Source organism: Arthrobacter sp. P1_B4, from assembly GCF_056406555.1.
The window spans coordinates 1-44,402 of the sequence record NZ_JBFTZW010000023.1; the positions used below are offsets into that span (position 1 = coordinate 1).

35 protein-coding genes, 2 tRNA genes and 2 pseudogenes are annotated in these 44,402 nt (G+C 67.1%); 31 read left to right on the plus strand and 8 right to left on the minus strand.

Annotation, left to right across the window (positions count from 1 at the left end):
- Positions 1 to 292: pseudogene (locus AC1D1W_RS10410) on the minus strand (hypothetical protein); the annotation flags it as partial.
- Between the two features lie 185 nt (positions 293 to 477).
- On the opposite strand from AC1D1W_RS10410, the gene AC1D1W_RS10415 reads away from it, so the two are divergent.
- From AC1D1W_RS10415 to AC1D1W_RS10485, 15 genes are all read left to right on the plus strand, one after another.
- Complete coding sequence (locus tag AC1D1W_RS10415; RefSeq protein WP_476943621.1) at positions 478 to 1,416, plus strand: LysR family transcriptional regulator; 939 nt, start codon at positions 478 to 480, stop codon at positions 1,414 to 1,416.
- A 129-nt stretch (positions 1,417 to 1,545) separates the two neighbouring features.
- The gene (gene ilvD, locus AC1D1W_RS10420; RefSeq protein WP_026538934.1) at positions 1,546 to 3,267 is read left to right on the plus strand and encodes a dihydroxy-acid dehydratase; all 1,722 of its coding nucleotides are present in this window, start codon (positions 1,546 to 1,548) and stop codon (positions 3,265 to 3,267) included.
- 379 nt (positions 3,268 to 3,646) lie between these two features.
- Positions 3,647 to 5,545: an acetolactate synthase large subunit gene (locus AC1D1W_RS10425; protein ID WP_476943622.1), complete on the plus strand. Its 1,899-nt coding sequence runs from the start codon at positions 3,647 to 3,649 to the stop codon at positions 5,543 to 5,545.
- A 2-nt stretch (positions 5,546 to 5,547) separates the two neighbouring features.
- Positions 5,548 to 6,060 (plus strand): acetolactate synthase small subunit, encoded by a 513-nt coding sequence (ilvN, locus tag AC1D1W_RS10430; protein ID WP_018773531.1) that lies wholly within the window; start codon positions 5,548 to 5,550, stop codon positions 6,058 to 6,060.
- 78 nt (positions 6,061 to 6,138) lie between these two features.
- Entirely contained in the window at positions 6,139 to 7,164 is a 1,026-nt protein-coding gene (gene ilvC / locus AC1D1W_RS10435; RefSeq protein ID WP_026538933.1) for a ketol-acid reductoisomerase, read from the plus strand.
- 127 nt (positions 7,165 to 7,291) lie between these two features.
- Positions 7,292 to 8,887: a phosphoglycerate dehydrogenase gene (gene serA / locus AC1D1W_RS10440; RefSeq protein ID WP_476943623.1), complete on the plus strand. Its 1,596-nt coding sequence runs from the start codon at positions 7,292 to 7,294 to the stop codon at positions 8,885 to 8,887.
- A 205-nt stretch (positions 8,888 to 9,092) separates the two neighbouring features.
- The gene (locus AC1D1W_RS10445) at positions 9,093 to 11,879 is read left to right on the plus strand and encodes an ABC transporter permease (protein WP_476943624.1); all 2,787 of its coding nucleotides are present in this window, start codon (positions 9,093 to 9,095) and stop codon (positions 11,877 to 11,879) included.
- Positions 11,876 to 12,643 (plus strand): ABC transporter ATP-binding protein, encoded by a 768-nt coding sequence (locus tag AC1D1W_RS10450; protein ID WP_476943625.1) that lies wholly within the window; start codon positions 11,876 to 11,878, stop codon positions 12,641 to 12,643. The genes AC1D1W_RS10445 and AC1D1W_RS10450 overlap by 4 nt, the downstream gene beginning before the upstream one ends.
- Before the next feature lie 9 nt (positions 12,644 to 12,652).
- A complete protein-coding gene (gene metG, locus AC1D1W_RS10455) occupies positions 12,653 to 14,212 on the plus strand; it encodes a methionine--tRNA ligase (protein WP_476943626.1) in 1,560 nt (519 codons plus the stop codon).
- A 180-nt stretch (positions 14,213 to 14,392) separates the two neighbouring features.
- Positions 14,393 to 15,445, plus strand: a complete 1,053-nt coding sequence (locus AC1D1W_RS10460) for a 3-isopropylmalate dehydrogenase (RefSeq protein WP_459385149.1) — start codon at positions 14,393 to 14,395, stop codon at positions 15,443 to 15,445.
- Between the two features lie 151 nt (positions 15,446 to 15,596).
- The gene (locus tag AC1D1W_RS10465) at positions 15,597 to 16,709 is read left to right on the plus strand and encodes a branched-chain amino acid aminotransferase (RefSeq protein WP_476943627.1); all 1,113 of its coding nucleotides are present in this window, start codon (positions 15,597 to 15,599) and stop codon (positions 16,707 to 16,709) included.
- Positions 16,710 to 16,824: 115 nt separating this feature from the next.
- A complete protein-coding gene (locus AC1D1W_RS10470; RefSeq protein WP_476943628.1) occupies positions 16,825 to 17,634 on the plus strand; it encodes an MBL fold metallo-hydrolase in 810 nt (269 codons plus the stop codon).
- A 5-nt stretch (positions 17,635 to 17,639) separates the two neighbouring features.
- Positions 17,640 to 18,416, plus strand: a complete 777-nt coding sequence (locus AC1D1W_RS10475; protein WP_026538927.1) for a fumarylacetoacetate hydrolase family protein — start codon at positions 17,640 to 17,642, stop codon at positions 18,414 to 18,416.
- Positions 18,417 to 18,559: 143 nt separating this feature from the next.
- Positions 18,560 to 20,095 carry a glutamate--tRNA ligase gene (gltX, locus tag AC1D1W_RS10480; protein ID WP_243177114.1) on the plus strand — a complete coding sequence of 512 codons (1,536 nt, stop codon included), beginning with the start codon at positions 18,560 to 18,562 and terminating at the stop codon, positions 20,093 to 20,095.
- A gap of 1 nt (position 20,096) precedes the next feature.
- The gene (locus AC1D1W_RS10485) at positions 20,097 to 20,822 is read left to right on the plus strand and encodes an HAD family hydrolase (protein WP_243177115.1); all 726 of its coding nucleotides are present in this window, start codon (positions 20,097 to 20,099) and stop codon (positions 20,820 to 20,822) included.
- Between the two features lie 31 nt (positions 20,823 to 20,853).
- Here the strand turns inward: AC1D1W_RS10485 and AC1D1W_RS10490 are convergent, their stop codons facing one another.
- The gene (locus tag AC1D1W_RS10490; RefSeq protein ID WP_476943629.1) at positions 20,854 to 22,233 is read right to left on the minus strand and encodes a hypothetical protein; all 1,380 of its coding nucleotides are present in this window, start codon (positions 22,231 to 22,233) and stop codon (positions 20,854 to 20,856) included.
- Between the two features lie 345 nt (positions 22,234 to 22,578).
- On the opposite strand from AC1D1W_RS10490, the gene AC1D1W_RS10495 reads away from it, so the two are divergent.
- From AC1D1W_RS10495 to AC1D1W_RS10510, 4 genes are all read left to right on the plus strand, one after another.
- Positions 22,579 to 22,650 (plus strand) — tRNA-Gln (locus AC1D1W_RS10495).
- Positions 22,651 to 22,779: 129 nt separating this feature from the next.
- Positions 22,780 to 22,852: transfer RNA gene (locus tag AC1D1W_RS10500), tRNA-Glu, on the plus strand.
- Between the two features lie 170 nt (positions 22,853 to 23,022).
- On the plus strand, positions 23,023 to 24,795 hold the full coding sequence (locus AC1D1W_RS10505; protein WP_476943637.1) for a dynamin family protein: 1,773 nt from the start codon (positions 23,023 to 23,025) through the stop codon (positions 24,793 to 24,795).
- Positions 24,792 to 26,444, plus strand: a complete 1,653-nt coding sequence (locus AC1D1W_RS10510) for a GTPase (RefSeq protein ID WP_476943630.1) — start codon at positions 24,792 to 24,794, stop codon at positions 26,442 to 26,444. Before AC1D1W_RS10505 ends, AC1D1W_RS10510 begins: the two co-directional genes overlap by 4 nt.
- 34 nt (positions 26,445 to 26,478) lie before the next feature.
- On the opposite strand, the gene AC1D1W_RS10515 is transcribed toward AC1D1W_RS10510, so the two are convergent.
- Positions 26,479 to 27,015: a DUF1697 domain-containing protein gene (locus AC1D1W_RS10515; RefSeq protein WP_459385143.1), complete on the minus strand. Its 537-nt coding sequence runs from the start codon at positions 27,013 to 27,015 to the stop codon at positions 26,479 to 26,481.
- 13 nt (positions 27,016 to 27,028) lie between these two features.
- On the minus strand, positions 27,029 to 27,748 hold the full coding sequence (locus AC1D1W_RS10520) for an IclR family transcriptional regulator (RefSeq protein WP_026266447.1): 720 nt from the start codon (positions 27,746 to 27,748) through the stop codon (positions 27,029 to 27,031).
- Positions 27,749 to 27,878: 130 nt separating this feature from the next.
- On the opposite strand from AC1D1W_RS10520, the gene leuC reads away from it, so the two are divergent.
- Together leuC and leuD are read left to right on the plus strand one after the other, a co-directional pair.
- The gene (leuC, locus tag AC1D1W_RS10525) at positions 27,879 to 29,333 is read left to right on the plus strand and encodes a 3-isopropylmalate dehydratase large subunit (protein ID WP_243177120.1); all 1,455 of its coding nucleotides are present in this window, start codon (positions 27,879 to 27,881) and stop codon (positions 29,331 to 29,333) included.
- Positions 29,334 to 29,427: 94 nt separating this feature from the next.
- Entirely contained in the window at positions 29,428 to 30,030 is a 603-nt protein-coding gene (leuD, locus tag AC1D1W_RS10530; RefSeq protein ID WP_018773513.1) for a 3-isopropylmalate dehydratase small subunit, read from the plus strand.
- Between the two features lie 200 nt (positions 30,031 to 30,230).
- Here leuD and AC1D1W_RS10535 read toward each other — a convergent pair whose 3' ends face one another.
- From AC1D1W_RS10535 to AC1D1W_RS10545, 3 genes are all read right to left on the minus strand, one after another.
- Complete coding sequence (locus AC1D1W_RS10535) at positions 30,231 to 31,205, minus strand: hypothetical protein (protein WP_476943631.1); 975 nt, start codon at positions 31,203 to 31,205, stop codon at positions 30,231 to 30,233.
- A gap of 127 nt (positions 31,206 to 31,332) precedes the next feature.
- A complete protein-coding gene (locus tag AC1D1W_RS10540) occupies positions 31,333 to 32,298 on the minus strand; it encodes an amidohydrolase family protein (RefSeq protein WP_476943632.1) in 966 nt (321 codons plus the stop codon).
- Between the two features lie 211 nt (positions 32,299 to 32,509).
- Positions 32,510 to 33,028, minus strand: coding sequence for a GNAT family N-acetyltransferase (locus AC1D1W_RS10545; RefSeq protein WP_476943633.1), 519 nt, complete (start codon positions 33,026 to 33,028; stop codon positions 32,510 to 32,512).
- A 249-nt stretch (positions 33,029 to 33,277) separates the two neighbouring features.
- On the opposite strand from AC1D1W_RS10545, the gene murA reads away from it, so the two are divergent.
- From murA to AC1D1W_RS10565, 4 genes are read left to right on the plus strand one after another with little or no spacing between them, the layout of a single operon-like run.
- The gene (murA, locus tag AC1D1W_RS10550; protein WP_028278332.1) at positions 33,278 to 34,603 is read left to right on the plus strand and encodes a UDP-N-acetylglucosamine 1-carboxyvinyltransferase; all 1,326 of its coding nucleotides are present in this window, start codon (positions 33,278 to 33,280) and stop codon (positions 34,601 to 34,603) included.
- Positions 34,604 to 34,613: 10 nt separating this feature from the next.
- Entirely contained in the window at positions 34,614 to 35,420 is an 807-nt protein-coding gene (locus AC1D1W_RS10555) for a lysophospholipid acyltransferase family protein (protein WP_243177123.1), read from the plus strand.
- Positions 35,417 to 36,469: an NAD(P)H-dependent glycerol-3-phosphate dehydrogenase gene (locus AC1D1W_RS10560; RefSeq protein ID WP_243177124.1), complete on the plus strand. Its 1,053-nt coding sequence runs from the start codon at positions 35,417 to 35,419 to the stop codon at positions 36,467 to 36,469. The genes AC1D1W_RS10555 and AC1D1W_RS10560 overlap by 4 nt, the downstream gene beginning before the upstream one ends.
- A gap of 14 nt (positions 36,470 to 36,483) precedes the next feature.
- Complete coding sequence (locus AC1D1W_RS10565) at positions 36,484 to 37,614, plus strand: D-alanine--D-alanine ligase family protein (RefSeq protein ID WP_243177125.1); 1,131 nt, start codon at positions 36,484 to 36,486, stop codon at positions 37,612 to 37,614.
- 32 nt (positions 37,615 to 37,646) lie between these two features.
- On the opposite strand, the gene AC1D1W_RS10570 is transcribed toward AC1D1W_RS10565, so the two are convergent.
- Positions 37,647 to 38,147: a DUF3515 family protein gene (locus AC1D1W_RS10570; RefSeq protein ID WP_243177126.1), complete on the minus strand. Its 501-nt coding sequence runs from the start codon at positions 38,145 to 38,147 to the stop codon at positions 37,647 to 37,649.
- Positions 38,148 to 38,777: 630 nt separating this feature from the next.
- Between AC1D1W_RS10570 and AC1D1W_RS10575 the strand changes: the two genes are divergently transcribed.
- The 6 genes and pseudogenes from AC1D1W_RS10575 to AC1D1W_RS10600 form a co-directional block, all read left to right on the plus strand.
- Entirely contained in the window at positions 38,778 to 39,056 is a 279-nt protein-coding gene (locus AC1D1W_RS10575; RefSeq protein ID WP_476943634.1) for a hypothetical protein, read from the plus strand.
- 2 nt (positions 39,057 to 39,058) lie between these two features.
- Entirely contained in the window at positions 39,059 to 40,312 is a 1,254-nt protein-coding gene (locus AC1D1W_RS10580) for a glycosyltransferase family 4 protein (RefSeq protein WP_476943635.1), read from the plus strand.
- Positions 40,309 to 42,057: a glycosyltransferase family 4 protein gene (locus AC1D1W_RS10585; protein WP_476943636.1), complete on the plus strand. Its 1,749-nt coding sequence runs from the start codon at positions 40,309 to 40,311 to the stop codon at positions 42,055 to 42,057. Before AC1D1W_RS10580 ends, AC1D1W_RS10585 begins: the two co-directional genes overlap by 4 nt.
- Positions 42,058 to 42,089: 32 nt before the next feature.
- A complete protein-coding gene (locus tag AC1D1W_RS10590; protein WP_243177129.1) occupies positions 42,090 to 42,944 on the plus strand; it encodes an ABC transporter permease in 855 nt (284 codons plus the stop codon).
- Complete coding sequence (locus tag AC1D1W_RS10595) at positions 42,931 to 43,818, plus strand: ABC transporter ATP-binding protein (protein WP_243177130.1); 888 nt, start codon at positions 42,931 to 42,933, stop codon at positions 43,816 to 43,818. Before AC1D1W_RS10590 ends, AC1D1W_RS10595 begins: the two co-directional genes overlap by 14 nt.
- Positions 43,818 to 44,402, plus strand: a pseudogene (locus tag AC1D1W_RS10600) (glycosyltransferase); the annotation flags it as partial. The gene AC1D1W_RS10595 and the pseudogene AC1D1W_RS10600, both read left to right, overlap by 1 nt.

Below are 44,402 nucleotides of genomic sequence, written 5' to 3' on the forward strand. Positions count from 1 at the left end.
CCGTAGGACCGGCGGCACCCCCGGCCGCCGTCGGACCCGCGGCCGCGGCCGCTGCCGGGCCAGCCGGACTGGTCGCCACCGTCGAACTGGCCGCCGAACCGCTCGCCGTCGCCGCGCCAGGCACCGGCGTCGAATCGGCAGGGGTGCCAGAAGAAATGCCGGCAGAAGTGCCGGTGCTGGTGCCTGCAGCGGATGAGGAATCTGCGCCCGGGCGGCTCTTGTTGCGGTTCAGCAGCCGCCAGACCACAGCGACCACCACGATGATGACAACGAGCCAGACGATCCAGTCCATAGCAGAGCCTTTCAGTCCGTATTCAGCCCATGAGGCATGGTTGCCGATGCTTGACGTTACGTCCGGGCAAAGCCGGCTGTCCACCCTCCCGGCGGCCAAATGCCGGGCATTCCCGGAGCGGATCCCCGGCCCGGTGAGCAACCCGGAACCGGAATCAAACCCGGCCCGGCGTGTAGCCTCGCCTCATGGATTTCAAGCGACTTCAGATACTGCGTGAACTCGCCGGCCGCGGGTCCGTAGGCGCCACGGCCGAGGCCATGAAGGTCACGCCATCGGCAGTGTCGCAGCAGCTGAAGACCCTGCAGGAGGAACTGGGCGTCGTCCTGGTGGAGAAATCCGGCAGGGGAGTGCGCCTTACCGAGGCAGGGCTGGCCATGGCCGGCGCCGCCGCCGACGTGTCGACGGCCATGGCCCGGGCGGAAGCAACCATCGACACGTACCGGCGCGGCTGGCAGACACGGGTGGTGGCAGCCTTCTTTCCCAGCGCCGCGGAGATGTTCCTGCCGGGCATGCTGCACCGGGTCAAAGCCGTCGAGGGGCTCCGGTTCGAGGCGCACTTCGAGGACCCGGGCGTTGCCGGGTTCGCCGGGCTGACCGCGGACTACGACATCGTCCTGGCGCACAGCGTCGACGGTCCGGAAGTCTTCGGCGGCCAGGGCCTGACGGTGGTGCCGCTGCTGGACGAACCCCTGGACGTGGCTTTGCCGGCCGGGCACGCTTTGGCCGGCAAAGCCACACTGTGCGCCGAGGACGTCGTCGGCTTTCCGTGGATGGGAGTCCCCGAGGGTTTTCCCTTCGACACCGTGCTGCGCCAGATCGAGGTGCGGGCCGACTCGCAGGCGGTCCGGGCCCAGCAGTTCCCGGATCTGCGGGTCCTGGAAGCCCTGGTCAGCGCCGGGCACGGGCTGAGCCTGCTGCCGCGGTACACGGCGGTCGGCAACCAGGGCCGGGGGTTCGTCCTGCGACCGCTCGRGGGCGTGAAGGCCAGCCGGAGCATCGTGGCGCTGGCCCGTCCGGACGTGGCGGCCCGGACCACCATCCAGCAGGTCCTGGCGATGCTCAAGGCCGAGGCCCAAGGTGTCGCCGAGGCCCCGGAACTGCGTGACGCGGCTCACCGGGCCTAGGTCAAAGGGGGCCCCGGTTTCATGATGTGAGACGAGAGTCCACTATTTGATCGAAATATTCCCGGTTTTCCGCTTAACGCTCCGTTCTTGGGTCGTTGGCGCCTGTAGCAGAGCCCTAGACTTTGAGCCATGAGTCAGGACACCCAAACAGCAGCAGACACCAAGCCGGACATCAAGCCCCGCAGCCGGGTCGTTACCGATGGAATCCACGCCGCCCCCGCGCGCGGCATGTTCCGGGCGGTCGGCATGGGCGACGACGACTTCGCCAAGCCGCAGATCGGCGTGGCGAGCTCGTGGAACGAGATCACCCCCTGCAACCTTTCGTTGAACCGGCTCGCCCAAGGCGCCAAGGAAGGCGTCCACGCCGGCGGCGGGTTCCCCATGCAGTTCGGCACCATCTCCGTCTCGGACGGCATCTCCATGGGCCACGAGGGCATGCACTTCTCCCTGGTGTCCCGCGAAGTCATCGCCGACTCCGTCGAGACGGTCATGCAGGCCGAGCGGATCGACGGCTCTGTGCTCCTGGCCGGCTGCGACAAGTCGCTGCCGGGCATGCTGATGGCCGCTGCCCGCCTGGACCTGGCCGCCGTGTTCCTCTACGCCGGCTCCATCATGCCCGGCTGGGTCAAGCTCGAGGACGGCTCCGAAAAGGAAGTCACCCTCATCGACGCGTTTGAGGCCGTCGGTGCGTGCGCCGCCGGCAAGATGAGCCGCGAGGACCTGGACCGCATCGAAAAGGCAATCTGCCCGGGTGAGGGCGCCTGCGGCGGCATGTATACCGCCAACACCATGGCCTGCATCGGCGAGGCCCTGGGCATGTCCCTGCCCGGCTCCGCCGCACCGCCCTCCGCGGACCGCCGCCGCGACGCCTTTGCGCACAAGTCCGGCGAAGCCGTGGTCAACCTCCTGCGCCTGGGCATCACTGCCCGCGACATCATGACGCGCAAGGCGTTCGAGAACGCGATCGCCGTCACGATGGCCTTCGGCGGTTCCACCAACGCCGTGCTGCACCTGCTCGCGATCGCCCGCGAAGCCGAGGTGGAGCTGACGCTGGAGGACTTCAACCGGATTGGCGACAAGATCCCGCACCTGGGCGACCTCAAGCCCTTCGGCCGCTACGTGATGACCGACGTCGACAAGATCGGCGGCGTGCCGGTGATCATGAAGGCACTGCTCGACGCCGGCCTGCTGCACGGTGACTGCCTCACCGTCACCGGCAAGACCGTGGCCGAGAACCTCGCCGCGATCAACCCGCCGGACCTGGACGGCAAGATCCTGCGCGCACTGGACAACCCGATCCACAAGACCGGCGGCATCACCATCCTGCACGGCTCGATGGCCCCGGAAGGCGCCGTCGTCAAGAGCGCCGGTTTCGACGCCGACGTCTTCGAGGGCACGGCCCGCGTGTTCGAACGCGAACAGGGCGCGCTCGATGCCCTGGACAAGGGTGAAATCCACAAGGGCGACGTCGTTGTGATCCGCTACGAAGGCCCCAAGGGCGGCCCCGGCATGCGCGAGATGCTCGCCATCACCGGCGCCATCAAGGGCGCGGGCCTGGGCAAGGACGTCCTGCTGCTGACCGACGGACGGTTCTCCGGCGGAACCACCGGCCTGTGCATCGGCCATGTCGCGCCGGAAGCCGTCGACGGCGGCCCCATCGCGTTCGTCAAGGACGGCGACCGGATCCGCGTGGACATCGCGGCGCGCACCTTCGACCTCCTGGTCGACGGCGCCGAGCTCGAGGCCCGCAAGGTCGGCTGGGAGCCGCTCCCGGCCAAGTTCACGAAGGGCGTGCTCGCCAAGTACGCCAAGCTCGTCCACAGCGCCTCCACGGGCGCATACTGCGGGTAGTGCCTTCCCTGGGTGGACGGCGCTGAGCGCCGTCCACCCAGGGAGGACCAGCTAGTGGACACCAWTGTCCAAATAGTGAGACACGGGCCGGGCTCGTTGACACCCGTCTCACTCAGAGGGAAAACTGAACGCATGACCGAGATCGTTACAGCCGGAGCCACTGAATTTGAGTGCACTGCAGTCGAGAGCGCTGCAGGTGTTTCCGTCGTACTTACCAAGCGCGTGGCTCAATAGCCTTCACTGGTAACGAACCGTCACGCGCAACCCCTCGAAGAGCCCGCCGGCTGAGGGGTTTTTTTATTTCCCGCAGCACCAGCCGCACCACCAGAACAAAAACAGTAGTTCCACGATCACCGAAGATCCACAAAGGAAGAGTCCGATGAGCAAAGGATCGCCGATCAGCCCCTCGCTGATGGCCACCAAGTCCACTGGAGCCCACAAGGCTCCGGAACGCGTCGAACGTCCGGCTGACGCCGGCGTCGACTCTGCTGCCGTCTCTCCTGTCCTCGGACCGAACAACGTCGTACCCCCGACGGTCATGACCGGTTCGCAAGCAATTGTCCGCTCGCTCGAAGAACTCGGCGTAAAGGACATTTTCGGTTTGCCCGGTGGCGCGATCCTGCCCACCTACGACCCCTTGATGGCTTCCAAAATGAACCACGTTTTGGTCCGTCACGAACAGGGAGCCGGCCACGCCGCGCAAGGCTACGCCATGGTTACCGGACGGGTTGGCGTCTGCATCGCCACCTCGGGCCCGGGTGCCACCAACCTCGTTACCGCCATCATGGACGCCCACATGGACTCCGTGCCGATAGTGGCCATTACCGGCCAGGTCTCCAGCGGGGTGATCGGCACCGACGCATTCCAGGAAGCGGACATCGTCGGGATCACCATGCCGATCACGAAGCACTCCTTCCTGGTCACGGACCCCAACGACATCCCGCATGTGATGGCCGAGGCGTTCCACCTGGCGTCCACCGGACGCCCGGGCCCGGTCCTCGTGGACGTCGCCAAGGACGCCCAGCAGGGCCAGATGACGTTCTCCTGGCCGCCCAAGATCGATCTCCCGGGATACCGGCCGGTGGTGCGCGGCCACAGCAAGCAGGTCCGCGAAGCCGCCCGGCTCATTTCCGGTGCCAGCAAGCCCGTGCTCTACGTCGGTGGCGGAGTGGTCAAGGCCCACGCCTCGGCCGAGCTGCGTGAACTGGCCGAGCTGACCGGCGCCCCCGTGGTGACCACCCTGATGGCGCGGGGCGTTTTCCCGGACTCGCATCCCCAGCACGTGGGCATGCCGGGCATGCACGGCACGGTTTCCGCCGTGACAGCCCTGCAGCAGTCGGACCTGCTGATCACCCTGGGCGCCCGGTTCGATGACCGTGTGACCGGCATCCTGAAGTCCTTCGCCCCGAACGCCAAGGTCATCCACGCCGACATCGATCCGGCGGAAATCTCCAAGAACCGCACGGCCGACGTCCCGATTGTCGGCTCGGTCAAGGAGATCATCCCGGAGCTGACCGAGGCCCTGCGCCTGCAGTTCGAAGCCTTCGGCACCCCGGACCTGACCACCTGGTGGGCCTTCCTTAACAACCTCAAGGAAACCTACCCGCTCGGCTGGACCGAACCCGAGGACGGCCTCAGCGCCCCGCAGCGCGTCATCGAACGCATCGGCGCCCTGACCGGTCCCGAAGGCGTCTATGTCGCCGGCGTCGGACAGCACCAGATGTGGGCCTCACAGTTCATCAAGTACGAACGCCCGCACGCCTGGCTCAACTCCGGCGGCGCCGGCACCATGGGCTACGCCGTGCCGGCGGCCATGGGCGCCAAGGTGGGCGAACCGGACCGCGTGGTCTGGGCGATCGACGGCGACGGCTGCTTCCAGATGACCAACCAGGAACTGGCCACCTGCGCGATTAACAAGATCCCCATCAAGGTCGCCATCATCAACAACTCCTCCCTGGGCATGGTCCGACAGTGGCAGACCCTTTTCTACGAGGGCCGCTACTCCAACACCGACCTCAACACCGGCCACGACACGGTCCGCATCCCGGACTTCGTCAAGCTGGCGGACGCCTACGGCTGCGCTGCCTTCCGGTGCGAACGCGACGAGGACATCGACGCGACCATCCAGAAGGCGCTGGAGATCAATGACCGCCCGGTGGTCATTGACTTCGTCGTGAGCCCCAACTCGATGGTGTGGCCGATGGTCCCCGCGGGGGTCAGCAACGACCAGATCCAGGTTGCCCGCAACATGACCCCGGAATGGGAAGAGGAGGACTGAACATGACCCGCCACACATTGTCCGTTCTGGTCGAAGACAAGCCCGGTGTGCTGACCCGCGTCGCCAGCCTCTTCGCCCGCCGGGCCTTCAACATCAATTCCCTGGCCGTCGGCCCCACCGAGGTCCCGGGCATGTCCCGGATGACCGTGGTGGTCGACGCCGATGGCGAGCTGATCGAACAGGTCACGAAGCAGCTGAACAAGCTGGTCAACGTGATCAAGATCGTCGAGCTCACCTCCGAATCTTCCGTACAGCGTGACCACATCCTGGTCAAGGTACGTGCGGATGCCGCAACACGCCTGCAGGTCACCCAGGCTGCAGACCTGTTCCGCGCTTCAGTGGTCGACGTCTCCACAGAGTCGGTGGTCATTGAGGCAACGGGCCACCCCGAGAAACTCACAGCACTCTTGTCAGTGCTTGAGCCATTCGGCATCCGCGAAATCGTGCAGTCCGGCACCTTGGCCGTTGGGCGGGGATCCCGCTCCATGAGTGACAGGGCCCTCCGCAGCGCGTAACACCGCCGGAGCCGCCCCGTTGTACCGCAGCACCACAGACAATATCTACGAAGAATCCACTCAAAAGGAGACACCCCAGTGACTGAAATGTTTTACGACGACGACGCCGACCTGTCGATCATCCAGGGCCGCACCGTCGCCGTCATCGGTTACGGCTCCCAGGGCCACGCCCACGCCCTCAGCCTCCGCGATTCCGGCGTTGACGTCCGCGTCGGCCTGAAGGAAGGCTCGAAGTCCCGCGCCAAGGCCGAGGCCGAGGGCCTGCGGGTCCTGAACGTTGCCGACGCCGTCGCCGAGGCCGACCTCATCATGGTCCTGACCCCGGACCAGGTCCAGCGCCACGTCTACGCCGAGGACATCGCCCCGAACCTGCAGCCGGGCGACGCCCTGTTCTTCGGCCACGGCTTCAACATCCGCTACGGCTACATCCAGCCCCCGGCCGACGTCGACGTCGCCCTCGTCGCCCCCAAGGGCCCGGGCCACATCGTGCGCCGCGAGTTCGAAGCCGGCCGCGGCGTGCCGGACCTGATCGCCGTCGAGCAGAACCCGTCCGGCAAGGCCAAGGAACTGGCCCTCTCCTACGCCAAGGCGATCGGCGGCACCCGTGCGGGCGTCATCGAGACCACCTTCACCGAAGAGACCGAAACCGACCTCTTCGGCGAGCAGGCTGTCCTCTGCGGCGGCGCCTCGCAGTTGATCCAGTACGGCTTCGAAACCCTCACCGAGGCCGGCTACAAGCCCGAGGTCGCCTACTTCGAGGTGCTGCACGAGCTCAAGCTGATCGTCGACCTCATGGTCGAGGGCGGCATCGCCAAGCAGCGCTGGAGCGTTTCGGACACCGCGGAATACGGCGACTACGTCTCCGGCCCCCGCGTCATCACCCCGCAGGTGAAGGAAAACATGAAGGCTGTCCTCGCGGACATCCAGGACGGCACCTTCGCCAAGCGCTTCATCGACGACCAGGACGCCGGCGCGCCGGAGTTCAAGGCACTGCGCAAGAAGGGTGAAGACCACCCGATCGAGGCCACCGGCCGCGAACTGCGCAAGCTGTTCTCCTGGATCAAGAACGAAGACGACTACACCGAAGGGTCAGTCGCCCGCTAGGCATTGCCCGGCAGGGGAGCCGGACACCACATCCTGGGGTCCGGCTTCCCTGCTGTCCAGCACCACCCGCACCACCCGATTCACCAAAATCCCCACCAGATACACAAGAGAGCTAAAGAGGTCACCGGTGACAAGCACCAAACCTGTCGTACTCCTCGCTGAGGAACTTTCGCCCGCCACAGTCGAGGCCCTCGGCCCGGACTTTGAAATCCGCCAGACTGACGGCTCCGACCGTTCCCAGCTGCTCTCCGCGATCGCCGACGTCGACGCGATCCTGGTCCGCTCCGCCACCCAGTTGGACGCCGAGGCCATCGCCGCCGCCAAGAACCTCAAGGTCATCGCCCGCGCCGGCGTCGGCCTGGACAACGTGGACATCAAGGCGGCCACCCAGGCCGGCGTCATGGTGGTCAACGCGCCGACCTCCAACATCGTCTCCGCCGCCGAACTGACCGTCGGGCACATCCTGAGCCTCGCCCGCCACATCCCGCAGGCCAGCTCCGCCCTCAAGGACGGGGAGTGGAAGCGCTCCAAGTACACCGGCATCGAGCTCTTCGAGAAGAAGATCGGCATCATCGGCCTGGGCCGGATCGGCGCCCTCGTCGCGGCCCGCCTGAAGGGCTTCGACACCAAGATCCTCGCGTACGACCCCTACATCACCTCCGCCCGGGCCGCCCAGCTCGGCGTGCAGCTGGTGACGCTCGACGAGCTCCTGGCCCAGTCGGACTTCATCACCATCCACATGCCCAAGACCCCGGAAACCGTCGGCATGCTCGGCGCCGAGGCGTTCAAGAAGATGAAGAGCACGGCGTACGTCGTCAACGTCGCCCGCGGCGGCCTGGTGGACGAGGAAGCCCTCTATACCGCGCTGCAGGCCGGTGACATCGCCGGCGCCGGCGTCGACGTCTTCTCCAAGGAACCCAGCACCGACCTGCCGTTCTTCAAACTCGACAACGTCGTGGTGACCCCGCACCTGGGCGCCTCCACCGACGAGGCCCAGGAGAAGGCCGGCGTCTCCGTCGCCAAGTCCGTCCGCCTGGCTCTGGCCGGCGAACTGGTCCCCGACGCCGTCAACGTCGCCGGCGGTATCATCGCCCCGGACGTCCGCCCCGGCATCCCGCTGATGGAAAAGCTGGGCCGCATCTTCACCGCGCTGACCCATGCCTCCCTCACCCAGTTCGACGTCGAGGTGGCCGGCGAGATCTCCTCGCTCGATGTCAAGGTCCTGGAACTCGCGGCGCTCAAGGGCATCTTCGCCGACGTCGTGACCGAGCAGGTCTCCTACGTCAACGCACCCGTCATCGCCGAGCAGCGCGGCATAAACGTCCGCCTCATCACGACGCCGGACACCGAGTCGTACCGCAACGTCCTGACCCTGCGCGGCGCCCTCAGCGACGGCAGCCAGATCTCCGTCGCCGGAACCCTGACGGGCYCGAAGCAGATCCAGAAACTGGTCGGCGTCAACGGCTACGAGGTGGAAATCCCGATCAGCGAACACCTCGTGGTGGTTGCCTACTCGGACCGCCCCGGCGTGATCGGCACGATCGGCCACATCCTGGGCATGAACAACATCAACATCGCCGGCATGCAGGTGGCACGCCAGACGGAAGGCGGCCAGGTGCTGGCCCTGCTGACCATCGACAGCTCCGTGCCCCAGCAGGTCCTTGACGCGATCAAGGCCGGGATCGGCGCTGACATGGTCCGCGAGGTTGACCTCGAGGACTGAAATCCTCCCCGCGTGGCCCCGGCGGCGGCATGACCGCCGCCGGCGGCCACGAGAGGCCGGCCGGTCTGCGTACAATGGCTAGGACCGAATTTCGGGTCTTGGCCGGCAGACCGGCCTTTACTTTTGCACGCCCGGCACGGGGCGCCTTCACTTCCTCAGGAAATGAACTGCGGCGTGCGCACGCAATCCAGCTTTCAGGAGCCCAATGAACGCCGTCCAGAGGTTCATCAGAAGCAGAGTGCTTTTGCTGACCGCGTCCATTTTGATCGTGGCCATGTGCCTGTCCGTGCTCGTCCAGGGTCAGTCCCAGGCGGCGCTGAGCAGGACCGTGGACCAAAACTCCCGGGGGCTCTATGACGTCCTGGTGCAGGCCAAGGCGAAGGATAACGGCGGCCTGATGCAGCCCGACATCGCCACCGGCCAGGGCGGCATCAGCTTCGAGCAGCTGGATTCGATCCGCAAGCTCACCGGCACCTCTGTGGCCGCACCCATCAGCCTGGTCTCGCGCGTGACGCAGAACCTGGAGTCGCCGCGGCTGGACGCCACCGACTACCTGGGCTTCAACGCGGGCCTCGCGGGCACCTCCGGCGACCCGACCGCCACGGATCCGAGCAAGTGGCCGGCCGCGGAATCGGTACTGAGCGACACGCCGAAGAAATACCGCCTCACGGCCAGTGCCGTCAGCTCCGACGGCCACTCCGACCAGACCCTGTTCAAGACCACGGCCGAGGGCTCCCTCGGCAAGGCGAAGCTGGTCGAGGAACAGGTTGAGGGCGGCAAGAACGTCCGCATCCAGGGCCCGGACGGCGAGACCGGCATCAAGTTCCCCACCCCGGCCGGCGGCTCCGAGCACAACCTCTTCAACCTCTCCGTTTCCCTGCCGATGGCTCCGCAGGTGACCGAGTCCGTCGTCGCCGTCGACCCCGTCTCCGAACGCGCGCTGCTCGGCACGGCCGGTGACTTCCTGTCCCCGCTGGAGAAAGCCCCGCCCGCGGACGCACGCAACGCCGGCGCGATCGGCCGGCACTTCGAGAGCCTCTTCACCAACGGCATCAGCATGGATGAACTCAAGGAAGGCCCAGACTTCCTCGGCGTCAAGCTCAAGTACTGGGCACCGCTGATGACCCAGTACCAGCAGGCCAAGCGCGACGGCCAGCTCACCGACGATTCGCAGGCCATCCCGCTGATCGTGCGCTCGGGCACCGCCCTGGACCTGAAGTACTCGGTCAAAATCGAGGAAATCGACGACTCCGGCAACGTCACCAAGGACGTCGGCACCGTGACCCGCTCGCTGGACAAGGACTACCTGCCGTTCGTTTCCAAGTCCCCGTTCGCCCTCGCCTGGCCCGGGTCCAAGGATCTCTCCCAGCTCATGGGTGACACCGGATCCTTCAGCCAAGGCCTCTACAACCCGGCCACCTGGACCACCAACTTCGCCGCCGCCCCGGCGTATAAGGACGGCGAAACCGCCGCCAACGGCGCCGTTGACAAGAGCGCCACGCCCGGTGACTGGGTCACCGTGAACCGGCTGCCGGACAAGGCCGCCAACGGCGAAGCCGTCGACCAGACCCAGCGCGAGCCGGTAGACGAGCGCTCCTACCGCCAGAACCTCGAAACCGGCAAGAAGCTGGCCACGCCGCTGGCCATGGTCTACGGCACCTTCGACGCCGCGAACGTCAAGGAAGCTGCCGGCGACGTCAACCGGCTGCCCCTGGGCGGCTATGACCCCGCGCCGTTCACCCTGACCAAAGACGCGTCGGGCAAGGACGTCAACACCGAACTCAAGCCCTCGCTGAGCGCCACGGGGCTGGTCAGCCAGTCCGCCGGAGCCATCACGGACTACTACGGCCTCGCCGCCGCCCGCGGCTACGATGCGAACGCCAACGTGATCGACGCCGTCCGGGTCCGCGCCAAGGTTCCGGGCAGCTGGAAGCAGGCACAGCCCGAGGTGGAGAAGCTCGCCAACGAGATCCGCGACATGGGCCTGCAGGCCACCGTGGTGGCCGGTTCGGCCCGCGAAGACGCCAGCATCGCCGTTCCCGGCTACTCCAAGGACGACGCCGGCAAGGAATCGCCGCTGGGCACCGTGCAGCAGTCGTGGGTCCGCCAGGACGCCGCGGACGCCGTGTCCGGCTCGCTGACCGCCACGAACCTGACCCTGCTGTTCCTGACCCTCTGCGGTGCTGCCCTCCTGACCGGAGCCTCCACCGTCAGCTACATCCGCAAACGGCGCAGCGAGGCCGGTACTTTGCGCGCCATGGGCTGGACCCAGCGCAAGATCCGTTCCTGGGTGCTGGCCGAATTCGGCGTCGGCGCCGCGCTGCTTGCCGTCGTCGGTGTCGTCCTGAGCCTGATCAGCTGGAGCACCGCCACCGCGGTGGTCTCGGCGTCGGTCCTGGTGCTGTACGCCGGTGCCGCGTTCGTCGCGGCGCAGCAGCTGCGCCACCGCGACGTCGTGGACCAGGAGCCGCAACACGATGAACGGCTCATGGCGGTCGATTCCCCGCTGACCTTCGCCAACCGGCAGCTGAGCACCAACAAGTTCAACACCATCTCACTGGCTGTTGCCGTCGGTGTCTTCGCCGCGGCCGTCGGCGGACTCGTCGCCCTGCTGATCGATATTCCGCGGGCCGCCGGCGCCAGCGCCCTCAGCGGGCTGGCCGCGGCGAGCATCGCCCTGCCCAGCATCATCTTGGGCGTGTCCGGTGTTGCCGTCGGGCTGCTGCTGACCATGGTCACCGGCCGCTTCGAGCTGCAGGCCAAGCGCCAGTACCTCGGCACGCTGCGGGCCATGGGCTGGAACCCGGACATGCTGGGCCAGGTGCGCTTCTTTGAAAACGCCATGGTGGGAACCGTCGCGCTGCCGCTGGGTGTTGTGGGCGCCCTCGGCATCGGCCTCCTCCTGGCACCCTACGCCGCGCTGTGGGCCGCAATTGCCGGTCTCGTAGCTGTACTTTGCTGGATTCCGATTGCAACGAAAGTGGTCCAATGACTAACGAGCTGAACCTTGACCGGGAGGCACACGACCGGATGACCGCCAGCACCCGTCGCGGTGCGCACAAGACCCGCGCCAACACGATCGTGAAGGCCACGGACCACGCCACCCCGCTGGAACTGAGCAACATCACCATCCATTACGGCGGCGGCAAGGGCGGTGCCGAGGCCGTCAACGTCGTGGACGACTTCAACATGACTCTGCATGCCGGCGAAATGCACTGCGTCGCGGGCCGCTCCGGCTCGGGCAAGACCAGCATCCTGACCGTCGGCGCGGGACTGACCCTGCCGACGTCGGGCCGGGTGTTCTGGGAAGGTGACTCGCTCGAGACCATGGGCGACGACGAGATCGCCGACCGCCGCCGGGCCCTGATCGGCTACGTCGACCAGGGCGGTGCCCTGATCGACGGGATGAGCGCGCTCGAGAACGTCCTGCTGCCGGCCGTGCCGGACGGCGAGGTCGAGAAGCGCCGCGACATGGCGAAGGACCTCCTGGACCTCGTGGGCCTGGGCCGGCGCATGCGCCACCGCCCGGCGCAGCTTTCCGGCGGTGAACGCCAGCGCGTCGCAATCGCCCGGGCGCTCATTCTCGGCACCCGCGTCCTGGTGGTCGACGAGCCCACGGCCAGCCTGGACCGTGCCGCGGCCAACCGCATCATCAGCATCCTCAAGGACACCACCTCGGACGGCATTGCCGTGCTGGTGGCTTCACATKACCACGAACTGGTCCGCCAGAGCGATACCCTCACAGAACTGATCTAGATTTAGACCGTGACTTCAACTGATCAGACCCCGTTCTACATCACCACGGCCATCACGTACCCCAACGGGGTGCCGCACATCGGCCATGCGTACGAGTACATCGCCACCGATGCGATGGCCCGGTTCAAGCGCCTGGACGGGTACGACGTCTTCTTCCTGACCGGCACTGACGAGCACGGCATGAAGATCGCCCAGACCGCCGAGAAGGAAGGCGTCACGCCCAAGGAACTGGTGGACCGGAACGCCGAGATCTACAAGGCGGCGCACGCGGCCCTCGGGGTTTCCTACGACCGTTTCATCCGCACCACGGATGCCGACCACTACGCGGCGTCGCAGGCCATCTGGAAGAAGATGGAAGCCAACGGGGACATCTACCTGTCCAAGTACGAAGGCTGGTATTCGGTCCGCGACGAGGCGTTCTACGTCGAGGACGAGACCGTGGTCAAGGACGACGGGATCCGCTACTCGCGCGAATCCGACACCGAGGTCACCTGGACGGCCGAGGAGAGCTACTTCTTCCGGCTCTCCGCCTATCAGGACAAACTGCTGGCGCTCTACCAGGCCCACCCGGAATTCGGCGCCCCGCAGTCCCGCTTCAACGAGGTCATCAGCTTCGTCCGGCGCGGTCTGGAGGATCTCTCCATCAGCCGCACCACGTTCGACTGGGGCGTTCCCGTGCCCGGCAACGACAAGCACGTCATGTAYGTSTGGGTCGATGCGCTGACCAAYTACMTCACCGGGGTCGGCTACCCGGACGTCGACTCGGACTCCTTTAAGAAGTTCTGGCCGGCCGACGTGCACGTGATCGGCAAGGACATCTCCCGCTTCCACGCCATCTACTGGCCGGCGTTCCTCATGAGCGCCGGACTGGAGCTGCCGAAGCGGATCATGATCCACGGCTTCCTGCAGAACAACGGCGTCAAGATGTCCAAGTCGCTGGGCAACGTGGTGGCCCCCTCGGACTTCGTGGCCCAGTACGGCCTGGACCAGGTCCGCTACTTCTTCCTGCGCGAGGTCCCCTTCGGCGCGGACGGCAACTACAACCACGAGGCAATCGTGGGCCGGATGAATTCCGACCTCGCCAACAACTTCGGCAACCTGGCCCAGCGGTCGCTGTCCATGGTGGCCAAGAACTGCGAGGGCCGCGTGCCCGCGCCCGGCGCATTTTCCGCCGAGGACACCGCGATTCTGGCCCAGGCCAACGGACTGCTGGACGCCGCCCGGGCCGCGTTCGAGAAGCAGGAGTTCAGCCGCGCACTGGAGGCCATCTGGGCTGTCCTGGGGGACACCAACGCCTACTTCGCCGAGCAGGCCCCGTGGGTGCTGCGCAAGACCGACGTCGAACGCATGAACACGGTGCTCTACGTGACGCTCGAGGTGCTGCGGATCGTCGCGATCCTGGCCCAGCCGGTCATGCCGGTGGCGACGGCGGCGATCCTGCACACGCTCGGCCAGCCCGAGGGCGGGGCGCGCCAGTTCTCGGCCCTGGGCACTCCGATCGCCGCCGGCACGGAACTGCCCGCCCCGGCCCCGGTGTTCCCGAAGTACGAGGAACCCGCCGAAGCCTGAGCCCCCCACCCGGACGCTCCCGCAGATCCGGCGGCGTTTCGAGTGACGCTCCCGCACTTCCGTTTCGGAAGTGCGGGAGCGTTTCGTCTTTTCCTGCCGAAAGTGAGGGAGCGCCCGTAGGGGTGGCCGAATAGTGAGACAACTTGACCAGAATGTGGATCACTTGGCTACCCTGAAAATATGAGCGCATCCACGATTGATCTGGCAGTCATCCCGGGCGACGGCATCGGCCCGGAGGTCACCGCCGAAGCCCTGAAGGTCCTTGAAAAGGCCGCGGCCGCAGAAGGGATCGTGCTCCAGCAGACCCACTACAAGCTGGGTGCGGAGCACTGGCTCGCGACGGGGGAGACCCTGCCCGCGGCCACCCTCGCCGACCTCCGCACGCGCGACGCCATCTTGTTCGGCGCCGTCGGCGCGGCCCCCGGCGACACCCGGATCCCCTCCGGCATCATCGAGCGCGAGCTCCTGCTGAAGCTGCGCTTCAGCCTGGACCACTTCGTCAACCTGCGGCCCTCCCGCCTGTACGCCGGCGTCGGCAGCCCGCTCGCGAACCCCGGCGAGATCGACTTCGTCGTCGTCCGCGAAGGCACCGAGGGCCCCTACGTGGGGAACGGCGGCACGCTGCGCGCGGGCACCCCCCACGAGGTGGCCACCGAGGTGTCCCTGAACACCGCCCACGGCGTGGAGCGCGTGGTCCGCGACGCGTTCCGCCGGGCCAACGACCGCCCCCGCAAGAAGCTCACCCTGGTGCACAAGCACAACGTCTTGGTCTTCGCCGGCCAGCTCTGGAAGCGCACGGTCGAGGCCGTCGCCCAGGAGTTCCCCGACGTCACGCACGACTACCTCCACGTCGACGCCGCCACGATTTTCATGGTCACCGATCCGGCCCGCTTCGACGTGATTGTCACCGACAACCTGTTCGGCGACATCATCACCGACCTCGCGGCGGCCGTGACCGGCGGGATCGGCCTCGCCGCCTCCGGCAACCTCAACATGGACCGCACAGCGCCGTCCATGTTCGAACCGGTCCACGGGTCCGCCCCGGATATCGCCGGCCAGCAGAAGGCCGACCCCACCGCGGCCATCCTCTCCGCGGCGCTCCTGCTCGACCACCTCGGTTTCGCCGGCGCCGCCCGGAAGATCGAGGCGGCCGTCACGGCCGACGTTGAAGCCCGCGACGGCGCCGTCCGCACCACCAGCGCGATCGGCGACGCCATCGCGGCGGCGCTTTAGGCCCGGGCTGCATTTCCTGGACTGCAGGCGACTGCGGACACCGCAAAACCGTGCTGCCAACGGGCGTAAGCTTGTTTCGAATCACCAATATGCTGCCGTGGTCCGAGGGTGAACCACGTTCCCACACCAGGCAGCCGATCGTGGAGGAACCATGACTCAGACTGCCCATGGCGTCGAATTCACCCAGCACCTGTCGGAGACCCCGAAGTCTGCTGAAGAGCGTGCCGCCATCCTGGCAAACCCGGGATTCGGCGACTATTTCACCGACCACACCGCGATTGTGGACTACAGCGTCGACGCCGCCGGCAACGGCGGCTGGCACGACGCGCGCGTTGAGCCCTACGGCCCGATTTCCCTGGACCCGTCCGCCGCCGTGCTGCACTACGGCCAGGAGATCTTCGAGGGCCTCAAGGCCTACCGCCACGCCGACGGCTCGGTCTGGACGTTCCGGCCCGAGGCCAACGCCGCCCGGCTGAACAAGTCCGCCCGGCGCCTGGCCCTGCCCGAACTCCCGGAAGAATACTTCCTCGGCGCCATCCGCGAGCTCGTCGCGGCAGACAAGGACTGGGTCCCTGCCGGCGACGGCGAAGCCCTGTACCTGCGGCCCTTCATGATCGCCACCGAGGCGTTCCTGGGCGTGCGGGCAGCGCGGGAGGTCTCCTTCCGCGTGATCGCCTCCCCGGCCGGCAACTACTTCGGCGGCGAACTCAAGCCCGTCTCCATCTGGATCTCGCGCGAATACGCCCGCGCCGGCCGCGGCGGAACAGGCGCCGCCAAGTGCGGCGGCAACTACGCTGCCTCGCTGATCGCCCAGCAGGAGGCCGAGGCCAACGGCTGCAAGCAGGTTCTCTTCCTGGACCAGTTCAACGACAACGCCGTCGAGGAACTCGGCGGCATGAACGTCTTCTTCGTCATGAAGGACGGCTCGCTCGTCACACCCGCGCTCTCCGGCACCATCCTGGAGGGGATCACCCGGATGTCCGTGATCCAGGTGGCCCGGGACATGGGCCGGGAAGTCACCGAACGCAAGATCACCCTGCATGAGTGGCGCGACGGTGTTGCCTCCGGAGACATTGCCGAGGTCTTCGCCTGCGGCACCGCCGCGGTCATCACCCCCATCGGTGTGCTCAAGGACGCCACCGAGTTCATCGGTTCCGAGGACGCCAAGGCGGGGGAGACCACCCTGGCCATCCGCGCCCAGCTGCTCGGGATCCAGACCGGCACCGTGGAGGACACCCACGGCTGGCTGACCCGGCTGGCATAGCCACAGAACGTCTAAGTGCTCGACGGCGGTCCCCACCTTCGGGTGAGGGCCGCCGTCGGCGTCTGTGGTCCCGGGCTGAAGCCATCGACGCCCGATTCAATGCAAGGATGGGTCCGTGACCTCCGAGACATCCCGCGGCATTGTCCGCAGCAGTGAGCTGACCCGGTTCCGCCTCGCCCCGAATCCGGGCCCCATGAGCCTGGACGGAACCAACTCCTATCTCATTGCCGCCCAGGGGGCGGCGGCCAGGGTCGCCGTCGACCCCGGGCCCCTCGACGAGCCGCACCTGCAGGCGCTGGCCGGCGAGGGACCGGTCGAACTCATCCTGATCACGCACCGGCACGCGGACCACACCGCGGCCGCCGAGCGGTTTTCGGCCTTGACGGGCGCACCGGTCCGGGCCGCGGACCCCGCCCACTGCCACGGCGCACCCCCGCTGCAGGACGGCGAAACCATCCGGGCGGCCGGAACTGACATCCGGGTTCTGGCGACGCCGGGCCACACCTCGGATTCGCTGTGCTTCCACCTGCCGCAGGACGGCCCGCACGGCTCCGTGCTGACCGGGGACACGATTCTGGGCTCCGGAACCACGGTGCTGGACTACCCCGACGGCACCCTCCGGGACTACCTCGACTCGCTGGACCGGCTCGAACRCCTCGGGCCGGCCACGGTGCTGCCGGCCCACGGCCCGGTGCTGCCGGCCCTGGACGCCGTCGCCCGCGCCTACCGGGACCACCGGCGGGGCCGGCTCGAACAGGTCCGGGCAGCCCTCGCGGCCCTGGGCGCCGACGCCGGCGCCGGCGCCGATGTCCGAGCCGTCACGGACGCCGTGTACACCGACGTCGACCCCTCCGTCCGCCGCGCCGCGGAGCTCTCCGTCGCCGCGCAGCTGGACTACCTGCGCACTGAGGGGACGGTAGGCTAGGAACCATGCGTATCGCCCGGTTTGTAGTCGATTCTGATCCCCTCTACGGCATCGTGGAAGGTGAGCCCGGCAGTGAGGAAGTCACTGTCATCAAGGGCGACCCCTTCTTCCACGGCGTGGAACGAACCCCCATGAAGCACAAGCTGGAGGACGTCCGCCTGCTGGCGCCGATCATCCCGCGCAGCAAGGTGATCGGGGTTGGCCGCAACTTCGCGGAGCACGCCCGGGAACTCGGCAACGAGGTCCCGGCGCAGCCCCTGCTGTTCCTCAAGCCCAACACGTCCGTGATCGGGCCCAACGATCCCATTGTCCTGCCGGAATTCTCCGAGGACGTCTCCTTCGAGGCCGAGCTGTGCGTCGTCATTGGCCGGATCTGCAAGGACGTGCCCGAGGACCGGGTCGATGATGTGATCTTCGGCTACACCTGCGGCAACGACCTCACCGCCCGCGACGTCCAGAAGACGGACCTGCAGTGGGCCCGGGCCAAGGGCTTTGACACCTCGGCCCCGCTCGGGCCGTGGATTGAAACCGAGCTCGACACCGAGGACCTGCAGATCCAGGGCCGGCTCAATGGCGAACTGCGCCAGGACGGCAGCACGAACCAGATGATCCGCGGCGTCCGGGAGCTCGTCTCCATCGTCTCGCAGGCCTTTACCCTGCTGCCGGGCGACGTCATCATGACCGGTACCCCGGCCGGCGTCGGCGCCGTGCAGGCAGGCGACCGCTATGAGGTCGAGATCGAGGGCATCGGACGGCTCTCCAACCCGGTGGTCCGCCGCTAGAACTGTCCGTCAGGACCAAGAGCTCCGATTTCAGACAGCCGCCCCGTGGATCCACGGGGCGGCTGTCCGTTTCCGTGGCGGTATTTCCCTGGCCGCATTCCGGGCGGGTGGCGCTGGGAGAGATTGGTAATGTTGGTACCACTATGACTACTGCTTCCGCGGCCGACGCCGTTCCCAGCTCCGCCCCTGCTGCCTCCACCGGTGAAGTCACCGCTGACACCCCGGTCCGTGTCCGGTTCTGCCCGTCACCCACGGGCACCCCGCACGTCGGCCTGATCCGCACCGCCCTGTTCAACTGGGCCCACGCCCGGCACACGAAGGGCACCTTTGTGTTCCGGATCGAGGACACGGACGCGGCCCGCGACTCGGAGGAGAGCTACCAGCAGCTGCTCGAGGCCCTCAAATGGCTCGGCATCACCTGGGAAGAGGGCGTGGAAGTCGGCGGCCCGCACGAGCCCTACCGCCAGTCGCAGCGCCTGGACCTCTACAAGGACGTCGTGGCCAAGCTGATCGACGCCGGTTACGCCTACGAGTGCTACTCCTCGCCGGAAGAAGTTGAAGCCCGCCACCGCGCCGCCGGCCGCGACCCGAAGCTCGGCTACGACAACTTCGACCGCGAACTCTCCGAGGACCAGCTCGCCGCGTTCAAGGCCGAGGGCCGCCAGCCCGTGCTGCGCGTCCGGATGCCCGACGAGGACGTCACGTTCACGGACATGGTCCGCGGCGAGATCACCTTCAAGGCCGGCAGCATCCCGGACTACGTCATTGTCCGCGCCGACGGCTCCCCGCTCTACACCCTCGTCAACCCCGTCGACGACGCCCTCATGGGCATCACCCACGTGCTCCGCGGCGAGGACCTGCTCTCCTCCACGCCCCGCCAGGTGGTGCTGATCCAGGCGCTGATGGACATCGGCGTCGCGAGCTACATGCCGGTCTTCGGCCACCTGCCGTACGTCATGGGCGAGGGCAACAAGAAGCTCTCCAAGCGCGACCCCCAGTCCAACCTGTTCCTGCTCCGGGACCGCGGCTTCATCCCCGAGGGCCTGCTGAACTACCTCTCCCTGCTCGGCTGGAGCCTCTCCGCCGACGAGGACATCTTCACGGTGGATCAGCTGATCGAGCACTTCGACGTCAACGACGTGCTGGCCAACCCGGCACGCTTTGACATCAAGAAGGCCGAAGCCATCAACGGCACCCACATCCGCATGCTCGGCGCTGAGGACTTCCGCGGCCGCCTGGTGCCCTACCTGCAGGCCGCCGGTTTCGTGGGGGAGAGCCTCACGGACCGCGATGAGGAGATCCTGGCCGAGGCCGCACCGCTGATCCAGGAGCGTATCTCGCTGCTGGGCGAGGCCCCTGAAATGATCGCGTTCCTGTTCAAGGCCGACGACGCCATCGACGTCGCCGACGACGCCCGCAAGGGTCTGCCGGAGAACCTCACGGAGGTGCTCGACGCCGCCCTGGCTGCCCTGGAGCCCGTTGCCGACTGGACGGCCGAGAACATCCAGGCCGCCCTGAAGGAAGCCCTCGTGGAAGGCCTCGGCGTCAAGCCGCGCCTGGCGTTCGGCCCGGTCCGCACGGCCGTCTCGGGCCGGCGGATCTCCCCCCCGCTGTTCGAGTCCATGGTCATCCTGGGCAAGGATTCCTCCCTGGCCCGCCTGCGCGCCTTCCGCGGCTGACATGCTGGCAGCGGGCCTGGGCGCAAGCGGTGTCAAAGGGATCCTCTTCGATATAGATGACACCCTGGTGGACCTCGAATTCGCCATGACGACGGCCCTCCGCGACGTCAGCGAGCACCTCCTGCCCGGTCTGGACGAGGCCGGGTGGGAGAGGTTCGGGCGGATCTTCACCCATGAGACCACCCACTTCTACGACCGCTACCTGGCCGGCGAGATCACGTTCAATGAACAGCGCCTGCTCCGCGGCCGGGCGGCACTGGGGTACTTCGGCGTCGAACTTGCCGACGGCGAACAGGCCCACCACTGGGTGAGTTCCTACGCGAGCCGCCAGCACGGCTACATCCGGGCGTTCGACGACGTCGGGCCCCTGCTGGACGCCCTGGATGCCGCCGGCATTCCCTACGGGGCCGTGAGCAACAACGTCCACGACTACCAGCGCGTGAAGCTGGACGCGGCCGGGCTGGAACGGATTACCGTTCTGGTTGGCACCGACACCGTTGGCGCCGCAAAGCCGGACCCGGCGATCTACCTCGAGGGTGTCCGGCGGATCGGTACTGGTCCCGGCCAAACGCTGTACGTCGGGGACAACCGGCTGCTCGATGCGGAAGGTTCGACGGCGGCCGGCCTCCTCGGCGTCTGGCTGAACCGCGGCGGGGAACCGGCCCCGGGCTTCCTGGGCCGCGAGGTCGGCTCCCTGCTGGACCTGCTGGCGCAGCCCCCGCTGTAACCGGCGCTGCAACCGGCACCGGAAGCTACCGTTATCCGGCCTGCCTCTTCCGCAGCGCCAGGAAGGCGCCAACGGCGCCAAGGGCCAGCATTGCGACGAGTCCCAGTGCTGTGGCGGCGTCGGACTGCCGGAGCAAGCTGGTGGGCGACACCGCGGCAGCTCCGGAATACAGTGTGCCGGTGCCATCGGCAATCCGGGCGTTGCCGTCCGCGAGCTTGTCCGCCCCCGTGGCCAGCTGCGAGGAGCCGGACGCCAGCTTGGTGCTGCCGGCCGAGAGTTCTGAGGCCCCGGAGGCCAGGGCCTGGGAGCCGCCCAGCAGGCCGGGGTTGGCAGGATCGGCCGGATTGCCCTGGATCCCGGCGTTCAGGGCCACGGTTCCGTCGGCCAGGCGCGAGCTGCCCTCGGTCATCCGGGCGGCGGCCTTGAGCAGGCCCGGGTGCTCGGGGTCGCCGGGGACCCCGTCCATCCCGACCCGGATCCTGGACGTGCCGTCGGCCAGGAGCCGGGTGCCCAGCACCACGCCCGGGCTGCCGGGGTCCTGGCTGTTGAGCTTCGCGGCCAGCGTCGCGAAGCCGGCTTTGAGCTTGCCCGTTCCTGCGTTCAGCTGGCCCGCGCCGGCCTGCAGCCGCTGCGCGCCGGCCTGCAGCTGGCTGGCACCGGCGTCGAGCTTGTGCGCGCCCGCGGTGATCTTGGCGATCTTGTCCTTCACCACGGAAAGCGGAACGAGCCCCTTGACCGGGTCATCTGCCGCCGCCTCCAGCAGTTCCAGCGCCTGAGCCAGGGCCGCGGTCCCGGTTCCGGCCTCCGGATTGCCGTTGGCACCGCGGTAGCCCTTGAGCTGGTCCGTGCCGCCTGCCAGCGCGGCGGTGCCGCCGGCCAGCTGGGCGGCGCCGCCGTCGAGACGGGTGGCCCCGTCGGCGAGGTTGTTCTCTGCGTTGCCCGCCGGCGTCGGCGTCAGCGCGGCCGAAAGCTGTACGACCCCCGCCGCGAGCTTCTGCGCACCGTCGTCGACTTTGTAGACGCCGGGGGCCAGCTTGCTGGTGACACCGGCTTCGATCCTGACGGCACCTTCGGCCAACTTGCCGGCACCGGCCTGGAGCTTGTCCGCCCCGGGTGCCAGCTTGGTGCTGATGCCCGAGGAGATCTTTTCCGCCCCCGCGGAAAGTTTTCCAGCCCCGGTATCGGCCAGGCTGGCGCCGTTGGCGAGTTTCCCGGCGCCGTTGTCCAGCTGGCCGGCTCCGGCGGACGCCTGGGCGGCCCCGTCCCTGAGCTTGGCCGAACCGTCCGTGATGCGGCCCGTGACGAGGGTATAGAACCCCAGCAGGGCAATGAGCAGCAACGCCAGGGTGGCGATGGCGAGTTGCTGCGCACGGGTCCGGGTCTTGCTGATAGCGGCACGACTCTGTGGCACATGATTCCTCTCGACGTTCCCGCCGGCAGCGGCTCCGCTGACGGCCACCCCAGCAGCTGTGACGCAGCTAACACCGGAAAATGAGCGCAAAGCTGCCCGCAGCGGAGTGGGGGAGGGGTGGTTACTCGTTGGTAACTTACCGAGCGTAAACGTGTTTCCGCCGGATTGGCAAGGGCTGGCGCGGGTATTGCCGCCATCGGCGCCGCGCGCGGCCCTCCCCGGCGGCCCGATCCCGCCGCCTTGCGCCCGATTTGTGGAAGTGAAAACTCTCGGGTAAAGTAATTACTCGTGCTGAGGCGCCGGGAGCGAGGGTTTAGGCCCAAACATCCGGAGCGAAAGTGCCTTTGGGATATGGTGTAATTGGCAACACTACGGTTTCTGGTACCGTCATTCTAGGTTCGAGTCCTGGTATCCCAGCTCTGAAGTTCCGCGGGTTTCCGCTGAAATTCGGAAGTTTTGAATCGGCTGGTCCGATTTGAAACGGCGGCCAAATGTATGAAACAATCATTTGGCTTGAATGGCAGAAGTGCTGTTCAGGAAGTACGCGGCCCCATCGTATAGCGGCCTAGTACGCTGCCCTCTCACGGCGGTAACGCGGGTTCGAATCCCGCTGGGGTCACAATGAAAACGGTCCCGGGCATCAGCCCGGGGCCGTTTTTCGTTTCCCGGATTGGCTGGGCTTCCAGGCGCGACTCGTCCGCCGGCGTATTGCCGGGCGCGCCGGGTCCCGCTAAGCGCTGCGCATGGCGCTTTGGTTCCGCGCAGCGGCGCCCCCGCAGGAACCACGTTCTGAACTGGCATGATGATGCAGTGAGCTCCCATGAAACCGGCCCCGGGGCCGCAACCGGCGTGGCCCTTCTGGAGGCAGTGCGGCAGGACCTCGCGGCCCTACGGCTGCCGCTCGCCCTGCCCGGGACGGACCAAACGCGCCTGGACCTTCGAAGGGCCGTGGCTCAACTCGATGACTACATCCTGCCCCGGTACCGCAGCCTCGATGCGCCCCTGCTGGCCGTGGTGGGCGGTTCCACCGGGGCCGGAAAATCCACCCTGGTCAACGCCCTGGTGGGCCACCCCGTCACGCGGGCCGGTGCGATCCGCCCCACCACCCGCCAGCCCATCCTGCTCCACCATCCCGCCGACGCCGCCTGGTTTGAGGGCCAGCGGGTGCTGCCGGCCCTGGGCCGCATCCGGGGTGCCCTCGTGGACGGCCGGGCGCAGGCCCCGGCTGACGCGGCGTTGGATCCCGGCCCGGTGACTTCCCTGGTCCTGGTCTCCGACTCCGCGGTCCCGCCCGGAATCGCCGTGATCGACGCGCCCGACGTCGACTCCGTTTCCGAGAACAACCGGCGGCTGGCCGGGCAGTTGCTTGCCGCCGCGGACCTCTGGGTGTTTGTCACCACAGCCAACCGGTATGCCGACGCCGTGCCCTGGCGCCTGCTCCTGGATGCGGCCTCCCGCGACATCATGGTGGCCGTGGTCCTGGACCGGGTGCCGCCAGCCGCGGAAGCGGAAGTTAGCGCCGATCTGCAGGCCATGCTGAGCCGGGAAGGGCTGGGGGCCGCCCAATTGTTCGTGGTGCCGGAGCTGCCGCTGGATGCCGCAGGGATGCTTCCGGCAGAGGCCGTCGAGCCGCTGCGCGTTTGGCTCGGGAAGCTGGCAGGGGACGCCGCGGGACGGGCCGGAATAGCCCGGCGCACCCTCAACGGCACCCTCCTCGCCCTCGCCCACCGCGTCGACGCGGCGGAGCAGGCGCTGTCCGAACAGCAGCACGCAGCCGATGTTCTCGCAGCCGACGCCCGCAACGCCTATGACGACGCCGTGGCCAGGATCCTTGAGGCCACCCGCGACGGCGCATTGCTGCGCGGCGAAGTGCTGGCACGCTGGCAGGACTTCGTCGGGACCGGGGAGTTCTTCCGCGCCATGGAACAGAACATCGGACGCTTCCGTGACCGCGTGGGCGCGTTCGTCCGGGGTGAACCGGCGCCTGCAGTCAGGGTGGAAACCGCGATCGAAACGGGACTGCAGGCGGTCATTGTCGATCAAGCCGCCAAGGCCGCCGAGCACACCGACCAGCGGTGGCGTTCAGACCCCGCTGGCAGGCAGGTGCTGGGCACCGACGATGTTTCCGGTGCCTCCGAGGGCTTCGCGGACGCTGTGGCGGCCGAAATCCGCGCTTGGCAGGGGAGCCTGATGGAACTTATCCGCACCGAAGGCCAGGGCAAGCGCACCCAGGCCCGCTGGTTGTCTTTCGGCATCAACGGCCTCGGCGCTGCCCTGATGATTGTGGTGTTCTCCATGACCGCGGGCCTGACCGGGCTTGAGATCGGGGTCGCCGGCGGCACCGCCGTCGTGGGTCAGCGCCTCCTGGAGGCAGTATTCGGGGAGGACGCCGTCCGCCGGCTCGCCCGGACCGCGCGCGAAGACCTGCATCTGCGGTGCCAGAGCCTGCTGGCGGCGGAGTGCCAGCGGTTCTTGACCCGGCTCAAGGTCGACGGCGGCGTGCCGCCCTCAGCCATTGCCGGCCATGCGGCGGCACTGCGCCGGCTGGCGGCCACGTCATGAGCCGTCATGGCGCCGCCCGCGAGGCGTCCCAGCTCGATCGCAGACTGGAAGCGCTCAACAGCGCCACAGAGCTCGCATCCGGAGTCCTCCCGGAGGAGACCCTGGCCGGTGTCCTGCAGGTGCTCGACCGCGCGAGTTCGCGGCGGTCGCTGTCCGGAGACCACACGGTGGTTGGGTTTTTTGGAGCCACAGGCAGCGGCAAGTCATCGCTCTTCAATGCGGTAAGCGGCGAGGAGATCGCGACGGCGGCCGTGCGCAGGCCGACCACCACCGAGCCGCTGGCGGGCATTTGGGGCGTCCAAGGCAGCGATGCGCTGCTGGATTGGCTGGAGGTCCGAAAGCGCCACGCTGCGGCGCCGATCAAAGGGTTCGCCGACGACGACACCGGGCTGATCCTTCTGGACCTGCCGGACTTTGACTCGACCAGGGCCGCCAACCGGGAGATTGTGCAGCGGATGGTGGGCCTCGTGGACGTCCTCGTCTGGGTCCTCGATCCGCAGAAATATGCCGACGCCGCCGTGCACAACGATTTCCTGGCCCCGCTGTCCTCGCACGGGGCCGTGACGATCGTGGTGCTCAACCAGATCGACAGGCTCCCGGAGCACGAGGTCCGGCCGGTCCTGGAATCCCTCACAGCTATCCTGGCGCGGGACGGGCTGGACAAAGTTCAGGTCCTCGGGGCTTCCGCCGTGTTGGGGACGGGGGTGGACAAGGTGCGCGCCGCGATCCGGCAGGTGGCGATGCAGCGTAAAGCGATGTCACAGCGACTCGCGGCAGATGTCACGCTGGCCGCCGCCCGGCTTGCCGAGGCGTCCGGCCTGCCCGCGGGCGGCACGACGGCCGCGGGTGGCGGGACGGCCGCCGGTGCGACGGCCGCGTCCAAGGCCCGGCTGGCGGGGGAGTTGGCTGTGGCCGCCAATGTGCCGTTGGTGGTCGACGCCGTCGCCCGGTCCTACCGCCTGGAGGCAACCCGGCGCACGGGCTGGCCGGTGACCCGCTGGCTGGCAAGGTTCCGGCCGGATCCGCTGCGACGTCTGAACTTGCGCCGCGAGGGCGCCATACCTGAGCTGAACCGGACCTCGCTGCCTCCTGCCGGGGCGCCGGAACAGGCGCGGACCGATGCCGCCGTCCGGGAATTCGCTGAGGCGGCGTCCGCAGGTGCCCCTGGCCCGTGGCCGGCGGCCATCCGCGGCGCCGCCCGGGAAGCAAACGACCGGCTGCCGGATGCCCTGGACCAGGCAATTGCCTCCACAGAGTTGTCCGCTGGCACGAAGTCCTGGTGGTGGGGTGGGTTCAATGCGGTTCAGTGGCTCGCCTTGGTAACGGCCCTGGCCGGGTTCGCGTGGCTGGGAGTACTGGCTGCGCTCGGCTACCTGCAACTGCCCGTGCCCGAGGTCCCACGGGTCCAGGGCTGGCCGGTTCCTACCGTGATGATCGCCGGGGGACTGCTGCTGGGCATCGTCCTGGCGATTGGGGYGCGGTTCATCTCCAGAGCTGCGGCAGCGTCACGCAGTGCCGTGGCACGGAAGCGACTGACAGCCGCCGTCGCCGCCGTCGCGGGGGAACTTGTCGTGGTGCCCGTGGAACGTGAGGTCAGCCGCCTGGCGAAGTTCACTGCCACGCTGAAGGCCGCCGCGGGTCGGCAGTGAGCCGTCCGTGCGCGGCCGGCCGGATGCGGCCTGCCTAAATCCCGGCCGCGGCGTCGCGGACCTTGATCATGGTGCGGAGGTTGCGTGTGGTGGTGGCAGCCTTGTACTTCGCCTTCGAGGAGAGCTTGCTGAAAGGGCTGTCCAGAGTGCCGCCGGCGGGGGCGAGCCAGGCCAGGGCTTCCGGGCCCAGCCGGGTGAGCTCGGCCCTGTCCAAGGCCCTGCCTGCCTCGAGCAGCTCCGAGAGGACCTCTTCATCAGAGGCGAGCGTCAGGTACGTATGGGTGGACGCGTCGTCGGCCGGGTAGGGGCACGCGTCGACCAGGGCTGCCACACGGCCCGCGGTGAGCACAACTACCCAGGCGTCGTAGCCGAAGGTTTCCCGCAGGCACGCCTCGAATTCCTTTTTGACGCCGGCCGGATCCAGCTCGCTGGCCAGCACGACGTTGCCGCTGGCCAACAGGGTCACGACACCCGAAAATGGCCGGGACTTCAGGGCGTTCTTGAGATCGGCCATCTTGATATTGATGCCGCCCACGTTGATGCCCCGCAGGAAGACCGCATAGCTGTTCATGGGCACAGCATACTTAGTCGTTGGTCTTGCGCAGCGCTTCCGTCAGGACACGGCCGGCGTTGCAGACCACTTCGGCGTGCAGGCGCCCCGGTTGGCGGGTCAGGCGCTCGATCGGGCCGGAGATGGACACCGCGGCAATCACGCGGCCGGACGGCCCGCGGACGGGGGCGGAAACGGAGGCGACACCGGGCTCGCGTTCGCCGAGGCTCTGGCCCCAGCCCCGGCGTCGTACTCCGGCCAGGACGGTGGGGGTGAAGCGGGCGGACTGGAGGCCTTCCAGGAGGCGGTCATGGTCCTCCCACGCCAGCAGCACTTGGGCGGCGGAGCCGGCCTTCATGGACAGCTGGGTGCCGACGGGGATGGTGTCGCGCAGCCCGATCGGGCGTTCGGCGGAGGCCACGCAGACGCGCCAGTCGCCCTGGCGGCGGAAGATCTGGGCGCTTTCGCCGGTGGCGTCGCGCAGCTGCATGAGCACGGGGCCGGCGGAGGCGATGAGGCGGTCCTCGCCAGCGGCGGAGGCCAGTTCCACCAGACGGCTCCCGAGCACGAAGCGGCCCTGGATATCGCGGCTCACGAGCCTGTGGTGCACCAGGGCGAGAGCCAGCCGGTGCACGGTGGGCCGGGCCAGTCCCGTGGCCGCCACCAGCTGCGCCAGGGTGGTGGGGCCGGCCTCAAGTGCGTCAAGCACATGGGCCGCTTTATCGATGACACCGACTCCACTAGAATTGTCCATGTAATGATATTGACGTCTCATTATCTGAGATGCAAGTCAACGCGCTGGCGTATTACTTGGCTGTGCTGGTTCAGTGGAAGAGATAGTCCGTCGGAACGCACAATACTTACCGCAGTGAAGGGAGCAGGCCGTGGCAAAGACACTGGCCGAGAAGGTCTGGGACGCGCACGTTGTGCGCAAGGGGGACGGCGAAGGAGTCAACGCCCAGCCGGATCTCCTCTTCATTGACCTCCACCTGGTGCACGAGGTGACGTCGCCGCAGGCCTTTGAAGGTCTGCGGCTCGCCGGCCGCAAGCTGCGCCGCCCGGACCTCACCATCGCCACCGAGGACCACAACACTCCCACGCTGGATATCGACAAGCCAATTGCCGATCTCACCAGCCGGACCCAGATCCAGACCCTTCGCAACAACTGCCAGGAGTTTGGCGTCCGCCTGCACTCCCTCGGCGACGCCGAGCAGGGAATCGTGCACGTGGTGGGCCCCCAGCTGGGCCTCACGCAGCCCGGCATGACCGTGGTCTGCGGCGACTCGCACACCTCAACCCACGGCGCCTTTGGAGCGCTCGCCATGGGCATCGGCACCTCCGAGGTGGAGCACGTCATGGCCACCCAGACGCTGTCCCTGAAGCCGTTCAAGACCATGGCGATCAATGTTGAGGGCACGCTGCGCCCCGGCGTGAGCGCCAAGGACATCATCCTGGCCGTCATCGCCAAGATCGGCACCGGCGGCGGGCAGGGCTACGTGCTGGAATACCGCGGCTCCGCCATCCGTGCGCTGTCCATGGAGGCCCGGATGACCATCTGCAATATGTCCATCGAGGCCGGCGCCCGCGCCGGGCTGGTGGCTCCGGACCAGACCACGTACGACTACATGCACGGCCGCCCGCATGCGCCCGAGGGCGCCGACTGGGATGCCGCCGTCGAATACTGGAACACGCTGCACACCGACGACGACGCAGCGTTCGACGTCGAGGTGGATCTCGATGCCGACACCCTGGAACCGTTCGTGACGTGGGGAACCAACCCGGGCCAGGGCGTGTCGCTGTCCGCAAAGGTGCCCTCGCCCGATGACTTCGGCGATGAGAACGCCAAGGCCGCCGCCGAACGCGCCCTGCAGTACATGGGGCTTGAGGCCGGCACCCCGATGAAGGACATCCGGGTGGACACGGTGTTCCTGGGCTCCTGCACGAACTCCCGGATGGAGGACCTCCGGGCCGCCGCCGACATCATCCGGGGCCGGACCAAGGACCCGGCCGTGCGCATGCTGGTGGTGCCCGGCTCCGCCCGCGTCCGGCTTGAGGCTGAGGCTGAGGGCCTGGACAAGGTCTTCAAGGACTTCGGGGCCGAGTGGCGCTTCGCCGGCTGCTCCATGTGCCTGGGCATGAACCCGGACCAGCTGGAGGTGGGGGAGCGCTGCGCCTCCACATCCAACCGGAACTTCGAGGGGCGCCAGGGCAAGGGCGGCCGCACCCACCTCGTCTCGCCCGTGGTCGCTGCGGCGACGGCGGTCCGAGGCACCCTCAGTTCGCCGTCGGATCTGGACCCTGCTCCGGAGTCCGCGGCGGTCCGAGTCGGCGCCGCGTAGTCTCCGCCGCGCAGTTCCCGCCCAGATCCGAAGCCTCGCTCCACACAGCCTCGATCCATACAGTTTCGATCCACACAGTCCCGAAGGATCCGCCATGGAAAAGTTCACCACTCACACCGGAATCGGTGTCCCGCTGCGCCAGAGCAACGTCGACACGGACCAGATCATCCCCGCCGTGTACCTCAAGCGCATCACGCGCACCGGCTTTGAGGACGCGCTCTTCGCCGCGTGGCGCAAGGACCCGTCCTTCATCCTGAACCAGGCGCCGTTCAATGCAGGATCCGTTCTGGTGGCCGGTCCCGATTTTGGCACCGGTTCCTCCCGCGAGCACGCCGTCTGGGCGCTGAAGGACTTCGGCTTCAAGACGGTCCTGTCCTCGCGCTTTGCCGACATCTTCCGGGGCAACTCCGGCAAGCAGGGCCTGCTTGCCGCCGAAGTCGCCCAGGATGACATCGAGCTCATTTGGAAAGAACTTGAAAACGCCCCGGGCACCGAGGTGACGGTGGACCTCGTGTCCAAGACCGTGCAGTGCGGCAACATTGTGGCGCCGTTCGAGATTGATGACTACACGCGGTGGCGCCTCCTCGAGGGCCTGGACGACATCGGGCTGACCCTGAAGCACGAACCCGACATCACCGCGTACGAGGCCACCCGGCCTTCCTTCAAGCCCAAGACGCTGCCCGCCCGGTTGTCGTAGAGTTCCAGACCTGAGGCTCCCGGGCCGAGGGCCGGAGCCCAGTGATGCGCCTGGCAATGACGTGCCGCCGTCGAGTTGTAAGACTCGACGGCGGCACTCGTGTTTGTGCGGTGCTCGCGTCTTGTCCGGCCCTCATCGCGCTTAGGCCGCCGCAACGGCAGCGCGTTTGCGGCTCTTGAGAGCCTTCGCCCGAACCCGGATCAGGTGAAGCTGGCGGGAACCCGGCTCGGAGCCTGGCTGGTCTGTGGCTGGTGGGCGAAGCAGTGACCCCGGCAGGGGTGGTGCGGTGGACTGGTAGCTGTGGTCGGTGGGGTTGGTGAGTTCGAGCGTGTGGCGGGGGCCGGGTGCGGAGTGGGCGGTCCAGCCGGCGGGGACGGTGCCGTAGCCGGGGAGCCGGGCGGGTTCGGCGCCGGCATGGAAGAGGGCGCGGTCGGTGATGACGAGCTGGATTTCGACGCCGCTGATCCCGCCGGGAATGCCGGTGGTGCGTTCGACCAGGGCATCGGCCATGAGCTGCCCGCGGCCCTCGGGTCCCCGGCGGCGCGGAGGGTGTGGGCGTGCCCGGTGAGGGCCTTGTAGGCGGCGGCCCGGGCCGCGGCGACCAGGGACCGGTCACCGGCCCCGGCGAACGTCCCGGCGTCGGCGGCGAGTTCGGCGTCGACGGCGGCCCGGTCCGCGGCGCGCAGGCAGGCGGTTTCACGCACGAGGAGGGTGGCGCGCCATTCGTTGAGCTGACCGGTTTCCAGGGCGGTGAGGGTGTGCGGCATCTCGGTGATCAGGGCTTTGGCCAGGCCGAGTAGCCGGCCGCCCCTGGCGGGTGATTCGCGCCGGGCCAGGGCAATCTGCGCGCCGACACCGGCGCCGAGCTTCTCGGCCGGGACCCCGAGCCGGGCTTGTTCGCGGCGTTGGAGCAGGTCGAAGGCCACTGCGAGCCGGGCCTGTTCCGCGGACGCGGCGGACTTCCAGTCTTCCAGTTCCCGGATCCGGTCAATGATCCCGGCACTGTCCGTGGGCGGACAGCCTAAGCCCAGCGGTCCGGCGGCCAGCCGGCCCGCCACGTCCGCGACGGCTGCCTCCGCGGTGCCCGGAATGGCGGCGGCATCGCCCGCGGCATGGCCGAAGCCGGTGTCGCCGTGTCCTGCCGGAGCCACTTCGGGCCCGTGATTGCCGTCCATGAATTCAGTGTTTCAGGGACCTCTGACAATCAGGTTCTTTCCTCCGGACCGTACGTGCCCGCTCCAAAGACTCAACCGTCCTCCACCGGACCCAGCCTGCCAGGGCGCGCAACGCGCCCAATATGAACTAAGTCTGCTCAGGCCTCAGCCGGGGAAAAAGCGCCTCGGCATTGCCGCGGTCTATCGCCGCGCGCACGGATGGGTCCAGCGGATAATTCTCATACTCCATATTCAGGACGTCGATCGCCGCAGAGGGTGCGAACGGGAAGTCAGTTCCGTATGTGATGCGGCCCGGGTCAGCTACCTCGAGCAGGCTGGGCAGGGCCGCCGGGCTGGCGGATAGGGCCACGTCGTAATAAAACCGCCGCAAGATGGACTGCTTCTTATCTCCCAGCGCCGCCAGTGCACTGAGGGCCAGGTCCTTATCGTTGAGCATCGTCAGCAGGATCCTGTAGGCGATGTAAGGCACGAAGCCGCCCGCGTGGGCCAGGATGAACCTGATTCCCGAGAACTTTTCCATCGCACCGGACAGGATCAGGCTGATAGCGGTGCGGGTCGTGTCGAGCATGAAATCTGCGGCAAAGGCGGGTATGCCCGGCACCGCCGGACCGGGCAGTTCAGCGGGGTGGATGAACACTACGGCCCGGCGGTGGTGCAGGAACTCCAGCAAAGGCTCAAAGCCAGGATCGCCCAGATAGCGGCCGGCGTTGTTGGCCAGCAATACGATCCCGTCCGCGAGCAGGGTGTCCAGGGTGTACTCGGCCTCCGCCAGGGCGCCTTGCACGTCCGGCAGCGTGAGCGTCGCGAAGAACCCGAACCGCTCAGGCCGGGCAGCGACCACCTCTGCACTGTATTCGTTGATCTCCCGCGCCCGCCGCCGTGCCTCCGCAGCGTCCCCGAAGTACACGCCGGGAGTGGACAGGGACAAGATGCCGGTCTGCACGTCGTGCCTGTCCATGAACTTCAACGCTGAGCGCTCGGACCACGGCGGCAGGCCAATGCCGCCGGGGCGGATGCCCTTTTCAAGCATCCAGCGCGCATACCCGTGCGGAACGATGTGCTGGTGAGTGTCAATGCGGTACGGCCGGCCCATCCGGATCCTTGTCCACGTCGTTTCGCTGATATGCGGGCCCTCAGCGGATGTGAACAATCTACGCGCAAATCCGACCCCTGAGCAGACCGCCGAACGGTGCCTGGGACTGAGCTGGACCGTCACTGGGTGCTCGTAGAACTCGTGTGTACCAAGGCCGCGGGCGCCGGGATCCGTTCCTTCTACTTGAGCTTCCGGCTACTTGAGCTTCCGGTTAGTCGGGCACGAACCAGTAGCGGCGTTTGCCGTTGCGGCTGTCTTCGTAGACGCCACCGTTCTTTTCGATTGTGGCCCTTGAACCGGCGTTATCTTCATCGCAGGTGAGGAGAATCCGGGCGATGCCCAGCTCCCGGGCAATTGGCAGGGCGTTGGCCAAGGCGGCAGCTGCGTGGCCGCGGCGCCGGGCGGAGGGCCTCACGCTGTAGCCGATGTGCCCACCCTGGTTGAGGAGGAAATCGTTCAGCTCGTGCCGGATGGCCAGTGAGCCAAGGAAGGTGTCACCGTCCACGATCCACAGGTACGTGCAGGGCACGTACCCTGGTTTCCTCGGGCTCTCCGGCCTGGCATCGTTGACGAGGGCATCGACGAAGCGGCGGAACGACTGGTCATCTTCGAGTTCTTCCAGTGGCCAGTCCTCCGCACCCGCGCCGTCCCGGTGCGCACCGTCAAATTCGGCGGATCCTTCCAACCAGGAGGAGTGATAACGGACGTCCGGAGCGATAAGGCGAGGCATCACACGATCGTATTCGAAGGGTTCTCCTTTTCTCAGGAGTCGGTCCGGTCTTCGATCCCACCCGGCAAACCCTCAGCGCCCACCCGATGCAACGTCCGCAGGCCCGAACGCGCCGCCGCATCCGTGCCGAAAGGGCCAACACGGGGCCCCTGGAACCGCTCCGTATTTCAGATCGGTAACGGATGCTCCTATGCTTAGCTGGAGCCTTTGTAAGGATTTGGGGGCGAGTAGTCGTGAGGAAACCGGTATATGAGTAGTGTTCTGACAATCCGCGGAGGCGTCCCGCTAACTGGCCGCGTCACCGTTCGCGGGGCCAAGAATCTTGTCCCCAAGGCCATGGTTGCTGCCCTTTTGGGCAACGAGCCATCGGTGTTGCGCAACGTCCCTGAAATCAAGGACGTTGAGGTTGTTACGAGCCTGCTTCAGCTCCACGGCGTCAGGGTCGACAAGGATCCCGTGACCGGCGATCTGACGCTTGACCCGAAGGGCGCCAAGACCGCGTCCAGTACGGCCATCGACGCCCACGCCGGCGATTCGCGCATTCCGATCCTGCTGTGCGGGCCGCTGATCCACGCCATCGGCGAGGCCTTTATCCCGGACCTGGGTGGCTGCAAGATCGGCGACCGTCCGATCGATTACCACCTCAATGTCCTGCGCCAGTTCGGCGCCGTCGTGGAAAAGCGCCCCGGCGGCATCCACATCTCCGCGCCCAACGGGCTCAAGGGCGCCAAGATTGCGCTGCCCTACCCGTCCGTGGGCGCCACTGAGCAGGTCCTGCTGAGCGCCACGCGCGCAGAAGGCATCACCGAACTCTCCGGGGCGGCCACCGAACCGGAAATCGTGGACCTCATCGCGGTGCTGCAGAAGATGGGTGCCATCATCAGCGTCCAGACTGACCGCACCATCCGCATCGAAGGCGTCAGGGATCTCGGCGGCTACAACCACCGCGCCCTCTCGGACCGTAACGAGTCCGCCTCCTGGGCTTCCGCGGCTTTGGTCACCCGCGGCGACATCTTTGTCGAAGGCGCCACCCAGCGCGACATGATGACCTTCCTGAACACGTACCGCAAGGTCGGCGGCGGCATGGACATCGGCGACGACGGCATCCGCTTCTACCACCGCGGCGGCAAGCTCAACCCCCTGGTCCTCGAAACAGACGTGCACCCCGGATTCATGACGGACTGGCAGCAGCCGCTCATCGTCGCCCTGACCCAGGCCGAGGGCGTTTCGATTGTCCACGAGACCGTGTACGAGAACCGGTTCGGCTTCACCGATGCATTGATCCGCATGGGCGCCAATATCCAGGTCCACCGCGAGTGCCTCGGCAGCGTGCCGTGCCGCTTCGGCCAGCGCAACTTCCTGCACTCCGCCGTCATCTCCGGTCCGGCGCAGCTCAAGGGCACCGACATCGACGTCCCGGACCTGCGCGGCGGATTCAGCCACCTCATTGCCGCCCTGGCCGCCACTGGCACCTCCCGTGTCACGGGCATCGACATCATCAACCGCGGCTACGAGCGCTTTACCGAGAAGCTCGCGGGCCTCGGCGCCGATTTCGACATCACCTCGGCCAAGTAGCGGGGGTCCCGTGAAGGAATCGGCCAAGAGCCACGCCACGTTCGTGACAGTCGCCGGGATCATCCGGCCCGTGATGAACCTCCTCATGGGAAAGAAGTGGGAAGGCCTCGAAAAGCTCCCCGCCGGGGGCTTCATCGCCGCGCCCAACCACTGCACGGAAATCGACCCGCTGGTGGTGGGGCACATGCTCTACAACCAGAAACGGATGCCGCATTTCCTCGCCAAGGCCGGCCTTTTCAAGGTGCCGGTCCTTGGCGCCGTCCTGCGGTCCACCAAGCAGATCCCGGTGGAACGTTCGACGACGGGGGCGAACCGTTCGCTGCAACTCGCCAAAGAGATCGTGAACGAAGGCGGGGCGATCATCATCTACCCAGAGGGAACCCTGACCCGGGACCCGGCACTCTGGCCGATGAAAGGGCACACCGGTGCCGCGCGGATGGCACTGGAGAGCGGCATTCCCGTCGTGCCCATCGCCCATTGGGGTGCCCAAGAGGTCTTCCCGCGGTATGCGAAACGTTTCTACATTTTCCCCCGCAAGACCTCCCGCCTGGTGGTCGGGGATCCCGTGGACCTGAGCGCGTTTGAGGGCCACCCGCTGGACAAGGCGACGCTCGACGCAGCCACGAATGCCATCATGGACGCCATCACCGGCCTCCTGGCAGGACTGCGTGGAGAGCAACCGCCTGCGCAACGGTGGAACCCGGCGGCGCACAACCAGTCCACACAGGGCCGTTTCGTCGAACGGGGCGGCGCCGAAGATAAAGCCATCCAAGAGGGTGGCGCATCGAACGAGAACATTGGGGACAGCACCGGATGACGGTTAACTTTGAACGAGCAGCATCCGCCACCACAGTGGCCGTTCTGGGGGCAGGTTCCTGGGGTACAACCTTCGCCAAGGTTGTTGCTGACGCCGCCACGGCCTCCGGGGTCGAACGAGACATCCGCCTCTGGGGACGGCGCCCCGAAATCGTGGACCAGATCAACACCCTGCACCGCAATGAGCAGTACCTGAACGGCATCACGCTGCCGTCCAGCATCACTGCATCGAAAGATGTTTCCGAGGTCCTCTCGGGCGCGGAGCTGGTCATCCTGGCCGTGCCGGCACAAACCTTGCGGCCGCAACTGCAGGCCTGGAAAGAACATCTGGCGCCCGGCGCCGTCGTGGTGTCCCTCATGAAGGGCCTCGAGCTCCACACTGATGCGCGCATGAGCGAGGTCATCAGTGCGGAGCTGGACCTGCCTGCCGACCGGGTCGCCGTGGTTTCCGGCCCCAACCTGGCCATGGAGATCGCACGGGAGGAGCCAACAGCCTCGGTGGTAGCCTGCACGGACCCGATCACGGCAGGCTGGATCGCCCGCAGCTGCACTGCCCCTTACTTCCGCCCCTACACCACAAGCGACGTGATCGGCGTCGAAATCGGCGGCATCGTTAAGAACGTGATCGCACTGGCCGTGGGAATCTGCGAAGGAAAGAAGATGGGGGACAACACCAAGGCCTCCGTCATCACGCGCGGCTTGGCCGAAACCTCACGGCTGACCCTCGCCCTGGGCGGCGAAGCCCGGACCATGGCGGGGCTCGCAGGCCTGGGCGATCTCGTGGCGACCTGCTCCTCGCCCCTGTCCCGAAACCACACGGCCGGCAGGCTGCTCGGCAAGGGGCTGACCCTTGACCAGGTCACCGCCGAAATGAAGCAGACGGCTGAAGGCATCAAGTCCAGCCAGGCTGTCAACGAACTCGCCGGAAAGCTCGGCGTCGACATGCCGATCACGGCCGCCGTCGTCGCGGTCCTTGCCGGAAAACTGTCCGTCGATGAACTGGGTCCGCTGCTGCTGTCCCGGGACCTGAAAGCCGAAGGCGACCACTGAGAGTGTCAGGGAACATGACCACAAAAGACCGTCCGGTCCAGTCCAAACCCCGCGTGGCGGTGCTGTTCGGCGGCCGCTCCAGCGAGCACGCCGTCAGCTGCGTGACAGCCGCCGGCGTCCTGGGAGCCATCGACAAGGACAAATACGACGTGATCCCTATCGGGATCGCCAAGACCGGCCAGTGGGTTTTGGCGTCCGGCGGAACCGACGAGTGGTCGCTCTCTGCCTCGTCGCTGCCCGAGGTGGCCCCCTCGGCGCAGACCGTCACCCTGGCCGAGATCGGCGGCGAGCACCAGCTGATCGTCGCAGCCCCGAACACCGTCCCGCAGGAGCTGGGCGCCGTCGACGTCGTCTTCCCGCTGCTGCACGGGCCCTTCGGCGAAGACGGAACCATCCAGGGCCTCCTGGAACTGTCCGACACCCGCTACGTGGGCGCGGGAGTGCTCGCGTCCGCCGTCGGCATGGACAAGCACTTCATGAAGGTTGTCTTTGAATCGGCCGGGCTCCACGTGGGACCCTACATCGCCGTGACTGACCGGCAGTGGCGCAACGATCCCGAGACCGTCCGCAAGCGCGTGGACCAGCTCGGCTTCCCGGTATTCGTCAAGCCGGCCCGGGCAGGGTCTTCCATGGGCATCTCCAAGGTGGACTCCCTCGAGGGCCTCGACGCCGCCATAGAGATCGCCCGCGAGCACGACCCCAAGCTGGTCATCGAGGCCGGCATCACGGGCCGCGAGATCGAATGTGCCGTGCTGGAGGGCCGGGGGACCGATGCTCCCCGGACGTCCATGCCGGGCGAGATCTCGGTCGCGGGCGGCGGCCATGAATTCTATGACTTCAACGCCAAATATGTGGACGACGCCGCGGCCCTCAGCTGCCCGGCCGACCTCCCCGAAGAAGCGATCACCCGTGTCCGGGAACTGGCTGCGCTCGCCTTTGACGCCGTCGGCGGCGAGGGACTGAGCCGGGTTGACTTCTTCTACACCCCTGATGGCGAACTGATCATCAACGAGATCAACACCATGCCCGGGTTTACGCCCAAGAGCATGTACCCGCAGATGTGGAAGGCCTCAGGGTTGGGCTACGCCGACCTGATTGACGAGCTGATCCACCTGGCCCTGAACCGCAAGACCGGCCTGCGCTAGAACGGGGCGGGCGCGGACGCGCCTGCCCGGTTCTACTTGCTGGTGGGGAGGTTCTGCAGGTCCTCTTGACCCACACATTTCCGGGTTGCCGGGATCTTCAGCGCGGCGGCGGAGAGGTCCGCCAGCACGGTGGCCGAACTGATCTTGTCCGGGTCCATCAGGATTTCCGTGGCCGGTTCGCGGCCGAACGTGGTCAGCGTCCACACGGGGTCGCCTTCCTTGATGACCCAGTCGACGTCGTTGACGCTGACGCAGCGGTCCGTCGTGGGGCCGGGAACGTTGACGCCGCAGCGCAGAATCACTTGGGACGGATCGCCCCAGGCCGCCGTGGCCTGGGCATTGGTCTTCCGCAGCTTGGCATCGCCGATCGCGTCCGGCAGGGCAAGCATCATTGGCGCGCACGCCGCGTTCGCGGCATCCTTGGCGGGCGTGACGTCGACAACCGGGGAACATGAGGTCAAGGCCAGGCCGGCTGCGGCGGCCGCCACAGTCAAGGACAGGCGCGCGGAAACCGGACGGCTGAGAGGGAGCATTGATCCAGCTTATCCCGGTCCGCGTGGCGCTATGGTCACGGCCCGGACTGCCCTATATCATGGCCCGGTGGCACTGAGGTGAACAGCTTGTCTTGCCGTCAAGTAGACTGGGGGGACCGTGCACCGCTGGGGTTTTGCCGACAACGACGTTAGTGATGGCCACGACCGCACAAACTTGATTCAATCTCGCACCKGGGGGAGGGCCTGTCGATGACGTCGCGCAGCCAAAAACTGAAGTCAGCACGCGTCGGGCTGGGAGCGCTGCTCCTGGCCCTCTCCATCGCGGGAACGGCTGTTCCTGCCCACGCTGATGATCTGGGTCTTCCGGTCCCACCAGTAGTATCGCCGGCCGAGCCGCCTCCTGCTCCGGCTCCCGATCCTGTTCCTGAACCCGTGCCTGCCCCGGAGCAGCCTGCTGACCCCGCGCCCGAGCCGGCTCCCGTACCCGTGCCAGTCCCCGCGCCCGCTCCCGTCCCCGCGGTACCCGCCCCGGCACCCGCGCCCGCACCCGCTCCCGCTCCTGCCCCCGTCACCGTGCCCACCGCCGCAAGTCCCGCGCCGGTTCCCGGAGTAACCGCACCGCCGGCGCTGGCGCCGGCCCTCGCGCCGCCCGCTGCCAACCCCGCGCCAGTGGAAGAGGCCCCCGCCGAAGCGTCGGCAACACCGACGCCCACACCTTCGCCGACATCAGCGCCGTCGACGGCCCCTGCGGTGATCGCCACCCCCAGCGAGCCCCCCGTCATGGTGAAGTCTGAAGTCAAGGCCGCCGTTGCGGTAGCCACCGGCAGCCCGCTGGGGATTCAGCTGATCACAGTCCTGATCCTGCTCGGCGCGGGTTTGGCCTACTTCCGTTTCCTCGGCGGGAAGACCATGGTCCGTCCCCGCCAAGGCGGGAAAGTAACACTCTAGACATGCGCCACGACTTCGTTGACCGCACACCACAAGGGACGCAGGCCGAGGGCCTTCGGATAACGCTGCTGACCCACTCCTACTGGCCGGAACAGAGCCCTCCCCAGCGCCGCTGGACCGCCATGATCAAGGAGTTTTCCGCATCCGGCTGGGACGTCGACGTCGTGACACCCGTAGCGCACTATCCTTTCGGCCGGCGGGCGCTGCCGCGCAAGATGGCCGGGAGGCCTTTCCAGCCGCAAAAAGGGCAGTTTACCGAGAAGATACTCCGCGTCCCCTACCTCCGCCACGGCAACTCCCGGGCTGCACGTTTGCTGGACCAGTGCTTTTCCGCGGCACTGTCGATTCCGGCCGGTTTCATGGTCCGCAAGCCCGACGTCGTCATTGTCACGGCGCCGGGGCTGCCCTCCCTGGCAGCCGGCTACATTCTGGCCAAGGCCCGCGGCGTGCCCCTGATCGTGGAAATGCGGGACGCGTGGCCCGACCTGGCCCGCGACGCCCGGCTGGTCCAGGGCAGCGTGAAAGGCGTCGTTGAGCGCGTTGTGGATTTTGTCCAGCACCGCGCCGACCTCGTGGTCACCGTGACCGAGGGATTCGCCGCGACGCTTCGGGCGCGCGGCATCCGCAACGTAGCGACCGTCAGCAACGGCGTGCACCTGGACTCCATCCCCGTCATGGGACCGCCGGAACTCGACCGCGACGTCTTTGAAGCTTTGTACCTGGGGAACCACGGCGAGAGCCAGCGGCTGGACGTGGCCATCAGGGCAAGCGCCCTCGTGGGCGACTCCATGCACCTGCACTTGGTGGGCCACGGGACTCAGCGGCCGGCGCTGGAGAAGCTGGCGCGGGAGCTGAAGGCCCCGGTCACGTTTCACGCACCCCTGACCGGGGACGCCATGCTCGAGCGCTATGCGTCGGCCGACACCTGCCTGGTGTCCCTTCGAGACGACTGGAAGTCCTTCGACACCACCGTTCCATCCAAGACCTACGAAGTTCTGGCCATCGGCCGCCACATCACTGCTGTGGTGCGCGGCGAAGCGGCCCGCATTGTCATGGACGCGGAAGCCGGGGACATTGTTGCCAGCTCTCCGGAAGCTGTGGCGGATCTGTGGCGCGAGCTCGCAGCCGACCGAAGCAGGCTGGTCCGCAACGGGGACAGCCGTCAGTGGGTTAAATCCAACGCAGAATATGGACACCTCGCCGGCCGCTACATGCAACTCATCTCTGAGCTTCTGGCGGACGTTCCCAGCAAATGATCCAGCTCCTCAAGAATGCCCGGCTGGCCGCGAGTGTCATCAGCCAACACCTGGTTGATGACCCGGTACTCCTGTACCTGCAAGCTGCCCGCCGTCTGCCCGCCGTCGTGCGCCCTTTCGGCCGGGTTGTGACCGCCGCCTTTCCGAGGAACTCGGTGGCGGTTCCCGTCATCCTCGCCGCGCTCAGCAACGGAAACGACGCCGATGCCAAGCGCCGCCTCGAACTGGCCGCGGATGGCCCCACCCAGGGGGAACCGGCCCGGCGCCTTGCGGACATTGCCCTGTCCGCCGGCCTGCTGGAGATATCGGACGACTTATTGGCCAAGGCAGGAAATGCTCGCGGCCTGAAGTCTGCGCGGGCCCGCAGATTGTGGCATGACGGGGACCTCAGCGGGGCCGTCAAGGCCCTCGACGGCTCCGGCGCTGCAGGACGGCGGCAGCAGGCACGCCTCGCCGGTGAGGCGGCGGTCTACGCCGGCGCAGCCCCGGTGCTCCGTCGGCAGGATTTCGAACCGGTTCCGGGCCGGGTCCTGCATTTGCTCACGAATTCACTGCCGCACACTGCCAGCGGCTACGCCCAGAGATCCCACTCCATCATGGTGGCCCAGCGGGAAGCGGGCTGGGGCGTCCTGGCGGTCACGAGGCTCGGGTACCCCGTGCAGGTCGGCAAATTCCTGGCGCGGGCCACCGACGTCGTGGATGGCGTCCGTTACCGGCGTCTCCTCCCGTCGCGGCTGGCCCTCACCATGGACGCGCGTCTGCAGCAACAGGCTGAGGAATTACTGCGGGTGGCCCTGCAATTCAGGCCGACCGTCCTGCACACCACCACACACTTCGTCAATGGATTGGTGGTCCGGGCCGTGGCCGAGGCCCTGGGCATCCCGTGGGTGTACGAGGTCCGCGGCCAACTGGCAGACACGTGGGCCGCCACGCGGGGACCTGCGGCACGGGACAGCGAAAAGTACGCGCAATTCCAGGCCCGGGAAACCGAAGTCATGCGCGACGCCGATTTGGTGGTGACGCTGGGCCATGCCATGAAAGCCAATATTGTGGCCGCGGGCATTCCGGGCGGGAAGATCGTCATCGCTCCCAATGCCGTGGGCGGGGCGTTCCTCGACCAGCCCGGGGGCGCCGCAGAAGCGCGCCGCGAACTCGGCCTGCCCGGGGACGGACTCTACATCGGCACGGTCAGCAGCCTGGTCGCGTATGAAGGCCTGGATGACCTGGTCCGCGCGTTCGCGCTCCTGGCGCCGGAATTTCCGCAGCTGCGCCTGCTGATTGTTGGGGACGGCGTGGCCGGTCCCGCGTTGCGGGAGCAAGTCCGGGGCCTCGGCCTGGCCGAGCGGGCGATCTTCACGGGCAGGGTGCCCCGGGATCAGACCCCGCTTTATCATCAGGCCCTGGACGTGTTCGTGGTGCCGCGCAAGGACCTGGACGTGACCCGTGCCGTGACCCCGCTCAAGCCGGTCGAGGCGCTGGCGAGTGCACGGCCGGTGGTTGGAAGCGACCTGCCCGCACTTCGGGAGATAATAGACGACGGCGGCAACGGGCTTCTGGTCCCTGCCGCGTCACCGGTCGAGCTTGCGCGCACGATCTCGGCGCTGTTGCTCGACGCGAGCCGACGGGCGTCGATGGGGCGCGCTGGCCGGGCCGCAGTCCTGGCCGAGAGGACCTGGGCGGCCAACGCCGAGGCGCTGGCCGCGCGTTACGCTGGGCTGCACCATGAACATGAGGAGATCGAGTAGTGTCCGCAGATAGTGCAATAGACCCGGAGCCGGTGGCTGTTCAGCCTCTCTCCGTGGACATGCGGCGGCTGACCCGTGTCGGTTCGCGGCCCAACTTCCTGGACTATCTTGTTCAGCTCTGGGACTTCCGGCAGTTCATTTTTTACGACGCCCGCGCCCGGGTGCAAAGCGGAACGCGGCGAGATCGACTGGGCAGCGCATGGCTGCTCCTGAACCCCATTTTCAACGGCCTGACCTACTTTCTGATTTTCGGATTGTTGCTGAAGACCAGCCGCGGTGTTGAGAACTACGTGGGCTACCTGGTGGTGGGAATCTTCGTGTTCCAGTTCAGTTCCGGTGCCATCACCTCCGGCGCACGCTCGATCCGGAGCAACAAGTCGATTGTTCAGGCATTTAACTTCCCGCGCGCCGCACTCCCCATCGGCGCCAACGTGCGCGAACTGCTTTCGGCTGTGCCCCTCATGCTCGCCATGCTCCTGATCGTGGTGGTGCTGCCTCCAGCCGAGAACATCACCTGGCTGTGGGTACTGGTGGTACCGGCCATACTCCTGCAGTCGCTATTCAACCTCGGAGTGGGGCTCATCCTTGCCCGGGTTATCTCCCGCGTTCACGACGTCACGCACCTGCTGCCCTTCGCGCTGCGGGCGTGGATGTACGGATCCGCGATCTTCTACACCTACGAGCGTTTTGTCACGCATCCCCAAATGCTCGCCGCCATCAAGCTCAATCCCTTGTTCAACGTCATTGACATAATCCGGGATTGCGTCCTCTATGCCCGGGTTCCCCAGTGGCAGTCGTGGGCAATCCTTGCGGCCTGGGCCCTGGGAGCGCTGGCTGTTGGGCTTGTCTACTTCTGGAAGGGGGAGGAATCCTATGGACGCGGGTGAAAGGGAAATCTTCATCGAGGGACATCCATGCGTGGTCGTGGACAGCGTGCGGATGCGTTATCGCGTCGCCTCAAGCGCTGCTTCGGACACTGACGCTGACACCGCCAAGCCCCGGTTCCTGCGCCGCGCCGTCAACAAGCCGCACATGGTGACCGTGCAGGCCCTGAACGAGCTCTCCCTGGTGGTGGAGCGAGGCGAATCCGTCGGTATCATTGGCCGCAACGGGTCCGGAAAAAGCACGCTGATGAAGATCATCAGCGGCCAATCCAAGCCGACGTCGGGGGCCGTTTATGCCTCCAGCACGCCGATCATGCTCGGCGTCAACGCAGCCTTGGTCCAAGACCTGTCGGGGGACCAGAATGTCATCCTGGGGTGCCTTGCCATGGGCATGAGCCGGGCCGAAGTGGACGAAAAGTTCAACAGTATTGTCGAACTGTCCGGACTCGAGAAGTCCATTCACTTACCGATGAAGTCTTATTCGTCGGGCATGGCGTCCCGCCTCCGGTTTGCCATCGCCGCGAGCGTCGATCCCGAGATTCTCCTGGTGGATGAGGCGCTCAATACCGGTGATGCCCAGTTTGGTGACCGCAGTAAATTGCGGATGGACGAACTCCGCGAGCAGGCCGGCTGCGTCTTTCTGGTCAGCCACAGCCTGGACACGATCAAGGCAATGTGCACACGCGTGATTTGGCTCGACAAGGGCGATCTCATCATGGACGATGAGCCGGAAATCGCGATCAAGGCCTATCAGGACTTCACCCGTCACCTGTCCAAAGGCAACAACATTTCAGCCGCCAAGATTCTCGACGACGCCAAAGCGAATCTTGTGGCAACCGAGGTCCGTGGGCGGTCCTCACGCCGGAGCCGAGGCTGATGCCGGGTCTCCGGGAGGTCCGGAAAGGCCTGTGGCATCTGCGCAGGGGCGGTGTGGCGCAGTACAAGACCTGGCGGTCCCGCGAGCGGACCGAACAGGGCTTCGCCGCGCCCCGCAACGTGCAGGGCGTGGAAGCGGCCTGGACGGGGCGGGGGCGCAAACGCCGGCTCTCGCTCATTCCGGCCGCCCTTCCACAGCACCAACCGTCCCGGCCCGACGTCCGGGCCGCGGTGATCCTGGACGACTTTTCCGCCCTGGCCTTCGGCTATGAGTGGACCACCAGCGCCGTACACCCCCACACCTGGCGCAGCGATCTTGCATCCGACGCCGTCGACCTCCTGTTCGTGGAGTCGGCCTGGGCGGGAAACGGCGGCCTGTGGCGCGGAAAGCTGACCGGCCCCAGCGGGCCCAGCAGCGAGTTCCGCGCGCTGGTCCAGTGGTGCCGGGAGCAGGGGATTCCCACAGTTTTCTGGAACAAGGAGGACCCGCCGCACTATGACGACTTCCTGCCCGCTGCCCGGCTGTTTGACCACGTCTTCACCTCTGACTCCGGCCGCATAGCCCAGTACACCGAGGATCTCGGG

Bases quoted from the DNA above. Each gene is read 5' to 3' on its own strand.
- ilvD (WP_026538934.1), top strand. From the start codon at position 1,546: ATGAGTCAGGACACCCAAACAGCAGCAGACACCAAGCCGGACATCAAG.
- AC1D1W_RS10425 (WP_476943622.1), top strand. From the start codon at position 3,647: ATGAGCAAAGGATCGCCGATCAGCCCCTCGCTGATGGCCACCAAGTCC.
- ilvN (WP_018773531.1), top strand. From the start codon at position 5,548: ATGACCCGCCACACATTGTCCGTTCTGGTCGAAGACAAGCCCGGTGTG.
- AC1D1W_RS10445 (WP_476943624.1), top strand. From the start codon at position 9,093: ATGAACGCCGTCCAGAGGTTCATCAGAAGCAGAGTGCTTTTGCTGACC.
- AC1D1W_RS10460 (WP_459385149.1), top strand. From the start codon at position 14,393: ATGAGCGCATCCACGATTGATCTGGCAGTCATCCCGGGCGACGGCATC.
- AC1D1W_RS10465 (WP_476943627.1), top strand. From the start codon at position 15,597: ATGACTCAGACTGCCCATGGCGTCGAATTCACCCAGCACCTGTCGGAG.
- AC1D1W_RS10475 (WP_026538927.1), top strand. From the start codon at position 17,640: ATGCGTATCGCCCGGTTTGTAGTCGATTCTGATCCCCTCTACGGCATC.
- gltX (WP_243177114.1), top strand. From the start codon at position 18,560: ATGACTACTGCTTCCGCGGCCGACGCCGTTCCCAGCTCCGCCCCTGCT.
- AC1D1W_RS10485 (WP_243177115.1), top strand. From the start codon at position 20,097: ATGCTGGCAGCGGGCCTGGGCGCAAGCGGTGTCAAAGGGATCCTCTTC.
- AC1D1W_RS10515 (WP_459385143.1), bottom strand. From the start codon at position 27,015: ATGAACAGCTATGCGGTCTTCCTGCGGGGCATCAACGTGGGCGGCATC.
- AC1D1W_RS10520 (WP_026266447.1), bottom strand. From the start codon at position 27,748: ATGGACAATTCTAGTGGAGTCGGTGTCATCGATAAAGCGGCCCATGTG.
- leuD (WP_018773513.1), top strand. From the start codon at position 29,428: ATGGAAAAGTTCACCACTCACACCGGAATCGGTGTCCCGCTGCGCCAG.
- AC1D1W_RS10535 (WP_476943631.1), bottom strand. From the start codon at position 31,205: ATGGACGGCAATCACGGGCCCGAAGTGGCTCCGGCAGGACACGGCGAC.
- AC1D1W_RS10540 (WP_476943632.1), bottom strand. From the start codon at position 32,298: ATGGGCCGGCCGTACCGCATTGACACTCACCAGCACATCGTTCCGCAC.
- AC1D1W_RS10545 (WP_476943633.1), bottom strand. From the start codon at position 33,028: ATGCCTCGCCTTATCGCTCCGGACGTCCGTTATCACTCCTCCTGGTTG.
- murA (WP_028278332.1), top strand. From the start codon at position 33,278: ATGAGTAGTGTTCTGACAATCCGCGGAGGCGTCCCGCTAACTGGCCGC.
- AC1D1W_RS10560 (WP_243177124.1), top strand. From the start codon at position 35,417: ATGACGGTTAACTTTGAACGAGCAGCATCCGCCACCACAGTGGCCGTT.
- AC1D1W_RS10565 (WP_243177125.1), top strand. From the start codon at position 36,484: ATGACCACAAAAGACCGTCCGGTCCAGTCCAAACCCCGCGTGGCGGTG.
- AC1D1W_RS10570 (WP_243177126.1), bottom strand. From the start codon at position 38,147: ATGCTCCCTCTCAGCCGTCCGGTTTCCGCGCGCCTGTCCTTGACTGTG.
- AC1D1W_RS10580 (WP_476943635.1), top strand. From the start codon at position 39,059: ATGCGCCACGACTTCGTTGACCGCACACCACAAGGGACGCAGGCCGAG.
- AC1D1W_RS10585 (WP_476943636.1), top strand. From the start codon at position 40,309: ATGATCCAGCTCCTCAAGAATGCCCGGCTGGCCGCGAGTGTCATCAGC.
- AC1D1W_RS10595 (WP_243177130.1), top strand. From the start codon at position 42,931: ATGGACGCGGGTGAAAGGGAAATCTTCATCGAGGGACATCCATGCGTG.